The following is a 53,693-nucleotide window of genomic DNA, read 5'->3' as shown; positions in this document are numbered from 1 at the left end:
CCCCATGAAGAAGGCCACCCTAAACCTAGTGTAGTTGCCGGGCGTCACCGTGAGGGAGCCGCAAGTCACTTCGAACGGGGCGGTGCATATCGGCCGGTGGGCGTTACCGAACCTATCGATCAGCACGAAATTGCCGGTCGTAATCGCCCAGTTGCCCTCGCCGTTGTACCCGGCTCTTATCTCCAAGACCACGATGCCGAACATCGTGTCGCTCACTAGATTGTCGTATATCGCCCTCTCGACCGCGAGCTCGCACTTCTCGGCGGACGGCGGTGGAGGGGTCTGCGTAACAGTGGTTGTCACCGTGGTCGTGAGGGTCGTTGACTCGGCGACGGTGTAGGTCCTGCTAGGGGACCCGTAGTACCCTGCTGTAAAGGATGCTAGTGCAACCGCGATGGCTGCAGCGATTGTGATGAGTGTGCGGGATCCGGTCATGGTCTATCCCTCCTTGAAAACTACGTGGGTGGAGCGTTAGAAAACTGAGGTCGTCAGACCCCGTAGTGGTGCCTGGTCCAGAACTCCTTTCTCCTCTGCGGGTTCCAGTTCTTCAGGGGCCTGTAGTATCCGATGATCCTGCTCCAGACCTCGACTTCCTCGCTCCCGCACCTGGGGCAGGCTCTGTGTAGCCCCGTGTACGTCTTGTTGCATCTCGGGCAGTAGGTGAGTGCCGGCGTGAAGCTCCAGTAGACTATGTCGGTCTCCATTATTCTCTTGGCTAGCTTGGCGAGGGCCTCGGGCTCCGGCTCCTCCGCTAGGAATATGTGCATCATTACTCCGCCGGTGAAGTACTTCTGAACCATGGCCTCCACCTCTATCCTCTCGGGTAGCTCCATCTCCGAGGCGTAGTAGGGTGCTATGCTGGTCGAGTAGACCGGGTTCGAGGGGTCGGGCAGGTATTCGGCTAGCTCCGGGTGCCTCTTCAAGTCTATCTCCGCCATCCTCGGCGAGGCGGACTCGGCGGGGACCTCTTCGACGTTCCACGGCGTGCCCTCCTCCCTCATCCACCTTCTGGCCGTCTCCGTCGCGTGCTCCACTATTCTCCTCATGAGCTCGCCGGCTCTCAGCCAGTCGCTTCTACCCCCGTCGAGCCATAGCTTGGGCTCCTGCATCAGTATCGCGGCGGCTTCGGGTAAGCCTATCAGCCCTATGGTGTTGAAGTGTGTGCCGGGGAACTCCGGCATGTACTCGGTGATCATGTAGTAGAAGCCGGGGTGCTCCCGGAGCATCCTGACGTAGCGGTTCCTGAACCAGTTGACGGCTTCCCTCACCAGCCCCAGCGCCTCGTCGTAGAGCTCCCAGAACCTGTCGTCGTCCCCCCTGGACTCCAAGGCTAACCTGGGCAGGTTGACGTCTACGACGTTCACGCTCCCCGTTATATCCGGCATCGCCCAGAGCCCGCCGAACCTCTGCCTCTCCATCTTACCCCAGTACTCCTCCCGGAGGGCTTCGGCATCCTTCCTGAGGCTTGAGAGGCTGAAGCCCGTGTTCTTGTAGGCGTAGAGGAGCTCGTTCTTCTGGATGCTTAGGCGGCAGCACATGGCGTAGCTCGCGTCGGGGTCGACGACCCTGGTGTTGAGCCAGTAGAAGCTCCCCCGCTTGGCCGCGGTCTTGAACACGGCTTCATGTATCTCCGGGTCCTCCCACAGCATCTTAGCGGTGGTCATGAGCGTCGGTATGGGGAAGGTGAACGGCTGCCCGACGCTGTCCCCGTTCATGTAGTTCTCGAAGAGGGCTAGGAGGAAGGTCTTGGCCTCCTTCTCGTAGGCTCCCAGGGGCTCGGTCTTCCTCCCGTCGTACACGGCGTAGTCGCCTTCCAGGGCTTTCCTCGCGGCGTCCATTATTATCGTGAAGTTCGTGAACGGGGTCTGCAGGCCGATCCTCGTAGGGTAGTTCAGGTTGTAGAGGAGCCTCTGGATGTTCTGCCTCACGGCACGGTAGTCGGCGCCGTCCCCCCTGATGAAGGGCCCGGCGTACCACTCGACGCTGGAGAACGCCTGCGCACCCGTGAAGTAGTGCTGGAGCGTGATGAGGTAGTTCGCCACGTGGTCTACGAAGGTGTCGAGGTGCCTCGCCGGGCGGGATATAACCGTCGGGGTCTTCAACCCTTTCTCAAGCAGCCTGGCCAGGCTGTGCCCTGTGCAGTAGGGTATGTAGAGGCTGTGCGGGAGCTTGTGAATGTATATCAAGCCGTCCCTGTGCGCCCTCAGGATGTGGCCCGGCAGGAGGCCGAGTAGGTCGCGCTTCATGTATTCCTCGAGGAGGTAGCTGAAGAAGCTCCCGGGCCCAATGTACCTGTTGGCATTCTCGTTTACATCTAAGCTGCTCCACCTAATGTACTCGGTAAATGGGTCCTCTACTCCTACACGTGACTCCCTGACCTGCATAAAGGTGCCTCCTTGAAGCCTAGTAATAGGGCCCCCGGTATTTATGCAGGTTTGACAGCCCTGATTCAACCCACTGGGGGATAACAGGGTTATGGTGTTTCATCAGTGTGCACGGGCCTGGAAACACGTTATGATAGAACTCCGAGTACTCTTTCAGCGCCCGCTATCACCCTGGAGACAACGATCCATGTGGCGAGCGGCTCCCTGTGTATCGAGTAGCATCTGGATGCGTGTCTAAGGGTTTCCTCCTCGAAGTCGCCGTGGGGGAATCCACCTACTCCTACTGCGAGCCCCTCCTCCAGTGCCTCTCTGGCAACATCCTCTACTCTGTGTGGCTCACATGCTTCTCTCAGCAGTATCAGCCCCCTGGCTCCCGCAGCCTCTAGGAGCCTTTCAAGAGGCATGGTCTCCACGCGTAGAAGGGGGTTCGCGGAGCCCGGGGGTATACTGCCCTCCTTGAACAACTGCTCCATTAGCCCTGTGAACCTGTTGTAGTTCCTGGGTATCCTTGTAGAGGGGTTTATGAGGATTGCATGGCCGTTCAATGTGTGCACGTAGATCTCCATCATACCTGCCTTGTTGAGCGGGCTTTCAAGGGCCTCTAGGAGGCTTACATGCACTATGTCTGGTCTCCCACGTTTATGTTTAAGGGGCAGCCTCTTCATCGCGTGGTAGTGGATGCTTACATCGAGCAGTATGTCGGTGGGCTTCTTGCCTCTTCTCGCAGCGCTCTTGACTACTGCTGGGTGCGCTGCTATGCTTGCTGGAACAGTCTCCAGGGAGGCTTCAAGCAGTATTATCTTCAGCTTCCCCGACACTTCAATCACTCCTTTCAGCGATTTAATACGGGGTTTAAGGGATAATTATGCTGCGTGCCCGCTGGGAGGGGCCGGGTTACTTGGCGAGGAGCAGGTACATCAGGGAGGTTGCAAGGGAGAGGATGATGCTTCTCTACAAGTACTCGCTTGAGGAGGCTAGGAGAGGGGATCTCGGGTTAGCCAGACGCTACATCGAGATAATGCTGAGGATCGCCGGTAAGGCGGGTGTGAGGCCGCCAAAGTATATTAGGAGAGGTTACTGTAGGAGGTGTCATACACCATTAATACCTGGTTTAACCCTGAGCGTGAGGATCAGGGGTAGAGGCAAGGGGTCTAGGGTAGTATACAGGTGTTTAGAATGCGGGTGGACGAGGAGGTTCATGATAAAGGCATCCGGGAGAGGATCAAGGCGAGAATAGCTGGTAAAACCGACCTTCAGCTCGGTAAGAACGGGTTGACACAGGGCTTCATAGATGAAGTGAAGCTCAGGCTCGAGAAGCATGGAGTGGTCAAGATAAGGGTGTTGAAGTCCTTTAGGAGTAACTACACGGGGGACTTAGAGGAGCTCGCTGAGAGGATAGCTGGATTAAGCGGTGGGAGAGTATACGAGGTCAGGGGCTTCACAATCACGCTTGTAGCTACTCCCCGGCGTGAGGGAGAAGGCCGCCCTGGTTGACTGTGGAGCTGTAGCAGTGCTCGCTCACACAGTGGTTCTCCCAGTACTCATCATATATAAAAGCCTTGAAGCAATAATTAAGGGGGTAAGGGTGATTAATTAAAAAGGCTTAGCCACTAGGTGGTTACCAGGGTGGTCAGTGGTGGTTACAGCACTGGAGGTTCCAGCCGATAAGCTCATCAACAGGCTCGCAGAGTACCTGAAGGAAAACGTCCCGGAAGTGAAGCCTCCCGAGTGGAGTATATTCGTCAAGACGAGCTCGCATAAGGAGAGGCCTCCAAGCAACCCGGAGTGGTGGTACTATAGGGCGGCAAGCATATTGAGGAAGCTCTACAAGGCTGGGAGGCCTGTCGGCCTCTCAGAGCTTAGGAGAGAGTATGGTGGTAGGAAGAATAGGGGTGTGCGCCCTGAGAGAACAATACGTGCCCCCGGCGGTGCCATCAGGAAGATCCTCCAGCAGCTTGAGCAAGCCCAGCTTGTGAGGAGGACTAGGAGGGGTAGGGTTCTAACCCCTCAGGGTAAGTCGATGCTCGACCGACTGAGCTTCGAGATACTTGTAGAGCTCAGCAGGGAGAACCCGGAACTAGTGAAGTACCTGCCTCCGCAGGCTGCTCAAAGGTAGGAGGATACGGGGTCTTATACATGTCCTCGGAGACAGGCTACGGTAACGAAGGCTATGACGAGGAGCTTGAGGCCCTTAGGAGGAGGAAGCTTGAGGAATTACAGCGCCGTATAGAGGAGGAGAAGCAGAAGCGCTTAATGATAGACACGGCTCTCAGGAGGATTCTCACGCCTGAGGCAAGGGAGAGGCTGAACAACCTGAGGCTCGTTAAACCCGAGCTGGCCGAGATACTTGAGCAGCAGTTGATAGCACTGGCTCAGAGCGGCCGTGTGAAGATACCTATAACGGATGAGTTTTTAAAGAGGCTCCTCTCAGAAATATATGAGCAGACCCATAAGGAGCCAAGGATAGAGTTCAAGAGGAAGTAGGTGTTAAACCATGGCTAGGTTTAAGCACGTCGCCAGGAAGCTCAGGCTTGCTGCAGCGTTGAAATCCAATAGGGCTATACCGATCTGGGTGTCGGCTAAGACACGTCTCAGAGTGAGGAGGGGGTTCGCCCTGAGGAACTGGAGGAGGAGTAAGCTCAAGAACATCTAGGGGTGGTTTAGATGAGTGAGACCGGTAGCATGGTTAAATCCACGCATGTAATACCCTTGGGGAGAGTGTATTTCGGGCGACGCATGAACAGGGCTGACAGGGCTGTCAGGCTTGTGAAGAAGTATGTTGCAAGACACTTCAAGGATGCAGAGAAGATAATAGTGGATCCCCTTCTCAACAAGTATATATGGTCCAGGGGGCGGGAGAAGCCTCCCCGCAGAGTAGTAGTGGAGGTAAGGTTCGATAAGGAGAGCAAGGAGGCAAGGGTTTTCCTCAAGAGGTTGAAGCGCTGACGGCGCCATTCGTTATTAACCCCGCTGACTAAATATATCTCCGTGATCACGGTAGTCGACCACGGTGGTACTAGTGGAGATCACGAGGATGAGCTTCTTCGGCAACTCGAACATCGGGGTCTACGCGTACGTTAACGGCAAGGTGCTGATACTGCCCCCCGGCATCAGTAGCCACGATGTAAGGGAGCTCACAGAGGTTCTAGGTGTTGAAGCAGTGGTTGAGGCAAGGGTGGCTGGCACAGTGTTGAATGGTGTTTTCACAGCCGGCAACGATAACGCTATTATTCTTCCAAGGGTTATCTTCGCAGATGAACTCGAATACATTAAGAAGCAGCTTGACAGCCGGGGCATCGATATACGCCTCCATGTCTCTGGTTCACGTTACACTGCACTGGGGAATCTCCTGTCATGTAATAACAAGGGGTGTATAGCAAGCCCCCTCCTGGAGAAGGAGGAGGTTGAAGAGTTACGTGGAGTACTAGGCGTCGAGATCCTTCAGACACGCCTCGTCAACCTTGATATCCCTGGAAGCGTGCTCGTGGTTAACGATCACGGGGGCGTCGCCCACCCGGATGTGAGCGAGGATGATTTGAAAACGGTTGAAGGCGTCCTAAGGGTTAGGGTTGAACGGGCCACCGTCAACGCCGGGGTCCCGTTTGTGAAGAGTGGTTTATTAGCCAACAATCACGGTATAGTTGTAGGTGGCAGTACAACAGGACCCGAGATACTTAGGATTAGAAGGGGCTTTGGAGGTGGTGAGTAGTGGAGGTTAAAACATACAGGGTTACAGGCTACATGTTGATCAGCCATGACAGGTACCCTACATGGCAGAAGTTCACGAAGGAAGTGAGAGGCGTCGACGAGAAGGATGCACTGGAGAAAGTGTACTCTATACTGGGAAGCAACCATAAGTTGAAGAGGTATCACATAAGGGTTGAGAGTGTTGAGGAGATAGATCCAGGTGAGTCAAGGAACCCGTTTATAAGGCAGTTAGCGCAAGCAGAGAGGATTGTGAAGCCATGAGTACCGGGGGCCCCCAGCAGTCGGGTAGAAGCGTGTCACTCGAGGAACTGGTGGCTAGGATCAACGAGCTGAGGGAGTACGCTAACATACTGGCCTCCACGATAAACAATTATCTAACCCAGCAGAGGGAGCTTCAGCTCGCCTTGGAAACCTTGAAGAGCCTGCCTGAGAACGGTGGAGAGGGCTTCATAGTGGTAGACAGGTTGTCAACAGCGATGATCCCGGCGACAGTGGATAAAGAGTGGAGTAAAAGAGTGCTGGTTCACCTTGGGCTAGGCTACTACTTGAAGACGGATAGGGATAGAGCAGTGGACATAGTGTCCAGGAGGAGTGCGAGCCTGGAGAGGTTGATCAACGAGTTGGAGAAAAAGTATAGTGCTGTCGTCGGAGAGATGAATAGGCTCAGAAACATCCTTGAGACCACGTATAGCAGGGTTCAGGAAGCAAGCGGAGGATAATGTAGTTGTTTAGGAAGCTGAAGGAGGCATTTGCAAGATTCATAGATACGGCGTCCTCCATCCTTACCTCGAGGGAGAAGCTCCTCGAGGCGATAGAGGAGTTTAAACTAAACCTGGTGGCCAGCGACGTCGCCTACGAGGCAGCCGAAGACATAGCTGCCCAGCTATCCAGGCGCGTCGAGGAGGGGCGGGTTAAGCGCAGGGAGGACCTCGTTGAGGCGTTGAGGGAGATACTCCTAGGCTACTTCACCAATCTAGGTGCACTGGACCTCGTATCGCTTGCACGCTCAAGGAAACCGTTTAAAATAGTCTTCCTAGGGGTCAACGGCGTCGGGAAAACCACGACCATTGCAAAGATCGCCGTGTACATGAGGGGAAACGGGTTTAAGCCGTTAATGGTTGCAGCCGACACGTTTAGAGCCGGTGCACAAGAGCAGTTGAAGATACACTCGGAGAGAACAGGCATACCTGTCTTCACAGGCAGGTACGGGTGGGATCCAGCTGCCCTAGCGTACGACGCGGTACAGTACGGGGTCGGCAGGGGCTTCGACGTGTTCCTCATAGATACAGCTGGGAGAATGCATGTAGACGTTGACCTCGTGAACGAGTTGAAGAAGGTTGTAAGAGTTGTTAAACCCAATGTAAAAATCCTGGTTGTCGATGCTTTAACAGGCAACGATGCAGTGGAGCAGGCTAGGTTCTTCAACGAGGCGGTCGGCGTTGACGGAGTGGTTGTAACAAAGGTGGATGCATATGAGGAGGGAGGTGTGCCATTAAGCCTTGCCTACGTCCTGGGAAAGCCAATACTCTTCGTGGGGGTTGGGCAGGACTACAAGGATTTAAAACCTTTTAACCCGATTGAATACGTTGATAGGGTTTTAGCTGGTTTACGATAGGTAGAGGTGTCGCTGTTTGGATCTACGCGAACTAGTGGACTCTTGGAGGAGGATCCTGCTGATAGCGTCGAGGCCCGGGTTAGACGAGTATTTAACGGTGCTTAAGATAAGTCTACTCGGGCTCGCCCTGGTTGGAGGAATATCATTCGCCATAAGAATGGTATTCTACACCTTCCTCTACCCGTACACCGGGTGATCGTTTTGGAGGATCAGCAATCCAGCGGTGAGGAGCAAGCCAGGATCTATGCTGTGAAAACCACTGTTGGAAGAGAGCTGGATGTGGCATTCATCATCAGTATGAGGGTTGAAGAGAAGAAGGCTAAGGGCGAGGAGACAAGTGTTAGAAGCATCATCATACCGCCCGACATAAAGGGCTATGTCTTCCTCGAAGTAGAGAAGCTAAGCGAGCTTTACAGGGTTGTATCCGACATAAGGTATGTGAAAGCAGGGAGACCAATGAAAATAGCCTACGAGGAGCTTGAGAAGCTCCTGAAGCCCAAGCCCGTGATAGAGGAGCTTGACGTTGGCGACATAGTGGAGATAACGCGCGGGCCGTTCAAGGGCATGCGTGCCAAGATAACCGGTGTAGATAGAAATAAAAACATGCTTACAGTGAATATTTTAGAAGCCACGTTCACAATACCCATCACGATACCGGGTGATTACGTTAAGAAGATGAGTAAGGGTGCGTAGAAATGGTGAAGAAAACCATAAAGGTCATGGTGGAGGGAGGAAAGGCTACACCGGGTCCACCCCTAGGCCCGACTCTCTCACCCTACAAGGTCAACATACCGCAGGTCGTTAAAGCAATAAACGATGCAACGAAGGACTTCGAAGGGTTATCGGTCCCAGTGGAAATAGTGATAGACACCGACACAAAGGACTTCGAGGTACGTGTAGGCATACCCACTACTACAGCCCTCCTCATGAAGGAGGCCGGTGCCAAGCAGCCCACAGGGGATCCAGCACACCAGAAGATAGGCAACATCTCGTTCGAGCAGGTTGTGAAAGTCGCGCTTTTGAAGAAGGAGTCGCTGTCAGCTAAAACCCTGAAGGCAGCTGTGAAAACCATCCTTGGTACGGCTAGAGCCATAGGTATAACTGTTGACGGCAGGGACCCTAAGGAGGTCCAGAAAATGGTTGATGAGGGTGCTTACGACGAGATCCTCTCGAAATACGAGGAGGAGTGGAGTAAGGGTGGTGAGTGATGCCTGCATACACTCGTGAAGCACTCGCAGAGGCAATAGGGAAGGCAATAGAGCTCGGCAAGGGGAGGAGGTTCAAGCAGAGCGTCGAGATGATAATAGTGCTCAGAGACGTGGATGTAAAGGGGCAGGCAGGCAAGATAAGGGAGTTCGTAACCCTACCGAAGGGAAGAGGCAAGGAGAGAAGCGTGTGTGTTGTCGCAGACGGCGACCTCGCAGCTAAAGCCAGGGAGGCAGGAGCCAAGCTCGTGTTAACGAGCCAGGATCTCCAGGGTATTAATAAGAAGCAGGCGAAGAAAATAGCGGGGCAGTGCGACTGGATCCTGGTTAGAACAGATCTCATGGCTGTAACCGGCCGCGTACTCGGGCCTGCACTCGGCCCCAGGGGTAAGGCACCAGTGCCGCTGCCGGCTTCAGCCGACATCCAGGGCCTTATCAAAAGATATGCGAACACCGTTGTAGCCAGGGTTAAGGATCAACCCCAGATAATGGTTGCCATAGGCACAGAGGACATGAAGCCCGAGGACCTGGCTGACAACGCGCTGGCCGTGCTCTCCGCCATAGAATCCAAGCTCCCCTCAGGCATGGGTAACATAGGTAAGATAGTTTTCAAGACCACTATGGGTATGCCAGTGGAGGTTTAGAGGTGGTGTGCATGGCTGTCACCGGTAGGGAGATACCGAGATGGAAGGCAGAGATAGTTGAGGAGCTGGTTGAACTCCTCCGGAGGCACCGTGTGTTCGCATTGATAGATACCACGGGTATACCCGCCAACCACATCCAGATGCTTAGGAAAAAGCTACATGGCAAGGCCGTGTTGAAGGCGGTGAAGCCGAGGCTACTCGGGATAGCACTGGAGAAAGCAGGCATAAACCCCGAGCTCTTCAAGGAGCACTTAACAGGTCAGGTGGTGGCGGTATTCACGGATATGAATCCCTTCGAGCTTGCAATGCTAATGGACAAGTATGTGACGAAGACGTACTTCAAGCCAGGTGAGAAAACAGATAAGGAGATAGTTATACCCGAGGGCAACACGGGTATACCCCCCGGCCCCATGCTGAGTGTTTTCGGGAGACTCAAGATACAGACCAAGGTTCAAGGCAACGTTATCTATGTTGCAAAGGATACTGTTGTAGCCAAGCCTGGCGACGTTGTCTCCAGCGATCTCGCAAGCCTCCTGCAGAAACTAGGGCTCGCGTTAAAGGAGATAAGGCTTAGACCGAAGCTGGCCTACGACGGCGTCGTCATACCGGGCGATAAACTAGTGTTAAACCTAGAGGAGTATAGCGGCATGTTGACCACTGCACACCTCGACGCGTTGAAGATAGCGGTTGAACTAGCTCTACCTGAGCCAGGCGTACTGCAACTAGTGCTGGCCAAGGCGCAGAGACAGGCACTCTCCCTCGCCATCGAGGCAGGGTTCATAACACCTGAGACAGCTGAAGCAGTGTTACTGGCAGCCGTGGCTAAGGCCAACGCGCTTGCAGCCGAGGTAGCCAAGCACGCGCCCGAGCTCGGCTTAGAGGTTAAGCAACCAGTGCAACAAGTGCAACAGGAGGCTAAGGGGAAGGAAGGGGAGAAGAAGGAGGAGAAGAAAGAGGAGGAGTCTAAGGAGCTCAGTGAGGAGGCTCTCTCAGAGGGCTTCTCAGCCCTCTTCGGGTAGGCCGGCTTAGGCAAGGTGAGCCTTGTTTTACAAACCTTTCCCGGATACATCTAACCCTTCCCGCTCTGAAGGATGAGGATCCCCTGTTCAGGGATCCACTGGTTCCCCTCACTTGTTAAAGGTTTACAATCGGAAGCCTCGCCCTTAAGGGTGGGGGAGTCAGACCTGTAAAGCCCCAGGGGCCTTGTCAAGCATTGATCAGCTCTCAGTGGCCCGGTGTGTTAAGCCTCTACTCGGGGTGGAAGCTTTAAAAACCGTTTCTCAGATTTAAATCCAGCAGTAATGCTTTAACGCGTGGAGGTGGTGAGGTATAGAGTACATATATGCGTCTTTACTGCTGTACAAGGCCGGTAAGGAGATAAGTGAGGAAAACGTGAAGAAGGTGCTGGAGGCAGCCGGCGTAGCCGTCGACGAGGTAAGGGTGAAGTCACTTGTAGCGGCGATCAAGAACATAGATATAGCTAAAGTCCTCGAGCAAGCGATCGCAGCCCCTGTAGCGGCTGCCCCAGTGCAGGCTGCCCCGGCCACTGCCCCAGCAGCCGAGGAGAAGAAGGAGGAGAAGAAAGAGGAGGAGTCTAAGGAGCTCAGTGAGGAGGCTCTCTCAGAGGGCTTCTCAGCCCTCTTCGGGTAGAATCCGGGGCCTTAATCCTTTTATACCCCGAGTACATTATGGCTTTTTAAGCGGCATGGATGATGGCTATGCGTATTTCTCGATGCCACGGGTCCTGGTGCAGTCATCTTGAACCACGCCCGGCTCCTGGGTGGTGTGAGCTGTGACTGGTAAAGTCAGCTTCGAATACCTGCGTAAATACGGGTATGAGATGTATAGGTGTAAGAAGTGCGAGGAAGGCGTGCTGTGGAGCAGGGTTCCAAGGGACACGTGTCCAGACAGGCCTTGCAGCAAGTACGAGTTCCTCTACAAGGAGTATAAGCGCGTGAAGCCTTTAAGCCTCCAGGAGGTAAGGGAGAAGTTCATAGGGTTCCTCAGGTCTAAGGGGCATGGAGTAGTGGATCCCTACCCTGTCCTAGCTAGGTGGAGGAACGACCTTTACCTCACCATAGCATCCATAATAGTGTTTCAGCCAGCTGTAACAGAGGGCATAGTCGACCCACCGTACAATCCCCTTGTGATAATCCAGCCATCCATAAGGTTGAGCGACATAGACAACGTGGGCTTAACGTTCGGGAGGCATTTAACCAGTTTCGAAATGGGCGGGATGCACGCGTTCAACAAGCCTGGCAGATTCATCTACTGGGTTGAGGGGATACTCGATAACACTATAGAGTTCTTCAATAAGGAGATAGGCATAGACCTGGACGACCTGGTGTTCAAGGAGGGATGGTGGGAGGGGGGAGGTAACGCTGGTCCAGCTCCAGAGGTGCTTGTCGACGGCATGGAGCTTGCTACACTTGTCCACATGATGTACAAGGTTGTAGACGGCAAATACGTGGAGAACCCTGTCCTAGTCGTTGACTGCGGCTACGGTATTGAGAGGATAGCATGGTTCACTCAGAAGACGCCGACAGGCTTCCACGCCATATACGGCAGGTTGATCAACGAGTACAAGGATGTCTTAGGCGTCGAGGAGCCCCCCTACGATGTCTTGAAGAAGGCCGTGTACATGTTGAGCGATAGGGAGATAGAGGGTATTCGAGAGTATGAGAGGGCTCTCCGCGAGCACGGCTTCGGGGATCACATAGATGAATTCGTCAAGGTGATATACCTCTACAGCGTGCTAGACCATGCGAGGACAATGAGCCTGATGCTTTCAGACGGCGTCGTCCCCTCGAACACTGGTGAAGGATACCTGGCGAGGCTGGTGATCAGGCGTCTCCTCAGGAACCTTGTTAGACTAGGGGTGGAGCCGGCTAGGCTCACCGATGTGGTTCAGGAGCTCCTCGACAGGCAGATAAAGTACTGGAAGAACGACTACATATACGGCAAGTTTGAGGCTCACAGGGATTACATAATGGATGTGGCTGCTGTTGAGACAGCCAAGTTCATTGACGCGGTGAGCCGCGGCATAGACATAGTTGACAAGCTGTTGAAGAAGAGGAAGAGCCTGGGTTTAGACGACTTGATCACAATATACGACTCCCATGGCATACCGCCTGAATTCGTTGCTGAAAGGGCGAGGGAGCATGGTGTAGAGGTCTCGATACCAGGCGACTTCTACTCCAAGATAGCTCAGAGACATTCCTCACCCGGGGTTCTAGTCAAGGAGAAGGAGCATGAATTCCCAAGCGATGTGGTTGAGTGGGCTTCCCGCTTCCCTGGGACTGTGAGAGTATTCCACATGGATCCATACTTAACCAGTGTGGAGGCACGCGTCCTAGGCGTCAGGGACAGGTACCTGGTTCTCGATAGGACGGTAATGTATCCATGGGCTGGTGGACAGGACCACGACACAGGCTTCATAGAGGTTGCCGGCAGGCGCTACGCGGTGGAATACGTGGGGAAGGTAGGGAATGTAATAATCCATGTGTTGAAGGAGCCAGTTGAGATTGCAGAGGGCACGGTTGTCAACGTCTCAATAGACTGGTATAGGAGGTATAGGTTGATGAAGCATCATACAGCGACCCATGTGGTGCTGGCTGCAGCGCGAAGAGTGCTCGGCGACCACGTGTGGCAGGCTGGCGCTGAGAAAACTGTTGAGAAAGCTAGGCTGGACATAACTCATCACAAGTCGTTGACGCCGGAGGAGTTGCGGAGGATAGAGGATCTCGCGAATAAGCTCATAGAGGATAGGATCAACCTACGCTTCCACGAGATGGGTAAGTTCGAGGCTGAATCGAAGTATGGGCTACGGATATACCAGGGTGGGGCAGTGTACTCACCGATCCTGAGGATAGTTGAGATACCGGGATGGGATGCCCAGGCATGCTTCGGTACACACGTCCATAATACCTCTGAGATCGGTGGTGTGAAGATAGTTAATGCTGAGAGAATACAGGATGGGGTAGTAAGGTTGGAGTTCATAGCGTCGACCAGGCTCGTAGACCACATACGGTCACTTGAAGGAGAAATAGATGAGGCCCTAGCAGTCATGGGGGCGAGGCAGGGAGACCTGGCTTCAGCCGTGAGAAAGATGAGCAGGGAGCACGCTGAGGTCAGCAAGCTGCTTGAAGAGTACAGAGCCCGCCTGGCCGATACCCTGGTATCCCAAGGGGTAGCCGGGAAAACCAGTATCTGCGGTGTAGATGTAACATATGTGGAGCTACCGGTACGCGACGAGAAGCTGCTTAGACAAGTACTCGAAGAACTCTCACTCAAACAAGGGATCCTCACAGTTATAGATGCAGGGGAAACACTGGAGATAGCTGTGAAGCCGGAGAAGGCATCGGAGAAGAACATAGACCTCAGGAAGACGGCTGCAAGGCTCTCAGCTAAGGGGGCTAAGGGAGGCGGCAAGCCGGATCATGTAGCACTGAGGAAAACCAGTGCACTGAGCAGGGAAGACGTAATAAGCGAGCTAGAGAACACGCTATGCACGCAATGACGCCTGTGAAACACTGGTTTTTCCTCTATCACTGGGTCAATCCTACGGGAAGGAAAGCGTCACCTGGGTGTCAGATATATAATTCCCTTGCCTGGATTATGATTGTGGTTGGAGTGGGCCCGTCGCCTAGCCAGGATAGGGCGCCGGCCTTCTAAGCCGGAGGCCCGGGGTTCGAATCCCCGCGGGCCCGCTCCGTGGTCTCCAGTATGGTACCCTACCGGTTGCAACCTGCTTAGCCTGGTGCCCATGTATGAGGGTGGCGTCACTGATAACCGGCCTTTTCGGTCTTATCGCAGTGCTGGGCTTCATGATGCTGAGTGTCCCATTGGTTGACCTGCTGGCTGGCGAGCCTGTTTCATGGAGTTTCCTCACGCTCTCCATACTCTACGTGTTGACCGGTATCGCCGGTGTAGAGGCCCTGGTGAGGCTGGGAGGCGTTGGGGAGATGGGTTTCACTGAGGCGTACTTCGTCTCAACTGTTTCATGGCTGATCATACCGGTTCTAGCCGCGATCCCATTGCACATGGAGATCGGTGTTCCCTTCATCGACGCGTTCTTTGAAAGCGTTTCAGGCTTCACGGGTACAGGTCTCACGGTTCTAAGCGGCCTGGATCACTTGAAGAAGAGTATTAACTGGTGGCGGGCCCTCATGCAGTGGAGCGGTGAACTAGGCTTCGTCGTGTTCGCAATGGTGATGATACCCTTCTTCTGGAGGTTCGGCTACACGCTCTACGGTGTAGAGAGGCCTGTGAGAGTGATGTATACCCTGAGGCGTACTGCGAGAAGGATAACGGAGGTCTATATACTTGTCACATTGATGGGTGTGGTTTTACTCTACTACTCTGGTGTAAGCCTCTATGATGCAGTAATACACACTATGACGGCGGTGGCCACGGGCGGTATGAGTAACTACGACGCCAACTATGAGGCGATCTACAGGTATGCTCCGCTCAGTATATTTCCAACAATACTGGTCATGGTGCTCGGAGGCATGAACTTTCTTAATCTAAGCCTGCTATTAGACTTCAGGGCGAGAGAGGCGTTTAGAAGCGACGAGGTCAAATACTATTTCGCAGGGCTTGCCTCCCTCTCCCTGCTCTCAGTACTGGTCTTCACGGTGAACGGTGCTGGTGCATCATCCATAGTGCTCGGAGTCTTCAACACGGTTTCAGCCATGACGACCACGGGGTTCAACATAGGCGTCGTCGGCGGATTCCCAGTAGGCGTGAAGGAGATACTCGTGCTCGCAATGTTCATAGGTGGCATGTCCTTCTCAACGGCCGGCGGGGTGAAGGTGTATAGGCTGGTCGTCCTCCTGAGGAAGCTGGGCACATATGGGGCGTCGACACTGCTCCGTGAAAGAGTCAGCCTCAAGGTCTCCATGGATGGGAAGAACCTCGACGAGGATGAGGTGTCAGGCGTGCTCCTCGTAGTAGTGATACACGCCTTCATAGTGCTCCTTGCTGCATCCCTGATAAAGGTTGCGATGCCACATGTGGACTTCCTAGACGCCTTATTCGAGTCAACGTCCGCTGCTAGCTGTGTCGGGTTGTCAACGGGTATAACATCAGCGTCCTCCCCGCTCCTCGTGAAGCTGGCTCTAATAGCTGGAATGTATCTTGGGAGAATAGAATATCTCCCCTTGATAGTGGCAGCCGGCTACCTGGCTCACAGGGATGTGTTGAGGACGTTCAGGGGCTGAAACCCGGTACTATTCTCCTCAGCTATGCGGGCCTTCTCAGCATGCATCAGCCCTTATACCCGGGTTCCCTCCTCATCGGTGTTGTGGCACCTGGTGGTTTTAATACTGTTCAAGAGATACTTAAAGCTCCTGGTGGGCTTGATGGAGCAATGGGTTGTCTACGCACTCCTTGACGCGCTGGCTGCCGCACTTGCAACAATCCTAGCTAAGATGGGGTTGCAACGCGTTGACTCCGTGACAGCTACAGCGCTCCGTTCGATCGTGATGATGTTTTTCGCGGTGGGCATAATGCTGTACTTTAGAGGAGTCGAGCACGTTAAGGGGATTACTCAGGTAGAGTACCTCTTCATAGTGCTCAGTGGTGTCGCCGGCGGCCTCTCATGGATATTCTACTTCATAGCTCTCCAGAAAGGCGATGCTTCATCTGTTGCAATGATCGATAGGTCCAGCATACTCTTCATAATACTTCTATCCGTACTCATACTTCACGAGGAGCTTACGTGGAAGAAGGCTGTTTCAGCAATACTGATAGCTGCAGCACTCTACCTGCTGGTGGCCTAGTGTCAGGGCTGCTTGCAGCACAAATAAGCTATTTTTCACCGGTCTCCGGCTCCTTCGACCAGAGCTCACGCATCCTACGCCTTTTAACAGAGAACATTTCCCTCTCAACATACCTGTAGACCGTGGAGTGCGTCCTACCCTGGATCAACATTTCAACCGCTGTGCGGGCTATGTTGGCGGATTCGTAGTCACCTATTATGGCTATGTAGGGTTCATATATAGATATATAGGTGCCGGTTGCCTCCTCGAGAACCCTCCTCGCCCTCCCCTCCTCACCTATCACTCTTCCGAGAACCCTCTTGATATGGTTCGGTTTATCGCCCACGTACTGACGTACATCGATGACCACCAGCACTTGATCCTCATCAAGAAGCCTGAAGGCTCTCTCCGGGCTGAAGCCGTATGCTATGGCTCTCACGATGTCCCTTGCCTTCATTAATTCCAGGGAGGATGTCTCGGGGAAAGCTGGCTCCACTATGACGCTGCCTGTCTCCGAGTCTATGGTTAGCGTGGTGCGTGTACGCTCCTCTATCTCTTTCTTAACTCTACCGTTGTCGCCTATGAGGACGCCTACTCTTTCCAGTGGAAGCTTCTCGTATAGTCTTGTTACGCCTGGGATGAATCTTCCCTTTTCATCGCTTGACACGTCTTGACGACCTCCAGTAACTCCTCTAGGCTAAGGGTATCTATACCTGCTTCCTCCCTGAAAAACCTGTTTATGTTCCTGAGATCCCTGGCTAGGAATTCATCGGCGTTGGGGTGTGATAGATCCACGGCTTGGCTGACATCTATGATGGCTACATCGGGTCCAGGCGTCACCATTACATTGTACTCTGAGAGATCGCCGTGCACGAGCCTGGCTTTACAGTAGATCTTGACAACCTCCTCCAGGATCAACCGGTAGAGATTCCTAAGCTCCTCAGCGTCGAGCTCCCTGTAGGCTTCAACGAGTAGAGGGTATCTAACCCCGTTCTCCCCGAGGAACTCCATGACGAGCACGTTGTTCATGAAGGCCACGGGCCGGGGAACCTTTACTCCCGCTGCATGCATCCGCTTAAGGTTCCTGTACTCCTTTCTCGTCCACGCGTATATCAGATCCCTGGTGTCCCTGACCCTGATGTTCTCGAAGCGGGGGTCTCCCGCTATGTATTTATATATTCCCTTCCTGAACTCAGCGGAGCTTGTCAGATAGATTTTCACCGCCAGGTACTCGCCCCTGTAGCCTGAGGCAAGGTAGACTCTGGCCTCTTTGCCGGCGCTGATGACCCCGCTCAGCTTCCTGATAACCTTTCTCCTAGTTAATTCCACTATGGTCATAACGGTTGCAGTGTCGAAGACTTCTTCAACGGTTTCAAATAAATCCTTGTCTTTTCTACGGGGCTCGTTTCTCCCCCCTAGAAGCCTATCGATGTCGTCGCTCATATCAGTTCACTTAAGGCGTCGATGAACTCCTTTGGGACAACGCCTTTCTCAACCAGCTTGTTGACCTCGTTTCTCCCGTACTTGTATACTACCTCGCCTTTATCGGATGAGAAATCCCAGAGCCCTACTAGGATTATGTCTCCCTCGGATATCCAGACCCTCCTCCTGAGTTTACCAGGGATCCTGATCTTCCTGTCGACTCCGTCGAGGCATTTAGCCACGAGGAAGTCGCCGCCTAGGTGTCGTATGACACCGCATATTATGGTCCCCTCATCCGGGTTAGGTAACGGTATCTCGCTTCCCTGGCCGGCTTCTCTCTCGTCTCGTCCCCTGCTCAGATACACCACCTCTACTCTTTCTTCACTACTACTTCTCTCTCACCGTCACTTAATATTATAACTCTATCCCCTGGCTTCAGCCCGTAATTGCCGGGGGTTAACGGGTGCTCCCTAAGCTCCCCTGTCTCCTCGTTTAAAAGGTACACTGTTGTCTTATCCACGGCTGTCACCGTGTACACCTTGCTGTCCACGTATACTTCACGCGGCTTCCTCAACACGTTGCTCCAGTAGTCTGAGAGACGTGCCTCTACTTCGACGCCCGTCTCCAGGAGCAGTATCTTCAGGCTTCCATCGCCGACATGCTTCACGACGCCTATGCTCCCCCGGTATTTGACCACGTCGTTTTCCTTGATCACCGGTATCCTCACGGATATAGTCACTACGCCGCTCCACTTACCCGCCTGGAAATCGTATTTAACCGATTTAAAGGACTCCGAGGTTCTCGCCCCGTATTTCCTGGCCAATACGTCGACATACCTTCTAGCCGCGATGACGTCATCGAACTTTACATCCATTCCATCCCTTCTCTCCTCGACTTCAACTATGCTGTTTTCCAGGCCCATGGAGTGCAGGAGGGCGCTAACCTCCCTGTAGAGTTCTCCCGTCTCCTCAGGTGGATCGAACCTGACCTGTACGAGCGCCTTATGCGACCCCGTGGTTCTCCTCATGCACTTATCGCATACCTTGTACTCGGTTTCCACCGCTACGAGGCCTCTGATCCTGGCCACGTGTTTCCCGGCTACTTCAAGGGTGAATACTGCTTCAACCCCGTGTTCGCCGGCGCTGATCTTACGTATATCGGAGGCAACGTCGACCTCGAGGACTCTTATCTCGCTGTAAAGGAACCTGTATAGCTCGCTGAGTAGCTCCCTCCGGATAACCTCCCTTAAATCAAGGGGCTGGTGCCATACTCCTTTGAAATACCATGAGCCGCACTTAGGGCAGACGACTACTTTCACCCTCGGCTTCTCCTTGAACACGCCGTGGTGCTTCAGGTAGCAGTCTATGCATAGGCCGTTGATTAACTCCTCTGGTTTAGTCTCCCTGCCGCACCTCACGCAGAAACGGGTTGAATCCATGGCTGTCTACACCCTGACGAACATCGCTATGGGCACTCCCTTTATCCATAGCACGGCCTCCGGGTGTACGAGGCCTCTCTCTATCGCCAGCTTCACTATGACTTCACCCACAATGTTCCCCATGGTTGCCGAGCTCAACGTGTTCACAGCCTCCTCCGGATCCACGAGTTCACCCTTGTAGAAGAAGGGGTCGACGTAGAAGTTGGCTTTCCTCTCTTCGTCGACTAGGCGTAGGCCCAGTATGTTTTCATCGCATGCTGCAATAATCAGCTCGTTGCCGACTGAGTGTTTCTTCACATATATCCTCACGTCTGCTCCACCAGGATAGCACCCTAGAAAGCTGGTAGGGTGGTTTCCGCACCACACGCGTCGCATCTGAGGACGAATACCTTCCCCTTCTTGGTTAGCCTCGTGTGAACCGAGCCGCAGGTGCTGCATTTAACATATCTTTCAACGAACCTTACCAGTAGCTGGTTCACCGCTGAGGGGTTGAACTTACCCTTCAACTCTAGTTGGCCGGCCTCGTTGATGGAGCTGGGCACGTTTAACTCCTTCATGAAGTACCTCTTCAATAACTCCTCGTCCCTGTTCAAGATGTTAGCTATCTGCCTGAAGTTCTGGATTATCGTCTTGCCACCGATCACCAGCACGCTTGCCTGCGGCATCTCGAAGACCTCGCCGCTACCCCTCCTGCCGGCCAGCTTTTCGAAAGCTCTTTCTAAAAGCTTCTCGTAGCCTGGTAGCCCTTGCCTACTCAACTTGGACACCCTTGAATCAGTGGATGGTATAAAGGGCTATATATATGTAGGGATAGGTGCGGTGGCCTGCTTTGAAGGTATACATTGAGACCTATGGATGCGCGTTGAACAGGAGTGATGAGGCATTGATGCGTGAAAGCATCACGGGAAAAGGCCATGTCCTCGTCAACGACCCCGGGGACGCTGACGCCATAATAATCAATACATGCACGGTTAGACTGGACACAGAGTACCATATGGTTAAGAGGATTAGGGAGCTATACAAGCTGTCCATGGAGGCAGGCAAGAAGCTGATCGTGGCTGGATGCATGGCTAGGGCACAGCCCTACACGGTGTCAAGGATAGCGCCTGGTGCAAGCCTTCTCTCACCGCAGAACTCCCCCCGTGTAGTGGAGGTTTTGGAGGCGCCTGGCAGGGTAGTAATGATCAACGGGGTGAGGGCGAGGGATAGGATAGGCGTCTACGTTGAGAACAGGGTTGCACCGATACCGGTACAGGAAGGGTGTCTGAGTAACTGTAGCTTCTGCATATCGAGGCATGCGCGGCGAGTCCTCGTTAGCCACAGCATTGACGCGGTTGTTAAAGCAGTGGGGAAAGCGGTTAGGGATGGCGCAGTGGAGGTGCAGTTAACAGGAATGGATCTAGGTACGTATGGGATGGATTTATACAGGGCTAGAAGGCTTCCCGACCTCATCAGGAGAATCGTGGAGAATGTTAGAGGGAACTACATGCTCCGCGTGGGCATGATCAACCCGGAGCACCTGCGCCACATACTGGAGGACCTGGTCAAAGTGGTCGCCGACGCGGAAAACGTGTACAAGTTCCTCCATATACCATTGCAGTCCGGGAGCAACAGGGTGTTGAAGCTCATGAGGCGGAACTACACTGTGGAAGAATACCTTGAAATGGTGGACAGGGTTAAGTCAAGCATACCTGAGGTAAGCATCGCCACAGACATCATAGTGGGACACCCCATGGAGAGCGAGGAGGACTTCGCTGAAACCCTCAGGGTCATAGAGGAGGCGGGATTCGAAAGAGTGCATCTAGCCGGCTACAGTATGAGGCCGTTGACTTGTTCAGCTGCAATGCAACAGCTACCCACCAGTGTGAGGAAGGAGAGGGTGTTGAAGGCTCTAAGGGTGGTGGAGAAGGTGGGCATGAGGGTTAGGGCGAGATACGTGGGGACCAGTGTAAGATGCTTCATCACCGAGCACACTGGTACATGGGTGTGCAGGCTCACCAACTATATACCGGTGGTGATAAGGGGAGGTGCAGGGAGCACACTAGACTATGGTAAATGGGTTGAGGTGCTGGTTGAAGAGGCAACTTTCTTCGACTTGAGAGGGAGGCTTCCATAGTGGCATCTAGTACTTATAGAGCCGCATGGTTCTCTAGGGAGACGCTGACACTCCTGGCTTTATCACCGAGGGCCCTGGAGAGCAGTGAGAGCACCTCTCTCATCAAGTCCTTCACAGCATCCTCCCTGAGAGATGTTGAGATAGGGTAGAATACGGCGATGTACTGGAGACGTGTATCGGAGGCTTCCACCATGATTAAGCCCTTATTGTCCTTGAACCCGGGGTGCCTGTAATCCCCAATGCTCTTCGACACCGTGTTATCTACTTCCATCAACCGGGATCCATTTCTCTCAGGTAGCTCCACTAGTATCCTCAGGGCGATCCTAGGTGTCGACGGCTTGAGCACGGAGCGGGCTAGCTGCATGTTGGGTATATAGTAATGGTTGCCCCATACGTCCTCGATGACCGTGTGATAAGGCGTAGTGCTAGTTATCTTCCCCTGTATGGTTCTCGGGTAGCCTGGTATCTGTATCTCGAAGAACTTGCCCCTGACGGGTACTCCAACCTGTATTACTGCGAGCGCCATGTAGGATGACAACGGATATATGAGGAAGAACACGCCGATCAAGCCGAGTATCACGAAGACTGTGAGCACGCCCCAGTACTGTGGGATGAACACTAAGACAGCGACGGAGATAGCCATCACTATCAGCGTCACATCGATCACTCTTATCGCGGCGTCTCTAAGCGTTATCGAGATTGTTCCACGAGAGACAAGTGAGTCAAGTAGTCTTGCAACAGCTATCCTTATGAGTATTATAGTGATGATCACTACCGTGAACAATCCAACGCTTTCTACCCTAATAGGTTGCTCCATGAGTCACCCCATATCACTGGAATTAGGGTGCATCTAAATAAACGCTTCCAGCAGGATGCTGGGCCTGTGAATGGGTGTAGGTGTTGACGCTATATATTATGATGTCATGATATACTTATAGATAGGTTTAGAGTAAGGAGCAGGCGATCTCCATGGCTAGACCCAGGATACTCGTGATCGGTGGTGGCAAGGTAGCAGAGCATCTCTTCACGATCTTCAACGTGCATGAGGAGGCGGATGAAGTAGTGGTTGTCGACAAGGATCCCAGGAGGAGAGCGGTCTTCGAGAGAATAGGCGACATACTGGTGCTGGATGGGGACGCAACCGATGTAGGGCTCTACAACGAGATAAACATGAAGGAGATCACAGCGGTGTTGGCCTTAACCAATAGTGATGAAGTGAACCTAATGGTGCTCGCCATAGCGAAGACCTTCGGTGTACCAGTGAGGATAGGTAGGTTCACGGAACCCAAGATAGCTGAGCTTGTTTCAAGCCTCGGGCTAGGGATACCAATAGTGCAGCCCGTTGTAGTAGCCAACATTATAGCGCAGATCCTCACATCCATATCCAGCGGTAAAGTGCTCGGCGAGATCGGTGAGGAGAAGATAGTGATGGCTGCTATAAGTGACGCCGACCCGGTGGTCGGCAACACTATCGGCGAGATAAGCCTTGGGGATGAAGGGAAGATAATACTGTTGTTCGACGGGCTCCGGTTCAAGGTACCCGAGCCCTCGGACGTGGTGAAGCCGGGGAACATCCTGATAATACTGGCGAGGAGTGAGGAGGTGTTGAGGAAGCTTAAAGGTTAAAGACTAGCTCAACCTGTTCACGTATTCTACCTCTACCTGGCTTACCCCTTGCACCTGGCTTAGAAGGTTCTCGAGAGCCTCGGTACCGCCCTCGGTCTCCTCGGGCATTACTATGGCTAGTCTAAGCGCCTTCAGGCCGAAGGCTATGGGTTCCTCATCCCACATCTTCAGCTCGTATCCCTGCGGCAGGGAGTCACTTATCCTCTCCCTGAGCTCCTCCAGCGGGGTTTCAACATCCTCTGGTAGCACTTTGACTATTACGAGTACCTGCGCCATGGAGACCACCTCAGGGACCCCTGAACCCGCAGTTGGGGCACGTGTACTCGACAACTAGTTTCCTACAGCTCTTACACCTCTTGATCAGAACCTTCCCGCAGTTAGGGCAGTAGAATTCCACACCGTACTCTCCCGGCTCCATTAATCGGTGGCAGCTATCGCACACCGGTGGTGTTGCCGCCTCCCCTATCTTCACCTCGACCTCAGCCGGCTTAAGCGTGTAGCCCGCCACATGGATCACCTTTTAAGCAAGGCATCTCTATTGATTATCGCATCGGGGATTAAAAACATTAGTTTTCAAGCGGTGTCTCCACATATGAAGCAGGTCATAATGGTTAGGAGCGATCTAGGGATGAGCAAAGGCAAGATCGCTGCACAGGTTGCACACGCCTCCGTGATGGCGGCCTTCGAAGCATACTTTAAACACAGGGAGTGGTTTGAAGAATGGTGGAGGAGCGGGCAGAAGAAGATAGTCGTGAAGCTGGAGGGAGAGGAGGAGCTTGTTAAAAGATATATGGAGGCCGTCTCCCAGGGTCTACCAGCATCCATAGTGAGGGATGCAGGGTTAACCGAGCTCCCTCCGGGGACGGTGACGGCTGCAGCCATAGGTCCCGCCCCGGATGAGAGGGTCGACAAGTTGACAGGCGACCTACGCCTGCTTTAAACCATAGTGGAAGGTTCCCCGTATGACTCCCTGCAGAGTCCTGTACCCTCACCCACTCGACTATGTAACCGGGTTGAAGTATTGTTTAACGGATCTCAAGGTGGGATGCTGGTACAGGGTGTCACCAGACACCTTCAGGGTGCGCGAGATAGTTGACGCAGAGGGCTTCACGCATCAAGCACCCCGGGGCAGGGACGGCTACATTGTTCTAAGGGTTGTTAAGAGGGGTGTCGACACGTTTGAAGCGTTAAGGTTGCTTTCAAGGAGGCTCGGCATACCCGTGGGCAACATATATTTTCATGGTTTAAAAGATAGGAACGCCACGACCACCTCGTATTTCTATGTTAAAAGACTCCTGGTGGATGAGACGGTGTTTCCACTGGAGGAGAAAGGGGTGTCCTACGAGATCGCCGGGTACACTAGGTCTAAGCCTCATCCAGGCTTGTTCAAGGGAAACGAGTTTGAAGTAGTCGTAGATGGCGTCAACCGGTCTCAGCAGGAGTCTCTCATCAGGATCACCGGTTTAATCGAGATGCATGGGCTCCCCTCATACTATGGTTACCAGAGGTTTGGTGTAAGGCGGCATAATACGCATTTGCTCGGCAAATTCTTCCTGAAGCACTATGAGGATCTCTTCGCTAAACACCTGCTTGAAACAGTCTACCCGTTCGAGGACTTTGAAGCAGTGTTGAAGAGGGTTAGAAGAAACTATGTGGGTCTACACTATGAGAACCTGTATGCTGAAACCCGTTACAGTGGCCGCGGCTTGTCAATGGTGGTGGAAGCCCTCCACGGGATAATCGTCGACGCGTACGCGGGCTACCTCTACAACCTACTCCTCAACAAGGTTGTTGAGGAGAAGGGGTATAAGGGGCTTGACGAAGAATACCCGATGCCGGGGTGTAGTGGGGCAATACAGCTCTATAGTGATATCTTCAAAGCAGAGGATGTTGATCCAGCTGAAGCCAAGCGCCTTCCATGCTTCCACAGGAGGGGGTTGTTCAAGCCTTTAAACACCAGGGTCTCATGCAGCGGGGGCTCGTGTAGGCTTGTGTTCTCGTTAGGGCCCGGCCTATATGCTACAGTGGTTTTAAGGGAGTTGTTTAAGGAGAACCTGATCCTGTATTGAGCTATTCAAAAACTATTCTTGCCTCAACTCCGAGTAGCTGGGATAGCAGCTTCTCGTATTCCTCCTTGCTCCTCTCAATGATCCTCCTATCCCTCCTCGACACCCTTATGTTCAACACCTCAATGCCTCCAGGCAGCCACACTTGGTTGACGCCTATTAGTGACGCTGGTGCCAGGAGCCGCTCTATCAACCGCTTCTGCTCGCCTGTTTCAACAATCACCTTAACCCTTGTATCCAGTCTACGTGAAAGCTCCTCTTCAAGCCTGCTGATCTCCTCCTGTTCGAAGCCGTCTCTAACCATCACCACGAGTTGACTGCTCATCCTGTACGACTTAACGTACTCGCCCTTCTTGAGGAATTTCAACTCGTCCTCTAGGTCGATAAGGGCCTTCATGACTGGTACCTCGTCCTCGCCGACTAGCCCTGACTCTATCTTCCTCTGGCAGCTCTGGCAGAGCACGCCACTCTTCACACATATCCTGTCGAGCGGGTACTTCAAGCCTCATCATCACCGTTTCATGCTCCGCTATTAGGAGAAATAACTGTTTAACTCTTTTAAATATGGTTCCAGGATGCATCGGCCGGTGCATTAGTCGAGCCCGGGTGCGAAAAGATTTAAACACCCCCTGTACATAGCTATAGGTTGATGACTTGTAGTGGGCCCGTAGCTCAGCCAGGCAGAGCGGCGGACGCCGTTGGGCGGCCGATGCTCCAGATCGCTATGGGTCAGAGGGACCGTTAGGGATGACTGGGATCTGGAGGGAGTGACCCGTAGGTCAGGGGTTCGAATCCCCTCGGGCCCACTACCTCTCCAACTCCTATGGTCGGTGTTTCACGGATGCTCAATGTGTTTTATGATACCTATATTGACTAGGTTATTTCAATCGGTAAATAAGGGTTTGCAGATGCAATGCCTTTATATTTGATTAATACCTTTATATAGAGTATGAGCCCATACTGGTTAGTGGTGTAACGGCTTGCCCGGCGTCAGGTTGGTTGACGTAGTGAAGAAGTATGGTAGGATCGTGGCAGTAGACCATGTAACCCTCTCAATAAACGATGGCGAGTTCTTCGCCCTCCTAGGCCCCTCTGGCTGCGGTAAGACAACGACTCTGAGGCTCATCGCGGGGCTCGAATACCCTGACGAGGGAAGCATATACATAGGTGACAGGGATGTAACGAGGCTGCACCCCAGGAACCGTGATGTTGCAATGGTCTTCCAGAACTACGCGTTATACCCTCACATGACTGTATTCGAGAACATAGCTTTCCCCCTCGAAGTGAGGAGGAGGGAGCTTGGTTTAACCAGGGATGATATTAGGAGGATGGTTGTTGAGACAGCTAGGTTCCTCGGCATAGACCACTTGCTTGACAGGCGGCCAGGCCAGTTGTCCGGCGGGCAGCAGCAGAGGGTTGCATTGGCAAGGGCCTTAGTGAGGAAGCCGAAGGTCTGGCTTCTAGATGAGCCCTTAAGCAACCTTGACGCTAAGCTCAGGTTGTTGATGAGGGCTGAGCTGAAGAGGCTTCAGAAGACACTCGGCATAACCACGGTCTACGTGACGCATGATCAGGCTGAGGCCATGACCATGGCGGATAGGATAGCTGTGATGGATAAGGGTAGGGTGAAGCAGGTTGGCACACCCGAGGATCTCTACTATAGGCCGGCAAACATGTTTGTAGCAGGCTTCATAGGTACTCCCCCAGTAAACTTCATCAAGTCGTCCCTCAAGAAGCTCAGCGAGGAGGTTAAGGCTGAGAGGGGTGTTGGGATAGTGGAGGCATCGAAGACTAGATATGTTCTCGAGCTACCCGGGCTCAAGGTACCCGTTGACCCCGGTATAGGCAGCATGCTTGAGTCCAAGGGGGTTTCAGAGGTTGTATTAGCTGTCCGTCCACAGCAGGTTGGAGTAGTCTTCGGCGACGGGGCATGGGATGTAGAAGGCGAGGTCCTCGTAGTGGAGCCAACTGGTACAGAGAGCATTGTGACAGTTAAACTAGGCGACGAAGTGGTGAGAGCCGTGGTTCCGGGTGATGCAAGGGTTCAAATGGGGTCAACAGTGAGGCTCAGGTTCGAGTGGAGTAAGACGCTCCTCTTCGATCCGAGGACGGAGGAGCTTCTGGCATAGAACCCCACAGGGCTCTTTAATGGGCCCGCGGGGACTTGAACCCCGGGCCTCCGCCGTGTCAGGGCGGCGTCCTAACCAGGCTAGACGACGGGCCCTATGTTGGAGACACATTGGGCTGTAAGACTAATAAACTTTATTACGATGAAGCGTCTAATGATAGACATGTTGCTCCTGCAGCGTTGACGGTGGAATGGATGCAGCTGGATGAGCATGAGGTAGCACGGACCCGGTTGTTGACGGCTCCCTCCAGGATGCTTGTGCTAATGCATCTTGGCGCCAGGCGTAAAGTCGACTTTATAAGGGCGGGGCTGGGGGCTGGCACAATATACTATAACCTCATACTCCTCGAGAAAGCCGGGCTTGTAAGGAAGAGCGGCAACGAGTACCGTTTAACGAGCAAGGGAAGGAAGTTGGCTGAAGCCCTCTACGGGTTCCTCTTGAAGGCCAAGGAGATACTCGGGGACACTACACTACAGGAGTAAGCGTCCCCGGTAACCGGCTAGCCGACCTCCTCTACTTCGCCGCCGGGTTCAACAATTATCCTCATGCCTTCTATAAGCGCCCTAGCCACCTTGGCCCTAGCCCCTGTTACAAGCCTCCACACGTAGCCTCTACTAATGTTCATTGATGCGGCTGCCTCATCAAGGCTCCTGCCCTCAAGGTCCACTAGTCGCAGTGCCTCTAGCTCTGGAAGCGTCAAATACTCTTCGCCGACGCCGGGCGGCTCAGGGTTGAATACTCTCTTGACAGGGGGGAGGGCCACGTGGATCGGTTTCGGAGGCCTCCCTACGCCCCTCCACCTTCTCCGCCAGCATCTCCCCGGCATCTCTACACCCTGTCTCGATCTATTTTTGGAAAAGTATAAAAACATGTTTTGTGAAATTTCAAAAAAGGTGATGTAGATGGGCTGGTGGAACAGGTGGTGGAAACCATACCCGGGTAACGGCCCCTTCAGCCATCTGCCGCCGTGGGAGAGGCCTGGATGGGTTCTCTTCGGCTCCTACAGGTGGTATGGTGGATACGTGTTTCCACCCGGCTACTACTGGGGTGCGCAGGCAGCGGACTCTGAGAGGGCATGGCTTGAGTACAGGAAGGCGATGATAGAGAACACTATTAGAGCACTCAACGAGGAGCTCTCATACATAGATAGGAGGCTTAAAGAGCTGGGTTCAACGGGCAAGTAGTCTCTCCACGCAAAGCTTTTTTACGGTTTTTAAGACTCGATCCTACACGGGTGTTTTCACCCGCTTTAACCAGGTATGTTAACCAATGGTGGAGTACATTGGTGAGGCTTGTTTTAAAGGTTCTGGATGCTGAGAGAAGGGATTACGGCAAGGGGATAGCTAGACTAGACCCCGAGGTCATGGAGAAATACGGGATAATGGACGGCGACCTCCTCGTCATCGAGGGGGAGGCGGAGGCAGCAGCGCTCGCCGGCACCGGGGGTCCCCAGGACAAGGGGAGGGGTGTTGTGAGGCTGGACCCCCTGCTCAGGGCTAATGCTAGGGCGGAGATAGGTGCATCGGTAACCGTGGAGAAGGTTGAGCGCAGATACGCCAGGGTCGTGAAGCTTGCTCCAACAAACTATCATGCATCGATCGACGACCACGTCTTAGAGAGCATTAGGAATAAGCTCATAGGGCACCCAGTGATGGAGGACAACGAGATCCATGTAACGATAGTCGACATACCTGTACCATTCAGGGTTGTATCGGTTAAACCCAGGGGGCCCGCGATAATTACGGATGAAACCGAGGTCTACGTCTTCGAGGAGCCTGTGGGCGAGTTCCCCCGTGTCACCTTCGACGATATCGGCGGGCTTGGAAACGTGATAGACAAGATCAGGGAGATGATAGAGATTCCATTGAAGTATCGGAAGGTCTTCAGGAAGCTTGGTGTTGACCCACCTAAGGGGATACTGCTCTACGGTCCACCAGGCACGGGTAAAACCCTCCTAGCTAAGGCGCTTGCAAACGAGGTTAACGCGTACTTCATAACGATCAATGGGCCGGAGATAATGAGCAAGTACTATGGTGAATCCGAGCAACGTTTACGCGAGATATTCAAGCTGGCCAGGAAGAAGTCGAAGAAGAACCCGGCCATAATATTCATTGATGAAATAGATGCAATAGCACCTAAGAGGGATGAGGTCATAGGGGAGGTTGAGAGAAGGGTTGTCGCACAGCTGCTGGCTCTGATGGATGGGCTTGAAAGCAGGGGCAATGTGATAGTGATAGCGGCAACCAACAGGCCTAACGCGCTTGACCCAGCGTTGAGGAGGCCTGGCAGGTTCGACAGGGAGATAGAGATACCGATGCCTGATAAGAAGGGGAGGCTTGAAATACTCAAGATACATACGAGGAGGCTCAGCGAGCTAGGGGTTCTCTCACGCGACGTGGACCTAGCCAAGATAGCTGAGATCACCCATGGATACACTGGTGCGGATCTAGCGGCCCTTGTAAAGGAGGCCGTTCTCCACGCTATCAGGAGGCAGGTACGTCTCGACACACCTGGTGAGTGGCCCCCGCCCGATGACCTGCTCTCATCGATAAAGGTTACATTCGAGGACTTCCTCTTCGCCTACAGGAGCATAGTGCCGAGCGGGCTCCGCGAGATCCACGTGGAGGTCCCCGACGTGAGGTGGAGCGATATAGGCGGCTTAGAGGAAGTTAAGAGATCCCTCAGGGAGAACGTGGAGTTGCCCCTGAAGCACCCTGAGATATATGAGAAGTACGGTATAAAGCCGCCTAAGGGAGTCCTACTCTACGGTCCCCCTGGATGCGGTAAAACCCTGCTTGCGAAGGCTGTTGCAACTGAGAGCGGCGCTAACTTCATAGCGGTCAAGGGTCCCGAGGTGTTGAGCAAGTGGGTTGGGGAATCCGAGAAAGCTGTTAGAGAGATATTCAGGAAGGCCAGGCTCTATGCTCCAGTAGTCGTGTTCTTCGACGAGATAGATGCAATAGCGTCTCTGAGGGGGATAGACACGGATTCAGGGGTCTCGGAGAGAGTTGTCACACAGCTAGTGACTGAGATGGATGGCGTGCAGAAGCTTGAAAACGTAGTGGTGCTCGCAGCCACCAATAGGCCTGACCTCCTGGATCCAGCGTTGCTGCGTCCAGGACGCTTCGACAAGTTGATCTATGTGCCGCCGCCAGACTACAATGCAAGGCTCGAGATACTCAGGGTTCACACGAGGAGTGTGCCGCTGGACAGGGATGTAGACCTCGCCGAGTTGGCGAGGAGCACTGAGGGCTATAGTGGAGCGGATCTCGAGGCCGTTGTGAGGGAGGCCGTTATGCTGGCGTTAAGGGAGTCCCCGTTTATAGAGAGGGTGGGGAGAAAGCATTTTATAGGGGCGTTGGAGCTAGTGAAACCAAGCATAAATGAGGCCCTGGTTAAATTCTACCTTGAGTGGGGGGCTAAGGCTAGGCAGTCCCTGCCGAGGCACACGGTGAAGCCAAGCATATACACGTAGGGGTGTTGACGCATGACGAAGTATACGCCTGGATACTGGAGGATAACACCGCTTTTCAGGGCTATCCTGGAGATCCTGGTGTCGAAGCCCGAGGGCATGCCTGAGAGCGATCTCGAGGATGCTTTGAAGAAGAAGTATGAGCTCGTCTTCAATAAGTCGGAGCTATACCATACGTTGATAAGGCTCGAGCTATCCGGGCTGATACAGGTTGAATCCGTTGGAAGAGAGCTGTTCATCAAGATATCTCCACGGTTTAACGAGTACGTGAGGTAGTTGACGCGGCTATTGTTGGAGGAGCATGGGCCTGATTAAATATTTAATATTGGATGAGCCGATCACTCTATCGGTGGAGTAAATGGGCGTCGACCTAAGGGAACTCATCCCAGACGACGCCAAGATCATTATAGAGGATCTGAGGACCCTACGGGGCAGGGTTATCGCGATAGACGGCTATAACGCGCTCTACCAGTTCCTAGCCGCCATCAGGCAGCCCGACGGGACGCCCCTAATGGATGGAAGCGGCAGGATCACCAGCCACCTCAGCGGGCTCTTCTACAGGACGATAAACATTGTGGAGGCAGGGATTAAACCCGTATACGTCTTCGATGGTAAACCCCCCGAGTTGAAGGCGAAGGAGATAGAGAGGAGAAGGGTTGTCAGGGAGGAGGCTGCGAGAAAGTATGAGGAGGCAGTGCAAGCCGGCGACTTAGAGTCAGCTAGAAGGTATGCGATGATGTCGGCTAGGCTCACCGATGAAATGGTGAGGGATGCAAAAGCCCTGCTCGACGCCATGGGGATACCGTGGGTTCAAGCCCCGGCTGAGGGCGAGGCGCAGGCAGCGTACATGGCTAGGAAGGGCGACGCCTACGCCTCTGCATCCCAGGACTACGATAGCCTCCTCTTCGGGTCGCCCCGCCTAGTGAGGAATCTCACTATAAGTGGCCGTAGGAAGCTCCCGAGAAGAGAGGAGTATGTCGAGGTGAAGCCCGAGGTAATAGAGCTCGATAAACTGCTTTCAAAGCTGGGCGTAACCTATGAGAACCTGGTGGACATAGGCATCCTCCTGGGGACGGATTACAACCCAGACGGCTTCGAGGGCATTGGACCCAAGAAGGCGCTTCAATTAGTGAAGGTCTACGGGAGCGTTGAGAAGATACCGAAGCCCCTCTTGAAATCCCCTGTTGAAGTAGATGTCGCAGCGATAAAAAAGTACTTCCTGCAACCCCAGGTGACAGACAACTATAGGCTTGAATGGCGTAACCCGGATCCCGAGGCTGTGAAACGCATACTTGTCGGCGAACACGATTTCAGCGCTGAGAGAGTCAACGCAGCCCTCGACAGGTATCTTAAAGCCTTCAGGGAGAACATAAGGGGCGAACAGAAGGGGCTGTCGAAGTGGTTCGCTAAGCCCGGTAAGCAGGGTTAAAAGGCTACTCCGAGTCAGGGTGCCACCCATACCTACCGATCAACGGGACGAATACGCATTCCATCCCATACCTCTTGGTGATGGAGCCTCCTTTCTTCTCAACTATTACGAGTCGCTGTGAGAACCGGTCTCCCACGGGTGCCACTAGTCTCCCTCCATCAGCCAACTGGTCTATGAGCGGTGGTGGCACAGCGGGGGTTGCAGCCGTGACGATCACCCTGTTGAACGGGGCTTCACCGGGGAGGCCGAGGGTCCCGTCGCCGACCACCACGGTGACATCGTCGCCGTAGCCAGCCTCCCTGAGACGCGTCCTCGCGTACTCGGCGAGCTCGGGTATTCTCTCCACGCTGTAGACATGCCCCTTCCTCCCGGGGTCGCTTCTAGCAACGATCTCGGCTAATACGGCTGCCTGGTAACCGGAGCCTGTTCCCACCTCGAGGACCTTGTCACCGGGCTCCGGGTCGAGTTCATCAGTCATTATTGCAACCATGTGTATGGCGCTGATGGTCTGCCCATACCCTATTGGGAGGGGTGTATCGTAATACGCGTACTCCCTCAGCTGCGGGGGGAGGAATGCTTCCCGTGGGACCCGGAGGAGCGCCCTCGCCGTCTTCTCGCTCCTAATGTATCCAAGTGAGCGTAAGCCCTCTACGACGAGCCTCCTCTGCTCCTCAAACCCCTGCATCCACACCTACCCTCTTTTAAACACACAGTGAACTCTATGTTTAAAGTGGGGTTTAAGCGTGATAATGGAGGTCATCCATGCACGGGGGCATCCAAGCATCAGGGCTACGCATGCATCAACAATCGAGGTGACGAGGGAGGAGCATCTTACCGAGAGAGGTGACTGCATAATAGGGGTTGCAGCCGATAAGTCCCCTAGGGATTTCTCGGGATCCTTCAAGGAGGCTTTGAGGAGGGATGACTCAATCCTCATAGTGGTGTTCAAGGTGGGGGATTTCTCAGACTTCATTCTTGCACAGGGTAGCAGTAGGCTCGTAGTCGACGACCCTGTTAAATTGATCATACGGAGAAGCCTCTTCGTGGAGCCAGCCACCGTGGGCATCAGGGCTAACAAGGCTGCCAGGGATATCGATAGGGGCCTCGTCAATGCTCTGAGAAACCCTGGATCCCTCCTTGAGGTGAGGCTATACGTGATCAGGCTTGGCGAGATCGAATCTATATATGCCGGCCCTCGGAGCATACTCGAGGACGAGCCTGGATCCCATGTGGATCCAGCCGGGTAGCCTGGCCTCCAGCTCCATGATAGATGACTCAGCATCATATGAGAGCACATATATGTGGAGGACCCCGCCGGGCCTTAACAGTGCGTCGTAGACATCGGTGAACTCAACGCTCCACTTCGGCAGGTTAGCGATCACCCTGTCAGCCCTCCCAGCCACCTTTACGTATCCCTCGACCTCCCTTGCATCAAGGTTTAAAGGTATGATGGTGCCCTTCAACCTCCTGTGGTTCAACGCTATGTTCTCGCAGAGAAGCCTATAGGCCTCGGGGTTCAAGTCGTTGGCGATGACAAGGGCGGTTCTGAGGGATGCTATGTGTACCGGGAACCCACCTATACCCGTGAACAAGTCTACAACTACCTCCCCGTCTCTCACTAGTGATGCAACCCTGTGGTGTTCCTCGCTCAGCCTCGGGTTGTAGTAGGCTCTCCCAAGGGAGACCTTGAAGGATAACCCGTACTCCTTCACCAGGACCTCTTCAACGGGCTCCCCCCAGAGCAGCCTGAGAACCGGTGTCCTATACTTGTCGACGGTCTCCTCCTTGACATATATGGCTCTGAGACCTGGGTGTATGCTTCTCAACACCTGGATTAACTCTGCTTCACCCATGTAGCCTAGCACGTTATCCCTGACAATGGCTACACCCCCTATCAGGTCGTAGGAGGGTACTTTTTCAACACGCATCCTCTGCTTACTGGGCGGGCTGCATTCAACGAGCTTGAATGACACCTCTTTCAACGCCTCGTTAACACCCAGGGCGTCCTTAACAGGTATCAGGATGGAGTCCCCGCTCCTGGTTACAAGGTGATCTGGGTCCACCAGGGACCTACTCCCCAACCTCTTCAACACAGCCTCAGCCAAGTGTTTCTCAACGCTCACACACAGCAAGGCTTTTCCTCCTGCCTCACCACATGGATTGCCGTGTTTCCTCAGTGTCTTTAAATCCCTCGCCAACGGTATTATTATGAATGAAGGCCTTAAGAGTGTTCACGGATTGATAAGCAATGTACCCTGTTTCATCAGTCTACGTGGTCTACAAGCCGACCAGGGAGTGCATGGATATAGCTAAGAAGTACAGTGACTTATTCAAGGGGAGAGGGGTCAGCGTAGAGGTCTCCACCGTGGATGATGCGAGCACGAGGAGCGTGGTCGACAAGGACCTGGTGCTCAGCGTCGGCGGTGATGGGACTATTCTAAGAATATCGCTGATGCTTCAGGGAGAGTCCACCACCCCCCTGATACTCCCACACCCGTGTGGTAGACGTAACACGTTCTACGACGAGGATATACCATCGGCATCCTTGATCGTTGAGAAAGTGTTGAAAGGGGATTTCATGGTTCAACTCTACCCGAGGGGCAGGGTTTGCGTAAGGGATAGATGCGTGTACTTCCTGAACGAGGCAGCCGTGTTGAACATGGACATGGGTAGGGTGATAGGGTTCACGGTGACGGTGCGTTCAGCCGGCGTCTACTCGAGGTACGACTTTGAGGGAGACGGCTTCATCGTGAGCACGGCGCCTGGCTCAGCCGGCTATAACCTATCTGCTAGAGGCCCCCTTGTAGCCGGCTGGGGCGATGAACTAGTGTTAACGCACTTGAACCCGATGCAGCTCGGCATACCCTCGATAACGCTGCCGGCCTATGTGAGCGTTGTCGAGGCGGCTTCAAGGGGTTACACGGTGCTCTACGTGGACGGTGAGAAAATGAGGCTGCTTGACAGGAGGGAGCCTGTAAGGATAACAGGTGGTGTAGGCTTCTTGAAGCTCGTTAGATTCAGCAGTGGCCGCGACCTGATAAAAATAGTCCTGGGTAAGAGGAGAGTTGTATACTAGCATAATAGTCATCCTGGATACAGGGGGCTTACTAGCCAAGTACTATAGGCTCCTGCCACACCACCTCTACAGGGTCTACACTACGAGGCTGGCGGCAGGCGAGGTGGTGGACGAGGAGAACAAGGCGGCTTTGACAGATGCGCTTGAAGCAGGCCTCCTCGAGGTGCTTGACCCCGATGAGTCATCCTACTCCAGGGTCCTCGAGGAGGCTAGGAGGATAGGTGAGGTTTCAAGGCTCTCGGAGACCGATTTAAGCATCGCGTCACTCGCCGTAATGCTCAGTGGGAGAGGCAAGGTCATCGTTGTGACAGACGACTACAGTCTCCAAAACCTGCTCCTACACCTAGGGGTATCATTCAAGCCCCTGAGAACCAGGGGTATCAGGACTGGGAGAGAGTACTTGGAGTATTGCCCTACATGCGGGTATGTTCCAGCTAAGCCGGGTGAGAAGACGTGTCCTCTCTGCGGGACCCCCTTGACTAGGAGGCGGGCTTCCTCAGCAATGCGATGAAGTGCCCCGGCATGTCGCCGCTTAGCGGGGTATACCTGTAGCCCACGACCCCCCTGTAAGAGGTCTTCTCCGAGAACGGCGGGCTGGATTCAAGCTCCACGCTCTCCAATCCAAGCTCTTCGACAGCGTACACTATGTTCTCCTCGTTTTCCTCAAGGGTAAGCGTGCACGTCGAGTAAACAATGTAGCCACCAGGCTTCACCACCCTGGCAGCCGCCTTAAGGAACTGCCTCTGGTAGCTTGAGAGGCTGGCTACATCCCTGACGCCCCTGTCGTCTACGAGCCTGGGTCTGACGCCGAGGTTACTGCATGGTGGGTCGACGAGAACCCTGTCCGCTTTACCGGCTAGCTTGAAGTCTAAATGCGCATACCGTGAGTCGTAGGGGACGGCGATCACATTTAGATTCAAACCCAGGTTTGTAAGCGTCTCTTTAAGCTTCTCAACCTTCCCGGGGCTCCTGTCGAAGGCCACGACCAGTGCCCTACCCCTTGTCAACTGGACTATATGGCTTGTCTTACCCCCGGGCGAGGCATTCATGTCTACTACTAGCTCACCGGGCTCCGGCCCCAGGATCCTCGATGTCCCAATGCTCGGGTATCCCTGCGGGTAGAAGAGCCCCTGCGAGTAGATGTCGAGCTCACTTAGCCGGGGAGCCCTGAACGGTGAGGACGTATTGTACGCCACCAAGCCTTTCTCAGCCCTGTGGAGGCTTCTCGAGGATACTGTCGCCTCCAGGCATGCAACCGGGGTCCCATGCCTGGTCACAGCGAGAAGCCTATCCCCCTTCCTGAAGGAGCTTGACTTAACCACTCCTGGACGGTAGAGGTTTGCGCCGAGCATTAGGGATACAGCTGTTTTCTCATCGACGACCACGCGGTTTTCAGCATTGCATTCAAGGGGGAAGGGGCCCTCCACCTCCACGTAGACTGCTTCCTCAACGTGTTCATCCATGTATGCCTGTACTCCCCGGCTCCTTAAGAGCTCGACCAGCCTAACCGGGGTGATCCTCAATGTGTTCACCCGTAGATACATGCGTCGCGGAGGCCTCCTCAACCCTTCAACCAAGGCGTCGGCGAGGCTACCGTAGGGCTTGACCAGTAGATCCCTCACTCCCAGCGCCCCTCCATCACTCCTGGATCCCTGTGGTTAACGGTTATTATGCTGTACCATGGCGTGCACGGTGGGTTCATTGGGTGCGGCTTGCAGACAGACTTATTAGAGATTAAACACATGTCTCCACTAGGAGGGTGGTCGACATGGCTGACACCAGGATATCCGATAAGGAGCTTGATGAGGCCTTGATGGAGAAGCAGGAGAAGAAGCCTGCTGACGAGAAGCAGCGCTGGATAAACAGGATTATGAGGAGCGCTAAACAGTACCATAAGATATGCCCCTACTACGATAAGAGGACGAAGATGTGCTTCCTGCTAATGGGGACTAAGTGTGAGAGGGACGGCAAGTTCGATATATGCCCGGTCTTCAAGTCGTTCCTGGAGAAGAAGTACGATGAATACAAGTCTAAAAACATGCCCCTACCCTTAGACTTCGCGGATGTCGTGGCATCACCACTGTGAAGGTGGCGTGGTCTTGGAGGGCAGGAGGTACTACGTGGAGAACCCGGAGAAAATAGTCTTCGAGTACGATCAGCAGAGCGACATACTCTACATATACTTCACTGATGAAGAGCAGGAGGCCGATGAAGAAATACTCGGCGAGGACGGGGACACGGCTTTCAGGGTGAAGCAGGGCAGGATACTCTCCATAATGGTCATGAACTTCAGTAGGAAGGCGGGGTTCTCCCCCGTTTAAAACCCCCGTCCCACGGCCTCTCAGGGCCCCGGGGGGACGGGGCTTCGAAGCCTCTTTCAAGGATCCTTATGAGCGTCTGGGAGGGTGGTAGGGTGCTGAGTACTTCGTCGAGGAGCCTGCCCGGCGGGTTGACGAGGTCTATTAGTAGTGAGTCCTTGATTAATGTGATCAACGTGAAGGAGTCCTCGCCACAGTAGAAAAGCCTGGGTTTGCCCACGCCTGTCTCAACCTCCCTACACCCTGCGTCAGCCAGCTTCTTAACCAGGTTTCCCAGGGCTTCCGCCCCTGGGGAGTTAACGTCTATAGCGTAGTGCTCCACCATGGTTTCACCAGGTGAAAAACTCCTTTACGACGTCTACTACGCTGCCTGCCCTTGTCTCAACTATTTTAATGCCTGCCTCCTCAACGGGCTCCCGGTTCTCCCTTGTAATCCCCCTGGTGAAGAGCACCCATGCATCGTACTCCTCGACTACGTCCTCGAGGAGGTCCGGTGTCACGGGTCTTCCAAGGGATTTAACTGGCCGTCCCTCCTCAACATCGTAGACGAGCAGTTTTTCCGCTGCCTCGAAGCTTGAAACCTCGTCGTCTCTCACAGTGATCAACACGTACTTCAACGCGATGCACCATTCCAACCCTGGATCGATGACTCTTAATGCTGGCCCTCATTATTAAGAATAGCCGTGCAGGGGGTGTTAATGCTGGTTTTCAACTATGACAGGGCGTGCAGGGTTGGCGAGGCTGTCGGGCTGGCTGGGCATGTAATCACGTTACTGAAGCACGGGGACCCGCAGTTCAAGGCTGTCGTAAACCTCTTGGAGGCCAGGGGCGCCGGGGAGGCTGCTGTACTAGTCATAGCTAACAGCCTTGTCAGCTACCAGCTTAACACGCGTGGGGAGGAATACTGGTACAGGTTCTCCGAGTACTTCAGGGACGCCTCTAGGAGTGTTACGCCTGAGGAACTGCTCGCATTCATGTCCTCCACAGGCTTGAACACAAGGCTCCTCGAGCAGAAGAAGAGGAGGCTTTCAGCATTCTTCGCCTCAAGCCTCTCCAGGAGGCTCAATACGGATGGACTCGTGTACTGTGGGGATTTAAGAGGCCTCTACGACGAGCTCACAGGGCTCTACGGGGGCGGCTACTCGAAGACCGTTGCGTTCGCTGTGAAGATGTACTGGTACCTTTGCGAGGCATCCGGGCTCAAGCCTGTTGCAAAAGGGGTTCCCCCACCACTCGACCTGAGGAACTCCCTGCTCCTCTGCTCATCCTGTATCGCCGAGGGCTATGGGTCCCTCGAGGACTGCGTCGAGGCAGTTATGTCGAGGAATAGGAGGGAGGCTCTCAAGGCTCTCCAAGTGATGTGCGAGTGCAGTGGCCTCGACTGCCTGGAGCTCGATGTCCTCACATGGCTTATAGTAGGGGTTTTAAGGGACACGGGCTTCGATACCCAGGGTTCCCGTGCAGTGCTACGGGAGCGGTTTAATATAGAGATCCCTGATGAGATACTACGGGAGTTTTCGAGGTGCAGCAAGCGTTTCAACCCGTAAGGGTGGTTGCCCATGGAGCCTGTGGGGCTCGTTGAGAAAATATGTAGGGCCCTCTACGACACTTCCCTTGAACACGGGTGGCCTCATGTTGAAAGAGTACTGGGCTACTCGCTCAAGATAGCTAGGGAGGGAGGAGTGGTAGTCGACGAGGAGCTCCTCAAGCTTGCAGTGTTCCTCCACGACCTCGGCAGGATGATCGGGGAGCCCCACGCCTACTACTCGGCTCTCGCCGCTGAGGAGCTGCTCGTGGAGCTGGGGCTCCCAAGGGACAGGGTTGAAGCCGTGGTCGACGCGATTAAGGCGCACTCCTTCAGCTTCAACAGGTCGGGTGCATCTGGTTCAACCCTCTCCATGATTCTCAGCGACGCTGATAAGCTGGATGCGCTTGGCTTGATAGGCTTCATAAGGGTGTTCCTCTACGGTGAGAGGCATGGGAGGAGCCTTGAGGAGTCCCTTAAACACTTCGATGAGAAAATACTGAGGCTTGAGGGACTTATGCGGCTCGAGTACTCTAGGAGGCTTGCAAGATGCCTGAGCGAGAGAACCCGCTTCTTGCTCAGCATGCTTGGCGAGGAGCTTAGGCAGGAGTGTAACGCTGGCTCCACTAGTGCATCCTTATCCATTGATTAATATTAGCCTCAGCCAGCATAATTTAAGGAGCGAGGGTTCACTCCATGAGCCTTGAGGCAGCGAAGATACTTGTCTACGGTGCATTAAACGGGTTGAACACTTACGTGAAGCCGGGCGGCCTCCACAGGTTGAGGCCTGATAAGCTGTTCGATGAAGTAGTATGCAACATCGTGTCATCCCTCGACGGTATTGTTGAAGCCTATGAGGAGGGTGAGAGGGTTAGGAGGGGTGAGAAGGCTTTAACAAGCGTGGAGCTCGGGAGGCTCCTAGCTAAGGCCTACAGGGAGGCTTACAGGGTGTGTGGCGCCGTCCACCCGGAGTACTACACCCCTGTACTCGTCGCATCCATGGCGCTCAGCCACAGCGGGGTTGAAAGCGTGTTAAGCGACCCAAGCAGGTTTAAGAGGTCGATGGACTCGATCCTTGCGGCGGGGAAGTGGAGTGATGTGAAACACTACATGGATACATTGAGGTCCGTGGGGAGGGATGACATGAGTGAGCACCTCTCCTCAACGGGTTTAACACAGGTATCCCTGATACAGGGCGGGGCGTCGCTAGCCGATGTCTTCCGTGCACTTGGATCCCGTTGGCCCGGCTTCATACTCCTGGATCCAAGGGAGGGCCTCCTCTTAAACGGGTTGAGGAGGCTTGTTGAGTACTATAGGAAGACGAGGAGCTCGCAGACCGCTCTACTAATGCTCTACCTCGACATGCTGGAGGAGAGGCTGAGTGAACAGTACAGGGGGATGGTGTCGGAGGCCAGGAGGCTTGGACTCATGTCAACCCTCAACGGGGCTAGGAGACTCTACGAGCTTGACACGGCGTTGAGGAAGAGTAACCTGGTCTTCAACGGGCTTGTGGAGCAAGTGGTTAACTTGTCCTCGCTGGCGGCGCTTGAAGGGGTCAGATAGCCGCCTATACTTCCACCTCAACTATTCTCCCCCTCGCCGGCAACGCGACATTATATACTTTGACACCGCCTACTTCAACGCTTTCAACGGCCCCGTTATGGGCGTGCCCGTGTATCACTGCCTTCAGCAACCCGCTGTGTCTCGCTATGACCTCCTCCATTCTCACAGATGCGAGATAAGGGTATACGGCAGGGTTCTCCCCGATAAGGTTCCTATGGGTCACCCCGTAGTGCGTGACGAGCAGGATGGGTAGGTGTGTCGACGATGCATCGCTTAAAAGCTCTGATAGCCTGGCCGGTAGCTCACTGTAATACCTGGCTAGCCCTGGGAGGTTTTTCTCTTGCCACTTAGTCGGCTTATCGAGCGCCCCTCTTGGGCCGACGACTACGAGCCGGCTTCCACGGGCCTCCAGGATCCTGTAGGAGTCGTTGAGGAACACTACGTCCCTGTATTTCTCCATGTACTCTTTTTCAAAGCCACGGTACTCCTCGTTCCCGAAGACGGCTACTATGGGTGTTCCAGGGTGCCTTGTTTTCAGGAGGCTTAGTACGCGTCCGTATTCAGCTATGTTGTTGCGTTCCACGACGTCGCCTGCCAGCACGAAGACATCTGGATCGCACCGTGACTCCTCTAGTGCCTTCTTGAAGAGCTCCAGGTGTCTTGGGCTATGTATGTCTGATGAGGCGCAGACCGTGGTCAAGCCGCGTGTCCCCAATAATTTTATAAAGTCCCCTTGGACTGTTAAGCATTAAGGGGTGTTGAGACATGACGATAGGCTTGCTTAAAGGCGTGAACAAGTCGGGGCATAAGGGGTGGACGACGGAGAAGTGTGCTATATGTGGTACAACGCTTGACTTCGTCAGCGGTTACGAGGCTAAGAACATCTACTACTGTCCCAGATGCGTTAGCCAGGGTTTGAAGGCCTACTTCTGCAGTGCGGACGCTAGGGTCCTCCACTATAAGTGCCCGTATTGTAAAGGCGAGTTGAAGCCATACTATGCTTAGCGGCCTACTCCTCCCCAACCACCTTTACGGCGCCGGCAGGGCATAGGGGTTCGCAGGCATAGCACTCCACGCATCTCTCCGCCTCAACCACTATCCTGCCCTCCCTCAGCGTGAAGACGAATGCTGGACAGTATTCGACGCACAGCATGCACAGCGTGCACTTGGATTCATCGAGGAGTATCCTCGTCAACTCCTACACCATTATATACGGGCATATGTATACAGGCTTAAAACGGTGTGGGCAGGGATGATCGTAGCCGACCTACATGTTCACTCAAGCTACAGTGATGGGAGGGCGGGTCCCCGGGAGATCCTCAGGTATGCCGCCCTTAAGGGGGTTGGCGTCATCGCTATAACCGACCATGACACGTTTAGAGGCGGGTTAGAGGGCTACAGGCTTTCAAGGGAGGCTGCGGGCACTGGGTCCCCGGGGGTTCTTGTGGTGCCCGGGATAGAGTTGAGGAGCAGTGGCGGCGACATACTGGTGTACTGTGAGGGCGAGGTTGACTTGCCGCGTGAGATACAGCTGCTCATAGATAAGGCACATGAGTCTAACTGCGTGGTTGCACCTGCACACCCCTTCGACACGTGGAGGCATGGGATCGGGGAGTTAATCTACGAGTATAAAGGGTGGGATGCTGTAGAGGTGTGGAACTCTCATGCACCCAGGGGGGCGAACAGGAAGGCTATGGAGGCAGCCCGCCTCCTGGGTAAGCCCGGCTTAGCGAGCAGTGATGCACATGTACCGGAGCACATAGGCTCAGCCTACACGTATATATTGCTCGACAACGCGTCAAGCATAGTGGACGTGCTTGAAGCAATCAGAAAGGGGCTTGTGAAACCCCATCCTGGAAGCCTCTCCGTGAGAGAGAACATAGAGAGGTTTTCCTGGAGCATAGAGTACAGGGTTAGGAGACTAGCCGGCTCGAAGAAACAGTGACCAGGGGCGTGTAGAAGGGTTTAAACCGCCTCCCCAGCTATGTAGACTCCTCCACCTATGTCGACGGCGTTGCTCGGCGGCTCATCGTAGAGCACCGTGTTCTCCAGTCTATGCAGGTCCTTGAGCTCCTCTAGGACGCCTTCGAGGGCCCTGGGCAGGTAGACCGTGGTTTTCAATGGGTCGCTGAGCTTCAACCCCTTCTTCTTCTTGTACCCCCATATCGCTGAGTCAGCATTCATTACCCTGTCCACTAGGTCGTGGGGTTGTTTAAGGTGTTCTTCAAGGGGCTCGGGGAATCTCTCGGTGTGGACGCTTCTCCCGTAGAGCTCCCTGTATATGGCGTCCGTTATGAAAGGCATGATGGGTGCGAGTGCTCTGAGCACTGCTTTAAGAGTGTAGTGTAATGTGTACCATGCGGCCTTCTGCTCTAGCTCACTGTACTTGCCCTCCCTGTTGTACGCCCTTGACTTTGTTAGCTCAATGTAGTGGGATGCGAAGTAGTTCCATGTGAACTGGTATAGCTCGTTCACTGGCTCGTAGACGTCTAGCTCACTGTATGCTTTATCCACTTTCTCAAGCACTCTGCCCAGGTACGCTAGCGTCGCCTTATCGATCTCTCTGAGCTCGTAGTCCACTGGCTCGGGGAAGCTGGATATGTACCTGGCTATGTTCCAGAGTTTCGTCGCGAAGAGTAGGCCTGTCCTCAGGGTTTGCTCCGAGAACCTGTAGTCGTAGCCTAGCTTCGCGCTTGCCGCCGCCCAGTACCTGAATGCATCTGCACCATACTTCTCTATGAATGGGTCTGGATCTATCACGTTCCCTTTCGACTTATGCATGGCTTCCCCTTTCTCATCGAGCCCCATCCCGGTTATCCTAACCCATTTGAAGGCTGGTTTACCCGTCAACTGGTATACTCTTAGAAGCGAGTAGTAGAGCCATGTCCTAATAATGTCCTGCCCCTGGGGTCTCAGGGTGTGCTTGAAGGCCTTCTCGAAGAGCGCCGGGTTCCTCATGTAGTGGGTTACGTATAGGACGCTTATACTGCTGTCAAACCATGTGTCGAAGACCTTTGACTCACCCACTAGGCTCTCCCTGGGTGCACCGCAGACAGGGCACTTATCCCATGGCGCTGGATCCCTCCACGGCCTGTAATACCTACCTGGCTCCGGTAGGAGTATGGAGCCGCATCTACTGCACCTCCATAAGGGTATCTCTGTGGCATAGTACCTGTCCTTGCTTATCGGCCAGTCTGTTGAAACACTGTTCACCCAGTCGACCAGCTTCCTCTTGTGTAACGGTGGCTTGAAGTCTATTTGCTCGATTAGCTTTAAGAGTGCGTCCTTGAACTCGAGCTGCTTCAGGAACCACTCCTTCGAGTTCACTATCTGTATAGGGGTCTTACACCTCCAGCACACCGGGATGCTGTGCCTAATCCTCTCCTTCTTAACCAGTAGGCCCTTGGACTCCAGGATCTCCGCTATCTTGACCCTGGCCTCCTCGGGCTTCAACCCGGCGATGGGCCCGGCTTCCTCCGTGAGGTAGCCGTCCTTGCTGACTATTACGAGGGGTTCGAGGCCTAGATCCCTGAACATTTTTACATCGGCTTGATCCCCGTAGCTGCACACCATGACTAGCCCGGTGCCGTAGCCCGGGTCTACTTCCTCGTATTCGAGTATGGGCATCTCGTGGCCGTACACCGGGTTTACTGCATGCATACCCTTGTACTTCGAGTATCTTTCATCACCAGGATGGTAGACGAGTGCCTTACAGGAGCGCAGTAGCTCGGGCCTCGTGGTGGCTACCACGAGGTGTTCCCCGGTCTCCTTCACCTGGAACCTTATGTAGTATAGGTAGGTGTCTTCTTCAACATACTCTAGTTCCGCGTCGGCTAGTGAGGTCCTGCACCTGGGGCACCAGTTGACGGGTCTCTCAGCCTCGTATATGAGGCCCTTCTTATAGAGCTCTATGAAGGTTGCCTGCGTGATCCTCCTGTACTCCTCGCTGTCCGTCCCATTCTTCCAGTATTGGAAGCTGCATCCAAGCCTCCTCCACACGGATACTATGTCTCTCTCAGCCTTATCGAGGAACTCTCTGCAGAGCTTGAGGAAGTGCTCCCTGCCCTCCGGGGTTGAGGAGAGCTTATGGGGGTTCACCTTGTAGGCTTTCTCAACCTGTACCTCTACGGGTAGCCCGTTTCTATCAGCGTAGAAGGGGACGAGTACGTTGTATCCCTTCATCCTGAAGTATCTTGCAACCATGTCTATTTGAGCGTAGTGGGCGGCGCCGCCTACATGCCACTTCCCGCTTGCGTATGGGGGAGGCGTGTCGATCGCTATGATCTCCCTGGGGTCCCCTGGGTCTGCTTTGAACTCGTGGATGCCTTCCCCCTCCCATTTATCCAGTAGTTCCCTTTCTCTTCCAGGATCCCATCTTGTCTCACGTAGCCTTGGCTCGAAGCGTTGCTCCATGGCGTGTAACCCCCTTTCCACATCCTGCTTCACGGGGCATGGGTTGCCGGTGGCCCGCGTGAACGCCTAGTGCTATGAGCAGTATGAGATGCTTCGATACATATAAGCTTTTCCAGCCCGCTGCGCTATACTGGTTCAGCGCCCTCGGCGCACCCCTCCCTGGTGCAACCTATTAGCCGCCATGACGCCCTGTAGAGGGCTTCCACATCACTGTAGGAGGGCTTTCTCCCCATGATCCATTTAACGTTCACTGTTTCACGGGTTTCCTTCACCCTGACCCCTATGACCACCGTCTTAACCACTCCTTCAACCCCTGTGTCGACGAGGGCCGCCGTGGATCCGGGTTCAAGCTCCTTTACTAGGAGGCATGTGTCCCCGATGCATTTCTCCATGTGCCCTGTGAAGACCCATTCATCCCTGTATACGTCTACCGACACAGTGTAGTGGTCTCCCTCCTCGATGACTAAGACCCTGTAGTGCTCGCTGAAATAGTACTCTGATACCCCGGCTGACTGGCTCAACCAGTGTTCACCTCACGATACTTGACGGTACTCTATGCCCAGGCTATCCGCTATCTCGTACGCCGCCTTTAACTCTGCGGTACTAGGCCTCCTAGCTATCTCCTGGTAGAGGCGGGGGTATCGTGCTACAAGGTGTTCCGGCCTGTATTGATCCATGATGTTGACGAGTGCTCTCGGCGTGTTGGACGCGATCCATTCGAGAACCCTCCTGGTGCAGCACTCTACGTGGCCGGGTAGCACGAGGTGCCTTATAATAATGTCTCCTGAGTCGTGTGCAGCCTTAATGTTCCTTGTCGCAACCTCCCAGTAGTTTCTAACCTTGCTCAACCTCCAAGCACACTCGTTGCTCCCGTATTTGAGGTCTGGGAGCCATATGTCAACAATGTCTATGAGGAGCCTCATGGACTCCCAGCTCATATACATATTGCTGTTCCATAACTGGGGCACGTTTACATCGAGGTGTTTGAGGCTTTCAAGTATGAAGGGGAGGTGTGGCGTGGGTTCGCCTCCCACATGGTTTATGTTCCTGGCCCCGTTGAGCCTGAGCCACCTCTGTATGATGGCAAGCCTCCCCGGTGCAACTCTTTCACCGCTCCTGGCGTGGACCTGGCTTATCTCCCAGTTCTGACAGTAGACACACTTGAAGTTGCAGCCCCCGTAGAAGACGGTTCCACTCGGAACCAGCGGGGCCTCCTCCCCCATGTGGTGGAAGTAGCTGTGCACTATGCACTCCTTGTCGACTAGGCAGACGCCTGGCTTCCCCTGGGTTCTCCTCGCACCACACCTCCTCTCGCAGAGTATGCATCCATCGATCAACCTGTATGCGATCGCTATCTTCACATCGAGGTAGCTGTAGCGGGGCTCCCCCAGCCTCCACGCGTCCAACCCTCTCTCGGAGACGTCTCTTAGAAGTGACTCATGCTCTCTTGAAGCCCTGTCATGCATTCTCCATAGTTCTTCAAGGGACTCCTCCGCATAGGGGTCGCTGTCAACCGGGATCCTCCTAGCCACCATGAATCTAGCCGGCTTCTCATCCCTCATGACACTGTGGTACCATGACAGCCTCTCAGCGACCACGGGGTCGCTCCACACGGTCAGGGCGTCCGGCCTGTAGGTTAAGAGTGTTTTAAACCAGTCGAGCATCACTCCTCCTCTACCAGCCTGCTCCGCGGCCTCCCCGAGATAGGTTATCCCCTTCCCTCCTTATATCCAACCTACACCGGCCGCATTCAACTACAGGGGCTGGAGCCCCCGCGTGCTCAGGATGAGAGCTCTTCTTCACCTCTCCGCCGGTTTGCTCCTCATCACTGATTCAATGGATACTGGTTCAACGGGTTTATTAATGCATCATGGGACGCGGGATTGTTCCAAGCGGGTGGAACGGTTACAGGTGTTGTTTCAGTCTAGCCCTTATTTTTAACGGTCGCCATATAGGTGGCTTGAGGTGAGGTGTGAATGGATGTAAGAATACTCGGGTTGATAGCCCTGGTGGCTCTACTGCTGCCAACAGCATCGCTAGTTGTGCCGGTCGCGGTAGCCGGGGACAGCGACGAGGTCGTTGAGGCCGGTGAAGGCACGGTTAACATCACTGTCCCGGTGCTGTCCTTCGAGGACGCGTTGAACCTGGCTTACACGGTGAGGAACCTGACTTACGAGCTATTCCAGTGGGAGATAAGCCGCAACGTGACCGCTGCGAACGTGACCCTTACCGTGGGCGACAGGTTCCTGGCTAGGGCGCTGGAGTTGAAGGATAACGCTACCAGGAAAGCCACGGTCTTCGCCGTCGTCGCAGCGATACACTACGGCCACGCGCCGGCGTTCGCGCACCCGGTGCTCGCGAGAGTGGTGAAGGGGAGCCTCGGCGAGAACGGCACCGTGACGGCTGACACCGTGAACGCTGTTCTCAGCGCTTCAAGCGAGTTAAAGTCGATACTGCTGAACGCCGTGGGCTACGCTGAGTCGAAGGGATACAACACCACGCTGGCTGAGGCGTGGATAGCGAGGGGCGATAACGCTACTGCGACAGCCCAGCAGCTGCTCGCCGCGGGCAACGTGACGGCGGGCTTCAGGCACGCGGTCGCAGGCTACAGGATGTACGTGAAAGCGTACTCCGTGCTCGTGAAGACTGTGTTCGCCCAGTTCCTCAGGGATCTCGGAATAGTGAGGGCTAAAGCGTTCCTGCCACCCGGCTTGATCGACAAGCTACCCGTTGAGCTGAGGAGCGAGCTGAAGGCGAGGATCGAGAAGGGCGAGGTTAAGTCGATAAGGGACGTCGTCGGCGAGGTCAGGAAGGAGATACAGTTGAGGGCGGAGGAGAGGAGGGAGCGCGAGTACAGGCAGGTGGCCAGCATAATGGCGGCGGCGCTGGCGAAGCTCAGCAGGTCGCTCCCGCTGCACGGGAGGCAGCTCTACGACTTTTGCTACGATATAGTCAGGGACGTCGCCTCCAGGACCAACGCCACGGGACTGCAGCTGCTCCAGCTATCCCTCCAGGAGCTCCAGGGCAAGCTCAGCAACCTGAACATACAGCAGGAGTTCCAGAGCTCAGTGGTTAAGATCCGTGTGAAACACTAAACCCTTCCACGGTTTTTTCCCAGGGAAACCTACTTCCTTGCTTTCTCAACCACGTATTCAACTATGTGGTCAGGCGGGTTAACCCCTGTGGCGCTCCTCAACCCCTCCCATTGCGGGAAGGCGTTTACCTCGAGGATATAGTATCCTCCAGTAGCCTTATCGTATGCGACGTCGACCCCCGCGTAGTCTAATCCAAGGGCTTCAACAGCCTTCAACCCGAGCTCGTATACCTCGGGCTCCTCGCTCTCCTTAACGGCTACTCCCCCGGCTCCCTGCGCCACGTTTGTTTTCCACGAGTAGGGGTTGACGCGTTTCATAGCCCCTATCACCCTGCCGCCCACCACGAAGACCCTGTAGTCGTAGCCTGGTTTATCAAGGAACACCTGGTAGTAGCTTGGCTGCCCAATGTTCATTAAACCCCTTGTCACGTTGAACGCTAGGTCGGGGTCGTGTATTAATGTGCTGCCGAGGCCCAGGCTCCCCATCAGCGGCTTGTACACCACGAGCTGCTTCTCCCTGACATACCTCATGGCTGTGAACGGGTTCTCTGTTACAAGGGTCTCGGGCACGGGGAGCCCTTTAAGGTGGAGGTGTAGTAGGCACCTCCACTTATCCCTTGCAACCAGGGATCTCGAGGGATCGTTGACCACGGGGATGAGGGAGGCGAGTGCCTCGAGGACGCCTATCCTCTTCACAAGTGCCTCTAGGCTTGTTATGAAGCCGAGTCCCCTGAGGATTGCTGCGTCAACCCTCACCTCCTCCGTGGAATAATATACTTTGACCCCGCTCCGCGATACAGTAGCGTCAAGCATGGGTGTCTTCAGGTACACGGCTTCATGCCCGTGCCTGGATATGGAGTCCAATAGCTCCAGGGATCCTTTCCTCGGCTCCTTCTTATAGTCTACGACGGCTATCCTCAAGGGCCCTGCATCCTCCCAGCGATCAATACTAGGATGAGTGATGCAACCGATACCCCGGCTGCAGTGAAACCGGCGGCCGGGGAGGGGCCGGAGAGCAGTGCGCCGAGCAGTGAGCCGGCGGCGACGACAGGGGTGAGCAAGTATAGGAGGCTCAATGCCTCCCTCCTGCTACCGTATCGCTCGATATACATGTAGAAGTAGAGCATTGAGGCAGCCAGGAGTACTAGTCCTGCTGCGACACCGGTAGGGGTCGAGCTATATGTAGCCGTCGCCGACCCTGCGAAGACGCCTAGTCCCGCTAGATACCTGGCTTTCCCCGAGTACAGCACCCTGCTCACAGGGATCCTCCTCGACAAGCTAGATAGAGGCCTCCAAGGTATTTTAAAGCATTAGCAAGGGTGGGGGCAGCGGGCCAGCCTGCTAGGAGAGTGCGGGGGGTGGGATTTGAACCCACGCAGGCCTACGCCACCGGGTCCTCAACCCGGCCCCTTTGGCCAAGCTCGGGCACCCCCGCACACGGGTCTGAGTTAATGGTGTGCCGGGGTTTTAATGTTTTCCATGACGGATACCCCTAGTGGTGGGGAGCGGTGTACGTTGAAGTTGATCCAGGCGACTACCATGTGCTCCACCCGAGACCCGTGTACCTGGTTGTTTCAAGGAGCCGTGGGGGAAGGCTTAACGTGATGTCGGCGTCATGGGTTTCCCCGATTAGTGATGAACCATTCCTGATAGCGGTCTCCATATGGAGGGGGAGCTTGACGCATGAGTATGTCTCGGAGACAGGGGAGTTCACGGTTAACGTGCTGGGTGAGGAGCACTTGGAGACGGCTTTCAAAGCCGGCAGCGTCAGCGGGAGGGAGGTGGATAAATGGGGGTTGCTGGGGTTGAAGCCCTATCCTTCCAGGCATGTATCGGTGCCCGGTGTCGAAGGAGCCCTCGGCATACTTGAATGCGTGGTGGAGAACAGGGTCCCCGTGGGGGAGTCCACGTTGTTTATTGCAGGCGTGAAGGCTGTACGGGTCAACAGGGATCTCTACGGTAGGTACGGGTGGAATCTCGGTAAGGCCAGGATACTGATGCATGCGGGTGGGAGGGCTTTCACCGTCAGCGGCAGGCTCCTGCTCGCCGGGAGGAGTTAGGCTTCCAACTTTTTAAGTCCACGCGTATTATTGATACAATGTGATAGGCATGCCCCGGGTTAAAACACATTTAGTTACATGGGATGAGGTAGTCGACTGGTCGAGGAATCTCGCTAGACTGGTGAGGGAAAGCGGGTTCAGGCCCGACCTAGTTGTCGCTGTATCCAGGGGCGGCTTCGTCCCCGCTAGGCTTGTATGCGACTTCCTCGGCGTCGAGAACCTTGCAAGTATTCAGAGCCAGCATTGGACTGAGGCGGCTAAGGCGGGGGAGCGCGCCATCCTTAAGTATCCGTATAGGCTTGACGCGTCTGGCCTCAACGTACTCGTGGTCGACGACATAGTTGACACAGGGGAGACGTTGAGGCTGGCGAGGGATTACGTGAGGGATAACTGGGGTCCCAGGGAGGTTAAGACTGCTGCATTACAGTGGATAAGCCCTGTAGCCAAGTACAGGCCCGACTACTACTACCTCGAGGTCAAGGAGTGGGTCTGGTTCCAGTATCCTTGGACGAGGCTCGAGGACACCTACCAGTTCATTAAGAGAATGATGAGTGAAGCCTACAGGGAGACTGGGAGGCGTGAATGGGGCTTCAGCGAGGTTGTCGAGGGGTTCAGGGAGTGGTATGGGATAGATGTTGGTGAAGCCTACTACAGGGAGGCCCTCCGGGTCCTCGTGGAGAAAGGAGTGGTTGACTATGATGCGGCTAGGGATAGATACGTGTTAAGGGTGTAGGCTATGCTAGTGGAGCCACCGGTTAAAGCAGAAGTAGCCGTTATAGGGGGGAGCGGGGTATATAGTCTACCAGGGTTAGCCAATGTAAGGGAGTACAAGGTTTACACGCCTTACGGTGCCCCCAGCGACAACATTATAGTAGGCGAGTTGAACGGGAGGACGATAGCCTTCCTACCCAGGCATGGGAGGGGGCATAGGATACCGCCTCACAGGGTGAACTACAGGGCTAACATATGGGCTTTGAAGAGTATTGGCGTGAAATGGGTTATAGCTGTTTCAGCAGTGGGGAGCCTGAGGGAGGACTACAGGCCCGGGGACTTCGTTGTCCCGGATCAATTCATAGACATGACTAAAGGGGTCAGGGCCTTCACATTCTTCGAGGGAGGGAGCGTTGCACACGTGAGCGTCGCCGACCCGTTCTGCGAGTGCTTGAGGAAGAAGATACTGGAGGCAGCCGGCAGGCACAGCGATATAAGGGTGCATGGCAAGGGCACCTATATATGTATAGAGGGACCCAGGTTCAGCACGAGGGCTGAGAGCAGGGTTTGGAGGGATGTCTTCAAGGCCGACATCGTTGGGATGACGCTTGTCCCCGAGGTGAACCTCGCCTGCGAGGCACAGCTCTGCTATGCAACCATAGCCATGGTTACGGATTACGATGTATGGGCTGAGAAACCCGTTACAGCCGAGGAGGTTGTCGCAACCATGAGGAGGAACACTGAGAAGATTCAAAAACTCCTCCCAGACATAATAGGGTTGCTGCCGAGTGAGCCGTGTAGAGAGGAGTGCAGTTGCTGCAGGAGCCTGGAGACGGCTTTGATGTGAAGAAATATGTGTCGAAGCTCACGAGCCTAGAGGAGGATGCTAGGCGCCTCTCGAGGAGCCTAGTGGGTTTTCTAAGCAGCTCCCAGTCCACGAGGCTCATAGTAGCGTACAGCGGCCACGGCTACCTGCCGGCCTCCTGCATGTTCTGGCACACGGTCACCATGGATGAGGAGAAGTCGATCCTCCTCCTCGACGCATCCTCCACAGCCCTCTACATCCTTGCATACAGGGATCCAACACCTATCGTCGCCTACGCTCCAGCCCCTTCAGCCAGCTTCCTCAACATGCTACAGGTGGCCAGGGTCATGGGCCACCCGTATGCAGCGTTCACGGGGAAGCCTAGTGGTGGGAGGGAGGCTGAGGTGCTCGAGGGATACGGGTTGCTTTACACGGCTTCGCAGGGCGAGCTCGACTCATCGCTCGCGATGTCTATCGCCGTGTACCATGCGCTGGCGGAGCTCTACGGGGGCAGGCTCGCTAAGAGGGGTGCGAGGATACTTGGACACAGCCGGGAGGGTTTCACACCGGTTGTAGAGGGGCTTATCGAAGCCTACGGTGACGCTGTCTCCTGGATGCTTTCACACAGGTCGCTCACCGTGACCTCTGGGAGGCTTCTCGAATCCTCCTCACTCTACCTTGTTGAAGCGTTGAGGCGTAGGGGTGTTGACGCAAGGTACGAGCACCCGGAGATGCTGAGGGGCCCCGGCGACGCCCTGGTTGCGGGCACCGGGGTAGAGGAGTATTATTTAAGGGAGTTGAAGCACAGGTTTTCATCCACCGGGATAGTGGTCAGGGAGCTGGTTGTTAACACGGATCCCGTGGAGGCCAACATATACCTAGCTATACTCGCCAACTACATTGCATCAACCCACCTGGATCACTAACCTCCTCCCGCCCTAAAGGGTTTCCCCCTTTACATCAGTAATCGTTTAAAATGCTTCCCCACCGATACCTTTAACAGGGGTTCTACATGAAGCTCTACGAGTATGAGGGTAAGGAGATAGCTAGGAGGTATGGTGTCGACGTCCCCAGGGGGCTCCTTGCCTCGAGTGTTGAGGAGGTTGCGGAGGCGTATAGGAGGCTTGGCTCCCAAGTGGTGGTTTTAAAGGCGCAGGTGCTTGTAGGCGGTAGGGGTTTAGCCGGCGGCGTGAAGAAGGCTGGGAGCCTTGAGGAAGCGGTGGCTAAGGCCGGCGAGCTGTTCTCCACGAGTATAAGGGGTGAGAGGGTTGGGAAACTCCTTGTCGAGGAGGCTGTCTGCATCTCCCGCGAGCTCTACGTCTCCCTCACCGTTGACAGGGCGTCGAGGAGGCTGGTCTACCTTGTCTCAGGGATGGGCGGGGTGGAGATAGAGGAGCTTGCGAGGAGGCACCCGGATAAGGTACTTAGGATCCCTGTAGACCCCTTCAACGGGTTCAGCAGCTACATGGCTAGGCAGGCGCTGGGCTTCCTCGGGCTTCCATGGGATAAACTAGGGGTTCTCGAGAACGTTATGAGAGCCATGTACAGGATTATGGTTGACTACGATGCCGAGCTCGTTGAGTTCAACCCGCTTGCATACACGTGTAGCGGGGGGCTTACAGCCCTGGATGCCAAGGTGATCGTGGACGATAACAGCTTGTACAGGCACCCGGATCTACAGCCCCTCTACGGGAGGGATGCATCCAGCTATGAGCGGCTTGCCAAGCAGTTGGAGTTCAACTACGTGGAGCTGGACGGCGATATAGGGGTGATAAGTAATGGAGCCGGGTTGACCATGGCCACGATGGACGCCATCCTCCACTACGGTGGGAGGCCGGCTAACTTCCTGGATATAGGGGGTGGGGCAACCCGTGAAAGGGTTAGGGAGGCTGCTAAAATAGTGCTCACTCATCCAAGGGTTAAAGCAGTCCTCGTCAACATATTTGGAGGTATAACGAGATGCGATGAGGTTGCAGCAGGAGTCGTTGAAGCCTTGAAGGAGGCCGGGGTGGCTAAGCCAGTCGTGGTCAGGATGCTTGGCACCAATGAGGAGGAGGGGAGGAGGATACTCAGGGAGCACGGGATAAACGCTTACACGGAGATGGATGAAGCG

The 53,693-nt window shown here is 54.5% G+C and carries 72 protein-coding genes and 4 tRNA genes (2 of these 76 cut by a window edge); 48 read left to right on the top strand and 28 right to left on the bottom strand.

The window, feature by feature from the left end; translation table 11 throughout:
- The 3 genes from DESMU_RS05725 to DESMU_RS05715 all read right to left on the bottom strand — a co-directional run.
- Positions 1-435, bottom strand: partial view of a hypothetical protein gene (locus DESMU_RS05725; RefSeq protein ID WP_013562649.1) — the 5' portion only. Its footprint begins 390 nt before the window's first position; only the first 435 of its 825 coding nucleotides appear in the window; it begins with the start codon at positions 433-435; its stop codon lies beyond the left edge, outside the window.
- 53 nt (positions 436-488) lie between these two features.
- On the bottom strand, positions 489-2,384 hold the full coding sequence (locus tag DESMU_RS05720) for an anaerobic ribonucleoside triphosphate reductase (protein ID WP_013562648.1): 1,896 nt from the start codon (positions 2,382-2,384) through the stop codon (positions 489-491).
- A 128-nt stretch (positions 2,385-2,512) separates the two neighbouring features.
- Complete coding sequence (locus tag DESMU_RS05715) at positions 2,513-3,202, bottom strand: 16S rRNA methyltransferase (RefSeq protein WP_013562647.1); 690 nt, start codon at positions 3,200-3,202, stop codon at positions 2,513-2,515.
- 80 nt (positions 3,203-3,282) lie between these two features.
- Here DESMU_RS05715 and DESMU_RS05710 point away from each other — a divergent pair, with 80 nt between their 5' ends.
- From DESMU_RS05710 to DESMU_RS05615, 21 genes are all read left to right on the top strand, one after another.
- Positions 3,283-3,621 carry a ribonuclease P protein component 4 gene (locus DESMU_RS05710; RefSeq protein ID WP_013562646.1) on the top strand — a complete coding sequence of 113 codons (339 nt, stop codon included), beginning with the start codon at positions 3,283-3,285 and terminating at the stop codon, positions 3,619-3,621.
- A complete protein-coding gene (locus tag DESMU_RS05705; protein ID WP_013562645.1) occupies positions 3,561-3,878 on the top strand; it encodes a YhbY family RNA-binding protein in 318 nt (105 codons plus the stop codon). Before DESMU_RS05710 ends, DESMU_RS05705 begins: the two co-directional genes overlap by 61 nt.
- A complete protein-coding gene (locus DESMU_RS07270) occupies positions 3,853-3,981 on the top strand; it encodes a hypothetical protein (RefSeq protein WP_280980593.1) in 129 nt (42 codons plus the stop codon). Before DESMU_RS05705 ends, DESMU_RS07270 begins: the two co-directional genes overlap by 26 nt.
- Before the next feature lie 39 nt (positions 3,982-4,020).
- Entirely contained in the window at positions 4,021-4,500 is a 480-nt protein-coding gene (locus DESMU_RS05700) for a 30S ribosomal protein S19e (protein WP_013562644.1), read from the top strand.
- 20 nt (positions 4,501-4,520) lie between these two features.
- Complete coding sequence (locus DESMU_RS05695; protein ID WP_013562643.1) at positions 4,521-4,868, top strand: DNA-binding protein; 348 nt, start codon at positions 4,521-4,523, stop codon at positions 4,866-4,868.
- A gap of 10 nt (positions 4,869-4,878) precedes the next feature.
- Entirely contained in the window at positions 4,879-5,037 is a 159-nt protein-coding gene (locus DESMU_RS05690) for a 50S ribosomal protein L39e (RefSeq protein ID WP_013562642.1), read from the top strand.
- Positions 5,038-5,048: 11 nt separating this feature from the next.
- The gene (locus tag DESMU_RS05685) at positions 5,049-5,330 is read left to right on the top strand and encodes a 50S ribosomal protein L31e (protein ID WP_013562641.1); all 282 of its coding nucleotides are present in this window, start codon (positions 5,049-5,051) and stop codon (positions 5,328-5,330) included.
- Between the two features lie 73 nt (positions 5,331-5,403).
- The gene (locus tag DESMU_RS05680) at positions 5,404-6,093 is read left to right on the top strand and encodes a translation initiation factor IF-6 (protein WP_013562640.1); all 690 of its coding nucleotides are present in this window, start codon (positions 5,404-5,406) and stop codon (positions 6,091-6,093) included.
- Positions 6,093-6,353 carry a 50S ribosomal protein L18Ae gene (rpl18a, locus tag DESMU_RS05675; RefSeq protein WP_013562639.1) on the top strand — a complete coding sequence of 87 codons (261 nt, stop codon included), beginning with the start codon at positions 6,093-6,095 and terminating at the stop codon, positions 6,351-6,353. The genes DESMU_RS05680 and rpl18a overlap by 1 nt, the downstream gene beginning before the upstream one ends.
- On the top strand, positions 6,350-6,811 hold the full coding sequence (gene pfdA / locus DESMU_RS05670) for a prefoldin subunit alpha (protein ID WP_013562638.1): 462 nt from the start codon (positions 6,350-6,352) through the stop codon (positions 6,809-6,811). Before rpl18a ends, pfdA begins: the two co-directional genes overlap by 4 nt.
- Positions 6,812-6,816: 5 nt before the next feature.
- Positions 6,817-7,707 (top strand): signal recognition particle-docking protein FtsY, encoded by an 891-nt coding sequence (ftsY, locus tag DESMU_RS05665; RefSeq protein WP_013562637.1) that lies wholly within the window; start codon positions 6,817-6,819, stop codon positions 7,705-7,707.
- A 16-nt stretch (positions 7,708-7,723) separates the two neighbouring features.
- Positions 7,724-7,903, top strand: a complete 180-nt coding sequence (locus DESMU_RS05660) for a SecE/sec61-gamma family protein translocase subunit (protein WP_013562636.1) — start codon at positions 7,724-7,726, stop codon at positions 7,901-7,903.
- Between the two features lie 5 nt (positions 7,904-7,908).
- Complete coding sequence (locus tag DESMU_RS05655) at positions 7,909-8,400, top strand: transcription elongation factor Spt5 (protein ID WP_013562635.1); 492 nt, start codon at positions 7,909-7,911, stop codon at positions 8,398-8,400.
- Positions 8,401-8,402: 2 nt separating this feature from the next.
- Positions 8,403-8,915: a 50S ribosomal protein L11 gene (locus DESMU_RS05650; protein ID WP_013562634.1), complete on the top strand. Its 513-nt coding sequence runs from the start codon at positions 8,403-8,405 to the stop codon at positions 8,913-8,915.
- Positions 8,915-9,556 (top strand): 50S ribosomal protein L1, encoded by a 642-nt coding sequence (locus tag DESMU_RS05645; protein ID WP_013562633.1) that lies wholly within the window; start codon positions 8,915-8,917, stop codon positions 9,554-9,556. The genes DESMU_RS05650 and DESMU_RS05645 overlap by 1 nt, the downstream gene beginning before the upstream one ends.
- A gap of 11 nt (positions 9,557-9,567) precedes the next feature.
- Entirely contained in the window at positions 9,568-10,575 is a 1,008-nt protein-coding gene (locus DESMU_RS05640) for a 50S ribosomal protein L10 (protein ID WP_013562632.1), read from the top strand.
- Positions 10,576-10,885: 310 nt separating this feature from the next.
- Complete coding sequence (gene rpl12p / locus DESMU_RS05635; protein ID WP_013562631.1) at positions 10,886-11,206, top strand: 50S ribosomal protein P1; 321 nt, start codon at positions 10,886-10,888, stop codon at positions 11,204-11,206.
- Between the two features lie 190 nt (positions 11,207-11,396).
- Complete coding sequence (alaS, locus tag DESMU_RS05630) at positions 11,397-14,075, top strand: alanine--tRNA ligase (protein ID WP_048078587.1); 2,679 nt, start codon at positions 11,397-11,399, stop codon at positions 14,073-14,075.
- Positions 14,076-14,190: 115 nt separating this feature from the next.
- A tRNA-Arg gene (locus DESMU_RS05625) sits at positions 14,191-14,265 on the top strand.
- 60 nt (positions 14,266-14,325) lie between these two features.
- On the top strand, positions 14,326-15,777 hold the full coding sequence (locus tag DESMU_RS05620) for a TrkH family potassium uptake protein (protein WP_013562629.1): 1,452 nt from the start codon (positions 14,326-14,328) through the stop codon (positions 15,775-15,777).
- Between the two features lie 93 nt (positions 15,778-15,870).
- Positions 15,871-16,338, top strand: coding sequence for an EamA family transporter (locus DESMU_RS05615; RefSeq protein WP_245526424.1), 468 nt, complete (start codon positions 15,871-15,873; stop codon positions 16,336-16,338).
- A 28-nt stretch (positions 16,339-16,366) separates the two neighbouring features.
- Here DESMU_RS05615 and DESMU_RS05610 read toward each other — a convergent pair whose 3' ends face one another.
- The 6 genes from DESMU_RS05610 to DESMU_RS05585 are packed head-to-tail and all read right to left on the bottom strand — an operon-like array spanning position 16,367 to position 19,935.
- Positions 16,367-16,984, bottom strand: a complete 618-nt coding sequence (locus DESMU_RS05610; protein WP_013562627.1) for a KH domain-containing protein — start codon at positions 16,982-16,984, stop codon at positions 16,367-16,369.
- Entirely contained in the window at positions 16,945-17,760 is an 816-nt protein-coding gene (locus tag DESMU_RS05605) for a serine protein kinase RIO (protein ID WP_013562626.1), read from the bottom strand. The genes DESMU_RS05610 and DESMU_RS05605 overlap by 40 nt, the downstream gene beginning before the upstream one ends.
- The gene (locus DESMU_RS05600) at positions 17,757-18,107 is read right to left on the bottom strand and encodes a translation initiation factor aIF-1A (RefSeq protein ID WP_013562625.1); all 351 of its coding nucleotides are present in this window, start codon (positions 18,105-18,107) and stop codon (positions 17,757-17,759) included. Before DESMU_RS05600 ends, DESMU_RS05605 begins: the two co-directional genes overlap by 4 nt.
- 2 nt (positions 18,108-18,109) lie before the next feature.
- Positions 18,110-19,177, bottom strand: a complete 1,068-nt coding sequence (locus DESMU_RS05595) for a 60S ribosomal export protein NMD3 (RefSeq protein WP_013562624.1) — start codon at positions 19,175-19,177, stop codon at positions 18,110-18,112.
- A 6-nt stretch (positions 19,178-19,183) separates the two neighbouring features.
- The gene (locus DESMU_RS05590) at positions 19,184-19,486 is read right to left on the bottom strand and encodes a DUF424 domain-containing protein (RefSeq protein ID WP_013562623.1); all 303 of its coding nucleotides are present in this window, start codon (positions 19,484-19,486) and stop codon (positions 19,184-19,186) included.
- 23 nt (positions 19,487-19,509) lie between these two features.
- Positions 19,510-19,935: a translation initiation factor IF-2 subunit beta gene (locus tag DESMU_RS05585; RefSeq protein WP_013562622.1), complete on the bottom strand. Its 426-nt coding sequence runs from the start codon at positions 19,933-19,935 to the stop codon at positions 19,510-19,512.
- Positions 19,936-20,006: 71 nt separating this feature from the next.
- On the opposite strand from DESMU_RS05585, the gene DESMU_RS05580 reads away from it, so the two are divergent.
- On the top strand, positions 20,007-21,293 hold the full coding sequence (locus tag DESMU_RS05580; RefSeq protein ID WP_013562621.1) for a tRNA (N(6)-L-threonylcarbamoyladenosine(37)-C(2))-methylthiotransferase: 1,287 nt from the start codon (positions 20,007-20,009) through the stop codon (positions 21,291-21,293).
- 13 nt (positions 21,294-21,306) lie between these two features.
- Here the strand turns inward: DESMU_RS05580 and DESMU_RS05575 are convergent, their stop codons facing one another.
- Complete coding sequence (locus tag DESMU_RS05575) at positions 21,307-22,110, bottom strand: hypothetical protein (RefSeq protein WP_013562620.1); 804 nt, start codon at positions 22,108-22,110, stop codon at positions 21,307-21,309.
- A gap of 152 nt (positions 22,111-22,262) precedes the next feature.
- Here DESMU_RS05575 and DESMU_RS05570 point away from each other — a divergent pair, with 152 nt between their 5' ends.
- Positions 22,263-22,919, top strand: coding sequence for a potassium channel family protein (locus tag DESMU_RS05570; RefSeq protein ID WP_013562619.1), 657 nt, complete (start codon positions 22,263-22,265; stop codon positions 22,917-22,919).
- 3 nt (positions 22,920-22,922) lie between these two features.
- On the opposite strand, the gene DESMU_RS05565 is transcribed toward DESMU_RS05570, so the two are convergent.
- Both DESMU_RS05565 and DESMU_RS05560 read right to left on the bottom strand, forming a co-directional pair.
- Entirely contained in the window at positions 22,923-23,195 is a 273-nt protein-coding gene (locus DESMU_RS05565; protein ID WP_013562618.1) for an elongation factor 1-beta, read from the bottom strand.
- Positions 23,196-23,205: 10 nt separating this feature from the next.
- Positions 23,206-23,427, bottom strand: coding sequence for a zinc finger domain-containing protein (locus tag DESMU_RS05560; protein WP_013562617.1), 222 nt, complete (start codon positions 23,425-23,427; stop codon positions 23,206-23,208).
- Between the two features lie 84 nt (positions 23,428-23,511).
- Between DESMU_RS05560 and pth2 the strand changes: the two genes are divergently transcribed.
- Positions 23,512-23,859, top strand: coding sequence for a peptidyl-tRNA hydrolase Pth2 (gene pth2, locus DESMU_RS05555; protein WP_013562616.1), 348 nt, complete (start codon positions 23,512-23,514; stop codon positions 23,857-23,859).
- Positions 23,860-23,881: 22 nt separating this feature from the next.
- Positions 23,882-24,988: a tRNA pseudouridine(13) synthase TruD gene (gene truD / locus DESMU_RS05550; protein ID WP_013562615.1), complete on the top strand. Its 1,107-nt coding sequence runs from the start codon at positions 23,882-23,884 to the stop codon at positions 24,986-24,988.
- A gap of 1 nt (position 24,989) precedes the next feature.
- On the opposite strand, the gene DESMU_RS05545 is transcribed toward truD, so the two are convergent.
- A complete protein-coding gene (locus DESMU_RS05545) occupies positions 24,990-25,487 on the bottom strand; it encodes a transcription elongation factor (RefSeq protein WP_013562614.1) in 498 nt (165 codons plus the stop codon).
- 159 nt (positions 25,488-25,646) lie between these two features.
- Between DESMU_RS05545 and DESMU_RS07200 the strand changes: the two genes are divergently transcribed.
- Both DESMU_RS07200 and DESMU_RS05535 read left to right on the top strand, forming a co-directional pair.
- Positions 25,647-25,791 (top strand) — tRNA-Trp (locus DESMU_RS07200).
- A gap of 174 nt (positions 25,792-25,965) precedes the next feature.
- A complete protein-coding gene (locus DESMU_RS05535; RefSeq protein WP_013562613.1) occupies positions 25,966-27,114 on the top strand; it encodes an ABC transporter ATP-binding protein in 1,149 nt (382 codons plus the stop codon).
- A 20-nt stretch (positions 27,115-27,134) separates the two neighbouring features.
- Here DESMU_RS05535 and DESMU_RS05530 read toward each other — a convergent pair.
- Positions 27,135-27,209: transfer RNA gene (locus DESMU_RS05530), tRNA-Val, on the bottom strand.
- A 99-nt stretch (positions 27,210-27,308) separates the two neighbouring features.
- On the opposite strand from DESMU_RS05530, the gene DESMU_RS05525 reads away from it, so the two are divergent.
- The gene (locus tag DESMU_RS05525) at positions 27,309-27,596 is read left to right on the top strand and encodes a transcriptional regulator (protein WP_013562612.1); all 288 of its coding nucleotides are present in this window, start codon (positions 27,309-27,311) and stop codon (positions 27,594-27,596) included.
- Between the two features lie 17 nt (positions 27,597-27,613).
- Here DESMU_RS05525 and DESMU_RS05520 read toward each other — a convergent pair whose 3' ends face one another.
- Entirely contained in the window at positions 27,614-27,940 is a 327-nt protein-coding gene (locus DESMU_RS05520; RefSeq protein ID WP_013562611.1) for a DUF134 domain-containing protein, read from the bottom strand.
- Between the two features lie 76 nt (positions 27,941-28,016).
- On the opposite strand from DESMU_RS05520, the gene DESMU_RS05515 reads away from it, so the two are divergent.
- The 4 genes from DESMU_RS05515 (at position 28,017) to fen (ending at position 32,015) form a co-directional block, all read left to right on the top strand.
- Positions 28,017-28,298 carry a DUF5320 domain-containing protein gene (locus DESMU_RS05515; protein ID WP_013562610.1) on the top strand — a complete coding sequence of 94 codons (282 nt, stop codon included), beginning with the start codon at positions 28,017-28,019 and terminating at the stop codon, positions 28,296-28,298.
- A gap of 98 nt (positions 28,299-28,396) precedes the next feature.
- A complete protein-coding gene (locus tag DESMU_RS05510; RefSeq protein WP_013562609.1) occupies positions 28,397-30,589 on the top strand; it encodes a CDC48 family AAA ATPase in 2,193 nt (730 codons plus the stop codon).
- A 12-nt stretch (positions 30,590-30,601) separates the two neighbouring features.
- Complete coding sequence (locus tag DESMU_RS05505) at positions 30,602-30,862, top strand: hypothetical protein (RefSeq protein ID WP_013562608.1); 261 nt, start codon at positions 30,602-30,604, stop codon at positions 30,860-30,862.
- An 82-nt stretch (positions 30,863-30,944) separates the two neighbouring features.
- Entirely contained in the window at positions 30,945-32,015 is a 1,071-nt protein-coding gene (gene fen / locus DESMU_RS05500; RefSeq protein ID WP_013562607.1) for a flap endonuclease-1, read from the top strand.
- Positions 32,016-32,019: 4 nt separating this feature from the next.
- Here fen and DESMU_RS05495 read toward each other — a convergent pair whose 3' ends face one another.
- The gene (locus tag DESMU_RS05495; RefSeq protein WP_013562606.1) at positions 32,020-32,700 is read right to left on the bottom strand and encodes a protein-L-isoaspartate(D-aspartate) O-methyltransferase; all 681 of its coding nucleotides are present in this window, start codon (positions 32,698-32,700) and stop codon (positions 32,020-32,022) included.
- 64 nt (positions 32,701-32,764) lie between these two features.
- Between DESMU_RS05495 and DESMU_RS07040 the strand changes: the two genes are divergently transcribed.
- Entirely contained in the window at positions 32,765-33,262 is a 498-nt protein-coding gene (locus tag DESMU_RS07040; protein WP_013562605.1) for a DUF371 domain-containing protein, read from the top strand.
- Here DESMU_RS07040 and DESMU_RS05490 read toward each other — a convergent pair.
- On the bottom strand, positions 33,164-34,213 hold the full coding sequence (locus tag DESMU_RS05490; RefSeq protein WP_013562604.1) for a class I SAM-dependent methyltransferase: 1,050 nt from the start codon (positions 34,211-34,213) through the stop codon (positions 33,164-33,166). The genes DESMU_RS07040 and DESMU_RS05490 overlap by 99 nt on opposite strands.
- Before the next feature lie 50 nt (positions 34,214-34,263).
- Here DESMU_RS05490 and DESMU_RS05485 point away from each other — a divergent pair, with 50 nt between their 5' ends.
- Positions 34,264-35,091, top strand: a complete 828-nt coding sequence (locus DESMU_RS05485; RefSeq protein ID WP_013562603.1) for an NAD(+)/NADH kinase — start codon at positions 34,264-34,266, stop codon at positions 35,089-35,091.
- Positions 35,081-35,602: an NOB1 family endonuclease gene (locus tag DESMU_RS05480; RefSeq protein WP_013562602.1), complete on the top strand. Its 522-nt coding sequence runs from the start codon at positions 35,081-35,083 to the stop codon at positions 35,600-35,602. Before DESMU_RS05485 ends, DESMU_RS05480 begins: the two co-directional genes overlap by 11 nt.
- On the opposite strand, the gene DESMU_RS05475 is transcribed toward DESMU_RS05480, so the two are convergent.
- Positions 35,571-36,713 (bottom strand): PUA domain-containing protein, encoded by a 1,143-nt coding sequence (locus tag DESMU_RS05475; RefSeq protein WP_013562601.1) that lies wholly within the window; start codon positions 36,711-36,713, stop codon positions 35,571-35,573. The genes DESMU_RS05480 and DESMU_RS05475 overlap by 32 nt on opposite strands.
- A 146-nt stretch (positions 36,714-36,859) precedes the next feature.
- Between DESMU_RS05475 and DESMU_RS05470 the strand changes: the two genes are divergently transcribed.
- The gene (locus tag DESMU_RS05470; RefSeq protein WP_013562600.1) at positions 36,860-37,177 is read left to right on the top strand and encodes a hypothetical protein; all 318 of its coding nucleotides are present in this window, start codon (positions 36,860-36,862) and stop codon (positions 37,175-37,177) included.
- A 13-nt stretch (positions 37,178-37,190) separates the two neighbouring features.
- A complete protein-coding gene (locus tag DESMU_RS05465) occupies positions 37,191-37,412 on the top strand; it encodes a DUF2283 domain-containing protein (RefSeq protein ID WP_013562599.1) in 222 nt (73 codons plus the stop codon).
- Here the strand turns inward: DESMU_RS05465 and DESMU_RS05460 are convergent.
- Complete coding sequence (locus DESMU_RS05460; protein WP_013562598.1) at positions 37,381-37,734, bottom strand: hypothetical protein; 354 nt, start codon at positions 37,732-37,734, stop codon at positions 37,381-37,383. The two genes, DESMU_RS05465 and DESMU_RS05460, sit on opposite strands and share 32 nt — an antisense overlap.
- A 4-nt stretch (positions 37,735-37,738) precedes the next feature.
- Positions 37,739-38,017 (bottom strand): NifB/NifX family molybdenum-iron cluster-binding protein, encoded by a 279-nt coding sequence (locus tag DESMU_RS05455; RefSeq protein WP_245526522.1) that lies wholly within the window; start codon positions 38,015-38,017, stop codon positions 37,739-37,741.
- 75 nt (positions 38,018-38,092) lie between these two features.
- Between DESMU_RS05455 and DESMU_RS05450 the strand changes: the two genes are divergently transcribed.
- The 3 genes from DESMU_RS05450 to DESMU_RS05440 are packed head-to-tail and all read left to right on the top strand — an operon-like array spanning position 38,093 to position 40,497.
- Positions 38,093-38,956, top strand: a complete 864-nt coding sequence (locus DESMU_RS05450) for an N-glycosylase/DNA lyase (protein ID WP_245526422.1) — start codon at positions 38,093-38,095, stop codon at positions 38,954-38,956.
- A gap of 12 nt (positions 38,957-38,968) precedes the next feature.
- The gene (locus DESMU_RS05445) at positions 38,969-39,586 is read left to right on the top strand and encodes an HD domain-containing protein (protein WP_013562595.1); all 618 of its coding nucleotides are present in this window, start codon (positions 38,969-38,971) and stop codon (positions 39,584-39,586) included.
- Between the two features lie 44 nt (positions 39,587-39,630).
- Positions 39,631-40,497 (top strand): hypothetical protein, encoded by an 867-nt coding sequence (locus DESMU_RS05440; RefSeq protein ID WP_013562594.1) that lies wholly within the window; start codon positions 39,631-39,633, stop codon positions 40,495-40,497.
- 4 nt (positions 40,498-40,501) lie between these two features.
- On the opposite strand, the gene DESMU_RS05435 is transcribed toward DESMU_RS05440, so the two are convergent.
- A complete protein-coding gene (locus DESMU_RS05435; RefSeq protein WP_048078579.1) occupies positions 40,502-41,212 on the bottom strand; it encodes a metallophosphoesterase family protein in 711 nt (236 codons plus the stop codon).
- A gap of 50 nt (positions 41,213-41,262) precedes the next feature.
- Between DESMU_RS05435 and DESMU_RS05430 the strand changes: the two genes are divergently transcribed.
- A complete protein-coding gene (locus DESMU_RS05430) occupies positions 41,263-41,502 on the top strand; it encodes a hypothetical protein (RefSeq protein WP_013562592.1) in 240 nt (79 codons plus the stop codon).
- Positions 41,503-41,506: 4 nt separating this feature from the next.
- Here the strand turns inward: DESMU_RS05430 and DESMU_RS05425 are convergent, their stop codons facing one another.
- Entirely contained in the window at positions 41,507-41,692 is a 186-nt protein-coding gene (locus DESMU_RS05425) for a ferredoxin family protein (protein WP_013562591.1), read from the bottom strand.
- Positions 41,693-41,749: 57 nt separating this feature from the next.
- On the opposite strand from DESMU_RS05425, the gene DESMU_RS05420 reads away from it, so the two are divergent.
- Complete coding sequence (locus DESMU_RS05420) at positions 41,750-42,442, top strand: PHP domain-containing protein (RefSeq protein ID WP_013562590.1); 693 nt, start codon at positions 41,750-41,752, stop codon at positions 42,440-42,442.
- Between the two features lie 20 nt (positions 42,443-42,462).
- Here the strand turns inward: DESMU_RS05420 and DESMU_RS05415 are convergent, their stop codons facing one another.
- The 3 genes from DESMU_RS05415 to DESMU_RS05405 all read right to left on the bottom strand — a co-directional run bounded on the left by DESMU_RS05415 (position 42,463) and on the right by DESMU_RS05405 (position 46,574).
- The gene (locus tag DESMU_RS05415; protein WP_013562589.1) at positions 42,463-44,910 is read right to left on the bottom strand and encodes a valine--tRNA ligase; all 2,448 of its coding nucleotides are present in this window, start codon (positions 44,908-44,910) and stop codon (positions 42,463-42,465) included.
- A gap of 125 nt (positions 44,911-45,035) precedes the next feature.
- Positions 45,036-45,431, bottom strand: a complete 396-nt coding sequence (locus tag DESMU_RS05410) for a hypothetical protein (protein ID WP_013562588.1) — start codon at positions 45,429-45,431, stop codon at positions 45,036-45,038.
- Between the two features lie 12 nt (positions 45,432-45,443).
- Entirely contained in the window at positions 45,444-46,574 is a 1,131-nt protein-coding gene (locus DESMU_RS05405) for a radical SAM protein (RefSeq protein ID WP_013562587.1), read from the bottom strand.
- Positions 46,575-46,886: 312 nt separating this feature from the next.
- Between DESMU_RS05405 and DESMU_RS05400 the strand changes: the two genes are divergently transcribed.
- Positions 46,887-48,005: a hypothetical protein gene (locus DESMU_RS05400; protein ID WP_013562586.1), complete on the top strand. Its 1,119-nt coding sequence runs from the start codon at positions 46,887-46,889 to the stop codon at positions 48,003-48,005.
- A 29-nt stretch (positions 48,006-48,034) separates the two neighbouring features.
- Here the strand turns inward: DESMU_RS05400 and DESMU_RS05395 are convergent, their stop codons facing one another.
- From DESMU_RS05395 to DESMU_RS05385, 3 genes are all read right to left on the bottom strand, one after another.
- Positions 48,035-48,925, bottom strand: a complete 891-nt coding sequence (locus tag DESMU_RS05395) for an ATP-grasp domain-containing protein (RefSeq protein WP_013562585.1) — start codon at positions 48,923-48,925, stop codon at positions 48,035-48,037.
- The gene (locus tag DESMU_RS05390; protein WP_013562584.1) at positions 48,922-49,281 is read right to left on the bottom strand and encodes a hypothetical protein; all 360 of its coding nucleotides are present in this window, start codon (positions 49,279-49,281) and stop codon (positions 48,922-48,924) included. The genes DESMU_RS05395 and DESMU_RS05390 overlap by 4 nt, the downstream gene beginning before the upstream one ends.
- A 73-nt stretch (positions 49,282-49,354) precedes the next feature.
- Positions 49,355-49,439, bottom strand: a tRNA-Leu gene (locus DESMU_RS05385).
- Positions 49,440-49,512: 73 nt separating this feature from the next.
- Here DESMU_RS05385 and DESMU_RS05380 point away from each other — a divergent pair.
- From DESMU_RS05380 to sucC, 5 genes are all read left to right on the top strand, one after another.
- Positions 49,513-50,064 carry a flavin reductase family protein gene (locus DESMU_RS05380; protein WP_013562583.1) on the top strand — a complete coding sequence of 184 codons (552 nt, stop codon included), beginning with the start codon at positions 49,513-49,515 and terminating at the stop codon, positions 50,062-50,064.
- A gap of 49 nt (positions 50,065-50,113) precedes the next feature.
- Entirely contained in the window at positions 50,114-50,797 is a 684-nt protein-coding gene (locus tag DESMU_RS05375) for a phosphoribosyltransferase (RefSeq protein WP_013562582.1), read from the top strand.
- Positions 50,798-50,800: 3 nt separating this feature from the next.
- Positions 50,801-51,622: an S-methyl-5'-thioadenosine phosphorylase gene (locus DESMU_RS05370; protein WP_013562581.1), complete on the top strand. Its 822-nt coding sequence runs from the start codon at positions 50,801-50,803 to the stop codon at positions 51,620-51,622.
- Positions 51,583-52,506, top strand: a complete 924-nt coding sequence (locus DESMU_RS05365) for a hypothetical protein (protein WP_013562580.1) — start codon at positions 51,583-51,585, stop codon at positions 52,504-52,506. The genes DESMU_RS05370 and DESMU_RS05365 overlap by 40 nt, the downstream gene beginning before the upstream one ends.
- Positions 52,507-52,592: 86 nt before the next feature.
- On the top strand, positions 52,593-53,693 hold the 5' portion of the coding sequence (gene sucC / locus DESMU_RS05360) for an ADP-forming succinate--CoA ligase subunit beta (RefSeq protein ID WP_013562579.1). Its footprint extends 39 nt past the window's final position; the window shows 1,101 of its 1,140 coding nt (coding positions 1-1,101); its start codon is at positions 52,593-52,595; the stop codon falls past the right edge of the window.

The sequence above is a fragment of the Desulfurococcus mucosus DSM 2162 genome, assembly GCF_000186365.1.
In the GTDB taxonomy this organism is placed as follows: Archaea; Thermoproteota; Thermoprotei_A; order Sulfolobales; family Desulfurococcaceae; genus Desulfurococcus; species Desulfurococcus mucosus.
The sequence above is the reverse complement of the archived record's forward strand: the minus strand, read 5'-3'. Positions and strand labels throughout refer to the sequence as shown.

Excerpts from the sequence above, each read along its gene's own strand:
- DESMU_RS05440 (WP_013562594.1), top strand. The coding sequence starts at position 39,631 with ATGAGCCTTGAGGCAGCGAAGATACTTGTCTACGGTGCATTAAACGGG.
- DESMU_RS05640 (WP_013562632.1), top strand. The coding sequence starts at position 9,568 with ATGGCTGTCACCGGTAGGGAGATACCGAGATGGAAGGCAGAGATAGTT.
- DESMU_RS05570 (WP_013562619.1), top strand. The coding sequence starts at position 22,263 with ATGGCTAGACCCAGGATACTCGTGATCGGTGGTGGCAAGGTAGCAGAG.
- DESMU_RS05415 (WP_013562589.1), bottom strand. The coding sequence starts at position 44,910 with ATGGAGCAACGCTTCGAGCCAAGGCTACGTGAGACAAGATGGGATCCT.
- DESMU_RS05445 (WP_013562595.1), top strand. The coding sequence starts at position 38,969 with ATGGAGCCTGTGGGGCTCGTTGAGAAAATATGTAGGGCCCTCTACGAC.
- DESMU_RS05400 (WP_013562586.1), top strand. The coding sequence starts at position 46,887 with ATGGATGTAAGAATACTCGGGTTGATAGCCCTGGTGGCTCTACTGCTG.
- DESMU_RS05595 (WP_013562624.1), bottom strand. The coding sequence starts at position 19,177 with ATGGATTCAACCCGTTTCTGCGTGAGGTGCGGCAGGGAGACTAAACCA.
- DESMU_RS05695 (WP_013562643.1), top strand. The coding sequence starts at position 4,521 with ATGTCCTCGGAGACAGGCTACGGTAACGAAGGCTATGACGAGGAGCTT.
- DESMU_RS05605 (WP_013562626.1), bottom strand. The coding sequence starts at position 17,760 with ATGAGCGACGACATCGATAGGCTTCTAGGGGGGAGAAACGAGCCCCGT.
- DESMU_RS05720 (WP_013562648.1), bottom strand. The coding sequence starts at position 2,384 with ATGCAGGTCAGGGAGTCACGTGTAGGAGTAGAGGACCCATTTACCGAG.
- pfdA (WP_013562638.1), top strand. The coding sequence starts at position 6,350 with ATGAGTACCGGGGGCCCCCAGCAGTCGGGTAGAAGCGTGTCACTCGAG.
- DESMU_RS05485 (WP_013562603.1), top strand. The coding sequence starts at position 34,264 with ATGTACCCTGTTTCATCAGTCTACGTGGTCTACAAGCCGACCAGGGAG.
- truD (WP_013562615.1), top strand. The coding sequence starts at position 23,882 with ATGACTCCCTGCAGAGTCCTGTACCCTCACCCACTCGACTATGTAACC.
- DESMU_RS05645 (WP_013562633.1), top strand. The coding sequence starts at position 8,915 with ATGCCTGCATACACTCGTGAAGCACTCGCAGAGGCAATAGGGAAGGCA.
- DESMU_RS05685 (WP_013562641.1), top strand. The coding sequence starts at position 5,049 with ATGAGTGAGACCGGTAGCATGGTTAAATCCACGCATGTAATACCCTTG.
- fen (WP_013562607.1), top strand. The coding sequence starts at position 30,945 with ATGGGCGTCGACCTAAGGGAACTCATCCCAGACGACGCCAAGATCATT.
- DESMU_RS05470 (WP_013562600.1), top strand. The coding sequence starts at position 36,860 with ATGGCTGACACCAGGATATCCGATAAGGAGCTTGATGAGGCCTTGATG.
- pth2 (WP_013562616.1), top strand. The coding sequence starts at position 23,512 with ATGAAGCAGGTCATAATGGTTAGGAGCGATCTAGGGATGAGCAAAGGC.
- DESMU_RS05370 (WP_013562581.1), top strand. The coding sequence starts at position 50,801 with ATGCTAGTGGAGCCACCGGTTAAAGCAGAAGTAGCCGTTATAGGGGGG.
- DESMU_RS05690 (WP_013562642.1), top strand. The coding sequence starts at position 4,879 with ATGGCTAGGTTTAAGCACGTCGCCAGGAAGCTCAGGCTTGCTGCAGCG.
- DESMU_RS05650 (WP_013562634.1), top strand. The coding sequence starts at position 8,403 with ATGGTGAAGAAAACCATAAAGGTCATGGTGGAGGGAGGAAAGGCTACA.
- alaS (WP_048078587.1), top strand. The coding sequence starts at position 11,397 with ATGTATAGGTGTAAGAAGTGCGAGGAAGGCGTGCTGTGGAGCAGGGTT.
- DESMU_RS05495 (WP_013562606.1), bottom strand. The coding sequence starts at position 32,700 with ATGCAGGGGTTTGAGGAGCAGAGGAGGCTCGTCGTAGAGGGCTTACGC.
- DESMU_RS05460 (WP_013562598.1), bottom strand. The coding sequence starts at position 37,734 with ATGGTGGAGCACTACGCTATAGACGTTAACTCCCCAGGGGCGGAAGCC.
- DESMU_RS05565 (WP_013562618.1), bottom strand. The coding sequence starts at position 23,195 with ATGGCGCAGGTACTCGTAATAGTCAAAGTGCTACCAGAGGATGTTGAA.
- DESMU_RS05375 (WP_013562582.1), top strand. The coding sequence starts at position 50,114 with ATGCCCCGGGTTAAAACACATTTAGTTACATGGGATGAGGTAGTCGAC.
- DESMU_RS05705 (WP_013562645.1), top strand. The coding sequence starts at position 3,561 with ATGCGGGTGGACGAGGAGGTTCATGATAAAGGCATCCGGGAGAGGATC.
- DESMU_RS05575 (WP_013562620.1), bottom strand. The coding sequence starts at position 22,110 with ATGGAGCAACCTATTAGGGTAGAAAGCGTTGGATTGTTCACGGTAGTG.
- DESMU_RS05405 (WP_013562587.1), bottom strand. The coding sequence starts at position 46,574 with ATGCTCGACTGGTTTAAAACACTCTTAACCTACAGGCCGGACGCCCTG.
- DESMU_RS05525 (WP_013562612.1), top strand. The coding sequence starts at position 27,309 with ATGCAGCTGGATGAGCATGAGGTAGCACGGACCCGGTTGTTGACGGCT.
- DESMU_RS05520 (WP_013562611.1), bottom strand. The coding sequence starts at position 27,940 with ATGCCGGGGAGATGCTGGCGGAGAAGGTGGAGGGGCGTAGGGAGGCCT.
- DESMU_RS05420 (WP_013562590.1), top strand. The coding sequence starts at position 41,750 with ATGATCGTAGCCGACCTACATGTTCACTCAAGCTACAGTGATGGGAGG.
- DESMU_RS07040 (WP_013562605.1), top strand. The coding sequence starts at position 32,765 with ATGGAGGTCATCCATGCACGGGGGCATCCAAGCATCAGGGCTACGCAT.
- DESMU_RS05515 (WP_013562610.1), top strand. The coding sequence starts at position 28,017 with ATGGGCTGGTGGAACAGGTGGTGGAAACCATACCCGGGTAACGGCCCC.
- DESMU_RS05430 (WP_013562592.1), top strand. The coding sequence starts at position 41,263 with ATGACGATAGGCTTGCTTAAAGGCGTGAACAAGTCGGGGCATAAGGGG.
- DESMU_RS05505 (WP_013562608.1), top strand. The coding sequence starts at position 30,602 with ATGACGAAGTATACGCCTGGATACTGGAGGATAACACCGCTTTTCAGG.
- DESMU_RS05620 (WP_013562629.1), top strand. The coding sequence starts at position 14,326 with ATGAGGGTGGCGTCACTGATAACCGGCCTTTTCGGTCTTATCGCAGTG.